38 protein-coding genes are annotated in these 52,468 nt (G+C 38.5%); 20 read left to right on the top strand and 18 right to left on the bottom strand.

Annotated features, from left to right (window positions below; all coding sequences use genetic code 11):
• Window positions 1-40: 40 nt before the first annotated feature.
• Entirely contained in the window at window positions 41-658 is a 618-nt protein-coding gene (locus tag B3E00_RS03915) for an OmpH family outer membrane protein (protein WP_209576628.1), read from the bottom strand.
• Window positions 659-849: 191 nt separating this feature from the next.
• Here B3E00_RS03915 and gyrB point away from each other — a divergent pair, with 191 nt between their 5' ends.
• The 4 genes from gyrB (at window position 850) to B3E00_RS03895 (ending at window position 8,977) form a co-directional block, all read left to right on the top strand.
• Complete coding sequence (gene gyrB / locus B3E00_RS03910) at window positions 850-2,808, top strand: DNA topoisomerase (ATP-hydrolyzing) subunit B (RefSeq protein ID WP_209576626.1); 1,959 nt, start codon at window positions 850-852, stop codon at window positions 2,806-2,808.
• Window positions 2,809-3,018: 210 nt separating this feature from the next.
• Complete coding sequence (locus tag B3E00_RS03905) at window positions 3,019-4,998, top strand: helix-hairpin-helix domain-containing protein (RefSeq protein WP_293886358.1); 1,980 nt, start codon at window positions 3,019-3,021, stop codon at window positions 4,996-4,998.
• The gene (locus B3E00_RS03900) at window positions 4,995-7,079 is read left to right on the top strand and encodes a ComEC/Rec2 family competence protein (protein ID WP_293937060.1); all 2,085 of its coding nucleotides are present in this window, start codon (window positions 4,995-4,997) and stop codon (window positions 7,077-7,079) included. Before B3E00_RS03905 ends, B3E00_RS03900 begins: the two co-directional genes overlap by 4 nt.
• Window positions 7,076-8,977, top strand: coding sequence for a RecQ family ATP-dependent DNA helicase (locus B3E00_RS03895; protein WP_293937058.1), 1,902 nt, complete (start codon window positions 7,076-7,078; stop codon window positions 8,975-8,977). Before B3E00_RS03900 ends, B3E00_RS03895 begins: the two co-directional genes overlap by 4 nt.
• 1 nt (window position 8,978) lies before the next feature.
• Here B3E00_RS03895 and B3E00_RS03890 read toward each other — a convergent pair whose 3' ends face one another.
• The 6 genes from B3E00_RS03890 to B3E00_RS03865 form a co-directional block, all read right to left on the bottom strand.
• Window positions 8,979-9,818, bottom strand: a complete 840-nt coding sequence (locus B3E00_RS03890; protein ID WP_293937055.1) for a sulfurtransferase — start codon at window positions 9,816-9,818, stop codon at window positions 8,979-8,981.
• Window positions 9,819-9,918: 100 nt separating this feature from the next.
• On the bottom strand, window positions 9,919-11,850 hold the full coding sequence (gene rpsA / locus B3E00_RS03885) for a 30S ribosomal protein S1 (protein WP_293885131.1): 1,932 nt from the start codon (window positions 11,848-11,850) through the stop codon (window positions 9,919-9,921).
• Between the two features lie 227 nt (window positions 11,851-12,077).
• Window positions 12,078-13,043, bottom strand: coding sequence for a YihY/virulence factor BrkB family protein (locus tag B3E00_RS03880; protein WP_293885132.1), 966 nt, complete (start codon window positions 13,041-13,043; stop codon window positions 12,078-12,080).
• Between the two features lies 1 nt (window position 13,044).
• Window positions 13,045-13,452, bottom strand: coding sequence for an acyl-CoA thioesterase (locus B3E00_RS03875; protein ID WP_209576611.1), 408 nt, complete (start codon window positions 13,450-13,452; stop codon window positions 13,045-13,047).
• A complete protein-coding gene (gene mltG, locus B3E00_RS03870) occupies window positions 13,452-14,492 on the bottom strand; it encodes an endolytic transglycosylase MltG (RefSeq protein WP_293937053.1) in 1,041 nt (346 codons plus the stop codon). Before mltG ends, B3E00_RS03875 begins: the two co-directional genes overlap by 1 nt.
• A 184-nt stretch (window positions 14,493-14,676) precedes the next feature.
• Window positions 14,677-15,657, bottom strand: coding sequence for a PASTA domain-containing protein (locus B3E00_RS03865; protein WP_209576607.1), 981 nt, complete (start codon window positions 15,655-15,657; stop codon window positions 14,677-14,679).
• A 145-nt stretch (window positions 15,658-15,802) separates the two neighbouring features.
• On the opposite strand from B3E00_RS03865, the gene B3E00_RS03860 reads away from it, so the two are divergent.
• Entirely contained in the window at window positions 15,803-16,810 is a 1,008-nt protein-coding gene (locus B3E00_RS03860; protein WP_209576605.1) for a D-alanine--D-alanine ligase family protein, read from the top strand.
• Between the two features lie 289 nt (window positions 16,811-17,099).
• On the opposite strand, the gene B3E00_RS03855 is transcribed toward B3E00_RS03860, so the two are convergent.
• Both B3E00_RS03855 and B3E00_RS03850 read right to left on the bottom strand, forming a co-directional pair.
• Complete coding sequence (locus tag B3E00_RS03855) at window positions 17,100-17,594, bottom strand: dihydrofolate reductase (protein ID WP_209576603.1); 495 nt, start codon at window positions 17,592-17,594, stop codon at window positions 17,100-17,102.
• 65 nt (window positions 17,595-17,659) lie between these two features.
• On the bottom strand, window positions 17,660-18,481 hold the full coding sequence (locus tag B3E00_RS03850) for a thymidylate synthase (protein WP_209576601.1): 822 nt from the start codon (window positions 18,479-18,481) through the stop codon (window positions 17,660-17,662).
• A gap of 268 nt (window positions 18,482-18,749) precedes the next feature.
• On the opposite strand from B3E00_RS03850, the gene mtaB reads away from it, so the two are divergent.
• Window positions 18,750-20,072, top strand: coding sequence for a tRNA (N(6)-L-threonylcarbamoyladenosine(37)-C(2))-methylthiotransferase MtaB (gene mtaB, locus B3E00_RS03845; RefSeq protein WP_209576599.1), 1,323 nt, complete (start codon window positions 18,750-18,752; stop codon window positions 20,070-20,072).
• 212 nt (window positions 20,073-20,284) lie between these two features.
• Here mtaB and B3E00_RS03840 read toward each other — a convergent pair whose 3' ends face one another.
• Window positions 20,285-21,181, bottom strand: a complete 897-nt coding sequence (locus tag B3E00_RS03840) for an EamA family transporter (RefSeq protein WP_209576597.1) — start codon at window positions 21,179-21,181, stop codon at window positions 20,285-20,287.
• A gap of 274 nt (window positions 21,182-21,455) precedes the next feature.
• Here B3E00_RS03840 and B3E00_RS03835 point away from each other — a divergent pair, with 274 nt between their 5' ends.
• From B3E00_RS03835 to B3E00_RS03825, 3 genes are all read left to right on the top strand, one after another.
• The gene (locus tag B3E00_RS03835) at window positions 21,456-22,028 is read left to right on the top strand and encodes a C40 family peptidase (protein WP_209576595.1); all 573 of its coding nucleotides are present in this window, start codon (window positions 21,456-21,458) and stop codon (window positions 22,026-22,028) included.
• 174 nt (window positions 22,029-22,202) lie between these two features.
• Window positions 22,203-22,622 carry a hypothetical protein gene (locus B3E00_RS03830; protein WP_209576593.1) on the top strand — a complete coding sequence of 140 codons (420 nt, stop codon included), beginning with the start codon at window positions 22,203-22,205 and terminating at the stop codon, window positions 22,620-22,622.
• A gap of 358 nt (window positions 22,623-22,980) precedes the next feature.
• Window positions 22,981-24,540: a calcineurin-like phosphoesterase C-terminal domain-containing protein gene (locus B3E00_RS03825; RefSeq protein ID WP_209576591.1), complete on the top strand. Its 1,560-nt coding sequence runs from the start codon at window positions 22,981-22,983 to the stop codon at window positions 24,538-24,540.
• 350 nt (window positions 24,541-24,890) lie between these two features.
• Here the strand turns inward: B3E00_RS03825 and B3E00_RS03820 are convergent, their stop codons facing one another.
• The 4 genes from B3E00_RS03820 to B3E00_RS03805 form a co-directional block, all read right to left on the bottom strand.
• Window positions 24,891-26,243, bottom strand: coding sequence for a nucleoside permease (locus tag B3E00_RS03820; RefSeq protein WP_209576590.1), 1,353 nt, complete (start codon window positions 26,241-26,243; stop codon window positions 24,891-24,893).
• Between the two features lie 43 nt (window positions 26,244-26,286).
• Entirely contained in the window at window positions 26,287-26,913 is a 627-nt protein-coding gene (locus tag B3E00_RS03815) for a bifunctional nuclease domain-containing protein (protein ID WP_209576588.1), read from the bottom strand.
• A 116-nt stretch (window positions 26,914-27,029) separates the two neighbouring features.
• Window positions 27,030-28,004: an electron transfer flavoprotein subunit alpha/FixB family protein gene (locus tag B3E00_RS03810; RefSeq protein WP_209576586.1), complete on the bottom strand. Its 975-nt coding sequence runs from the start codon at window positions 28,002-28,004 to the stop codon at window positions 27,030-27,032.
• A gap of 20 nt (window positions 28,005-28,024) precedes the next feature.
• Window positions 28,025-28,762 carry an electron transfer flavoprotein subunit beta/FixA family protein gene (locus tag B3E00_RS03805; RefSeq protein ID WP_209576584.1) on the bottom strand — a complete coding sequence of 246 codons (738 nt, stop codon included), beginning with the start codon at window positions 28,760-28,762 and terminating at the stop codon, window positions 28,025-28,027.
• Window positions 28,763-29,162: 400 nt separating this feature from the next.
• Here B3E00_RS03805 and B3E00_RS03800 point away from each other — a divergent pair, with 400 nt between their 5' ends.
• The gene (locus B3E00_RS03800; protein ID WP_209576582.1) at window positions 29,163-29,495 is read left to right on the top strand and encodes a tetratricopeptide repeat protein; all 333 of its coding nucleotides are present in this window, start codon (window positions 29,163-29,165) and stop codon (window positions 29,493-29,495) included.
• A gap of 84 nt (window positions 29,496-29,579) precedes the next feature.
• Window positions 29,580-29,999, top strand: a complete 420-nt coding sequence (locus tag B3E00_RS03795) for a copper resistance protein NlpE (RefSeq protein ID WP_293937047.1) — start codon at window positions 29,580-29,582, stop codon at window positions 29,997-29,999.
• A 157-nt stretch (window positions 30,000-30,156) separates the two neighbouring features.
• Here the strand turns inward: B3E00_RS03795 and B3E00_RS03790 are convergent, their stop codons facing one another.
• The 4 genes from B3E00_RS03790 to rsmI all read right to left on the bottom strand — a co-directional run bounded on the left by B3E00_RS03790 (window position 30,157) and on the right by rsmI (window position 34,556).
• Window positions 30,157-31,293, bottom strand: a complete 1,137-nt coding sequence (locus B3E00_RS03790; RefSeq protein WP_293937045.1) for a cysteine desulfurase family protein — start codon at window positions 31,291-31,293, stop codon at window positions 30,157-30,159.
• A gap of 113 nt (window positions 31,294-31,406) precedes the next feature.
• Window positions 31,407-33,071 (bottom strand): apolipoprotein N-acyltransferase, encoded by a 1,665-nt coding sequence (lnt, locus tag B3E00_RS03785; protein ID WP_293937042.1) that lies wholly within the window; start codon window positions 33,069-33,071, stop codon window positions 31,407-31,409.
• A gap of 23 nt (window positions 33,072-33,094) precedes the next feature.
• Window positions 33,095-33,853 carry a PH domain-containing protein gene (locus tag B3E00_RS03780; RefSeq protein ID WP_209576573.1) on the bottom strand — a complete coding sequence of 253 codons (759 nt, stop codon included), beginning with the start codon at window positions 33,851-33,853 and terminating at the stop codon, window positions 33,095-33,097.
• Between the two features lie 37 nt (window positions 33,854-33,890).
• Window positions 33,891-34,556 (bottom strand): 16S rRNA (cytidine(1402)-2'-O)-methyltransferase, encoded by a 666-nt coding sequence (gene rsmI, locus B3E00_RS03775; RefSeq protein ID WP_209576571.1) that lies wholly within the window; start codon window positions 34,554-34,556, stop codon window positions 33,891-33,893.
• Window positions 34,557-34,667: 111 nt separating this feature from the next.
• On the opposite strand from rsmI, the gene B3E00_RS03770 reads away from it, so the two are divergent.
• The 9 genes from B3E00_RS03770 to B3E00_RS03730 all read left to right on the top strand — a co-directional run bounded on the left by B3E00_RS03770 (window position 34,668) and on the right by B3E00_RS03730 (window position 52,394).
• Complete coding sequence (locus B3E00_RS03770; protein WP_293937039.1) at window positions 34,668-35,741, top strand: class I fructose-bisphosphate aldolase; 1,074 nt, start codon at window positions 34,668-34,670, stop codon at window positions 35,739-35,741.
• Between the two features lie 119 nt (window positions 35,742-35,860).
• Window positions 35,861-37,132, top strand: coding sequence for a serine--tRNA ligase (serS, locus tag B3E00_RS03765; protein ID WP_293937036.1), 1,272 nt, complete (start codon window positions 35,861-35,863; stop codon window positions 37,130-37,132).
• Window positions 37,133-37,855: 723 nt separating this feature from the next.
• Complete coding sequence (locus tag B3E00_RS03760) at window positions 37,856-41,089, top strand: SusC/RagA family TonB-linked outer membrane protein (protein WP_293937033.1); 3,234 nt, start codon at window positions 37,856-37,858, stop codon at window positions 41,087-41,089.
• Window positions 41,090-41,107: 18 nt separating this feature from the next.
• Window positions 41,108-42,565: a SusD/RagB family nutrient-binding outer membrane lipoprotein gene (locus tag B3E00_RS03755; RefSeq protein ID WP_293937031.1), complete on the top strand. Its 1,458-nt coding sequence runs from the start codon at window positions 41,108-41,110 to the stop codon at window positions 42,563-42,565.
• Between the two features lie 118 nt (window positions 42,566-42,683).
• Window positions 42,684-43,694 (top strand): hypothetical protein, encoded by a 1,011-nt coding sequence (locus B3E00_RS03750; RefSeq protein ID WP_293937028.1) that lies wholly within the window; start codon window positions 42,684-42,686, stop codon window positions 43,692-43,694.
• Between the two features lie 1,070 nt (window positions 43,695-44,764).
• Complete coding sequence (locus B3E00_RS03745) at window positions 44,765-47,878, top strand: SusC/RagA family TonB-linked outer membrane protein (protein ID WP_293937025.1); 3,114 nt, start codon at window positions 44,765-44,767, stop codon at window positions 47,876-47,878.
• A gap of 11 nt (window positions 47,879-47,889) precedes the next feature.
• A complete protein-coding gene (locus B3E00_RS03740) occupies window positions 47,890-49,335 on the top strand; it encodes a SusD/RagB family nutrient-binding outer membrane lipoprotein (RefSeq protein ID WP_293937023.1) in 1,446 nt (481 codons plus the stop codon).
• Between the two features lie 151 nt (window positions 49,336-49,486).
• On the top strand, window positions 49,487-50,716 hold the full coding sequence (locus B3E00_RS03735; protein WP_293937020.1) for a RagB/SusD family nutrient uptake outer membrane protein: 1,230 nt from the start codon (window positions 49,487-49,489) through the stop codon (window positions 50,714-50,716).
• 442 nt (window positions 50,717-51,158) lie between these two features.
• Window positions 51,159-52,394, top strand: coding sequence for a porin (locus B3E00_RS03730; protein ID WP_293937018.1), 1,236 nt, complete (start codon window positions 51,159-51,161; stop codon window positions 52,392-52,394).
• Window positions 52,395-52,468 lie beyond the last annotated feature (74 nt).

Below are 52,468 nucleotides of genomic sequence, written 5' to 3'. Positions count from 1 at the left end.
ATAAATTTGAGACAGCTTCTTCCTAAATTAGTGTAATCTTCTATTTTTTAGAAGATTTATATTCTTCGTTTAATTGTTTGATTACTTCATTGGTGATTTCCAAAGAAGGATCAGCATATAAGACTGTCGGATTAGTTTTTGAATAGGTCAATACTAACTTATATCCATTTTCTGCCGCATGTTTTTTTAGGAATTCGGTTATTTTGTTATAAACATTGTTGAATTCTTCAGACTCGTCTTTTGCTATCGAGGAAGAAGCTGTCTGGTCCAAGCGTGCAAGCTCATCTTGTTTTCGTGCTAATTTTTGTTCTGTAGCCTGTCGATCAGCAGCTGACATCGTCGCTGCATTTTTTTGGTATTCGGCAACTTCACGTTGAAATGCAGTACTTTTGGATTGTAGGTCTGTTTGTGCTTTCTTTACTTTATTTTCAAGCTTTGATTTAATATCCTTAAAATATTGGTATTTTTCTGAAAGAGAATCGGAGTTTAAATAGACAATTTTATCTTTGCTACTTCCCTGATTTTCCTTGTTTACCGTGTTGGAATCATTTTTTGCAGGCTCGCTTGCTGTTTTTGTACCTTGGTTACACGATGCAATCGATCCAGCCAACAAAAGGGCAAAGGATACTTTCGATACAATTGAAGATATAGTATTCATTTTTTTGTTTTTTTGCAATTATTACTGAAAACAAACCTACCACAAAAAAATCGAAATTCTAGTTTTTAGAATAAAAAAGTAAAATTATCCCATGTTCTGACAATGCCAGATATCGGCTCGATACTTGTTTGTGGGCTTGATAAATCGGGCAAAATTTCGTATTTTTGAATATTACATTTAAGAGGTTTTCAATGAGCGAAGAAAATAAAAATGCATCCACCTATTCCGCCGATAATATCCAGGTATTAGAGGGTTTAGAGGCGGTTCGTAAGCGTCCATCCATGTATATTGGTGATACCGGTGTAAAAGGACTACACCATTTGGTATACGAGGTAGTTGACAATTCAATCGATGAAGCTGTTGCAGGGTATTGTACAGACATTTTTGTAACTATCCATAAAGATAATTCGATTTCTGTTCGGGATAACGGTCGTGGTATTCCTACAGGAATCAACAAAAAGGAAAATAAATCGGCCTTGGAGCTTGTGATGACAGTATTACATGCTGGGGGTAAATTTGATAAAGATACATATAAGGTTTCTGGTGGTTTGCATGGTGTAGGTGTGTCCTGTGTGAATGCATTATCTACTCTTCTGAAGGCCGAGGTTCATCGTGACGGGAAGATTTATCAGCAGGAATATCAAATTGGTAAGCCTTTGTATGATGTAAAAGAAGTTGGTGTATCAGATAAGACTGGTACAATTGTAACATTTCATCCAGACCCTACTATTTTCACGCAGACTACAGTGTATAATTACGATACTTTGGCAAATCGTCTTCGTGAACTTGCATTTTTAAATAAAGGGGTGAGTTTGACGTTGAATGATGAACGCGAGACGAATGAGGACGGTTCTGAGAAAAAGGAAACATTCCATTCTGAAGGTGGACTTAAGGAGTTTGTTAAGTTTTTGGATGGAAACCGTCAGGCGTTAATTCCTGATCCGATCTATGTGGAAGGTATCAAGCAAGGTATCCCTGTTGAACTAGCTTTACAATATAATGATACGTATTCTGAAAATGTGCATTCTTATGTGAATAACATTAATACCATTGAAGGTGGCTCACACGTTGCTGGTTTCCGTCGTGGTTTGACACGTACATTGAAGGCTTACGCGGACAAGTCAGGTTTGCTTAAGAATTTGAAAGTTGAAATTACGGGTGATGACTTCCGTGAAGGATTGACGGCTGTAATTTCAGTGAAAGTTGCAGAACCTCAATTTGAAGGACAGACAAAAACTAAACTAGGTAATTCCGAGGTAATGGGGGCTGTAGATGTCGCTGTTGGGGAGATCTTGGGTGTTTATCTGGAAGAGAACCCACGTGAGGCGAAAGCTATCGTTCAAAAGGTAGTCATAGCTGCTCAAGCGCGTGCTGCTGCGCGTAAAGCCCGTGATTTGGTACAACGTAAAACCGTAATGGGTGGCTCTGGACTTCCGGGTAAATTGGCCGACTGTCAAGACAACGATCCAACGAAATGTGAGATCTATTTTGTCGAGGGTGATTCTGCGGGTGGTACAGCTAAGTCTGGCCGTGATAGAAAACATCAGGCGATCATGCCGCTACGTGGTAAGATCCTTAACGTTGAGAAAGCAATGGAACATAAGATCTACGAAAATGAAGAGATCAAAAATATGTTTACGGCTTTGGGCGTGAGTGTAGGTACTGCCGAGGATGCTAAAGCATTGAATATCGAAAAATTACGTTACCACCGTATCATCATCATGACGGATGCCGATGTGGATGGGTCCCACATTACAACATTAATCTTGACATTCTATTTCAGATATATGAAAGAATTGATTGAAAGAGGATATGTGTATATTGCAACGCCGCCGCTATACCTGGTCAAAAAAGGAAAAGAGCACGAATATGCTTGGAATGAAGATCAACGTATCAATGCTATTCAGCGTTTGAAGGGAACTGGTAAAGAGGATAGTGTGCACGTACAGCGTTACAAAGGTCTTGGTGAGATGAATGCTGAACAGCTGTGGGATACGACCATGAATCCTGAAACGCGTACCTTGAGACAAGTAACTATTGAGAATGCAGCGGAATGTGACCGTATTTTCTCCATGTTAATGGGAGACGAAGTTGCTCCGCGTCGTGAATTTATTGAAAAAAATGCACGTTATGCTAAAATTGATATTTAATGTGAGTTTAGCCTAAAGGAATTGTATATAAATGAATAAAAAAAGCNNGCTTTTTTTATTCATTTATATTTCCTATTTTCATGCTAATGAGTCTTTTTTCTGCCGGGATAAAAGGTTCATCGCCTAACATCTAGCCAATATTAATTAAAACCTATTATGACATATTGTAGCAAAATTTTGCTCTTTATAGGTTGTTTTATTGGAACCTGTATGGCGCAGACAAATGAAAAAATCGATCTCCAAGATTTATTTGAAAGCTTATCGGAAGAGCTTCCCGAGGATGCTGATTTGAGCGAACTGAATGAAAAGTGGTATCATTATCTCAAACACCCCATCGACCTCAACAAAACTGATGGTAGTGAACTCGCTGAATTACAATTTCTAAATCCTTTATTAATTGAGCATCTATTAGCGCATAGGGCTATTTCAGGAAATTTTATCCATGTATTGGAATTACAGGCTATCGAAGGATTTAATGAACGAATAGTCTATCTATTGTTACCTTTTGTAAAAGTAGGCTCTGAATCACCATTAAACGTCCTTAAATTAAGAAAGTTTAAGCAAGAAATTATGTTTCGGTATGCTCGGACACTCGAGAAAGCGAAGGGCTATCGTATCACTGATACAACGAGATCCAGGTATCTCGGCGATGCTAATCGCTATGCGCTAAGGTACAGAGCCCAATTGAACGATAGAATCCAACTCGCCATTAATATGGAAAAAGATGCCGGGGAACCCTTTTTTAGAGATGGGCAAAAAATGGGATTTGATTTCTATAGTATGAGTTTGTCCATAAAGAACTTTAGCCGGTTCAGGAATATCGTGATCGGCGACTATGCTTTGCAATTTGGCCAGGGGCTCAGTATGTGGAATGGTTTGAGTTTTGGAAAAGGAGGATTGGTACAGAATGCCGCAAGACAAGGGATTGGTGTAAAATCCTACACTTCGTTAAATGAGATTAATTTTATGCGTGGTATTGCGGGAACTTTACAGATTAAACATATCGAAATTACACCCTATTTTTCTTATCGATCGATTGACGGAAATGTTGACCGTACAACTTTTCCGGCAACGATTTCAACGATTGCAAGTACTGGTTTACATCGTACTCCAACCGAACAGAAATATCGTGGTGCCGCGTCTCAAATGGCCTATGGATTGAATTTATTGTGGCGCTATAAACGGCTCAAAGCAGGTATTCATTTTAACCAGACCCAGTTGGATGTCTTTAAAATCAAAGGAAAGGGAATACGACAACAAGCTGATTTTGAAGGTGACTTTCTGCGAAACATAAGTTTGTATACAAACTATACCATTCGAAATATCTATTTGTTCGGTGAATATGCCAACAGCATGGATGGTGGTTCGGCTTTATTAGCAGGGTCCATAATAAGTTTACATCCACGATTATCTTCGGTCCTCTTACTTCGCGACTACAAGAAGAATTTTCATACTTTTTATGGACAGGGGTTTGGTGAATCGGGGGATACGTCGAATGAGCAGGGAGTATATTTGGGATTAACGTACCAGCTTGGAAGAAAATTACTCTGGTCTAATTATGCTGATGTCTTCCGTTTTCCGGGAGCAAAGTATCAGGCTGATACACTATCTACAGGAGCTGATTTCTTCAGTCAGCTAAGTTACATGTGGTATAAAAAGGGGCAACTTTCCTTGCGTTATCGCAACCGATTAAAACAAGTTAACTACACCGGAGAGGGACAGACCGAACATGGGCTTGTCAATACAGTTAAGCAGCAATTAAGGGTAGAATTTCATTATCGTCTTAACTCACGATGGACTGTTCGTTCCCGCGCAGAAGCTAATATGTTCCAAAAAGAGTATCAGGAAAGCAGTTTCGGATATATGCTTTTTCAGGATGTATTCTGGAAGTCGGCAGCCGGAAAGTTCCAGTCTAATATGCGGGTCGCATATTTTGACGCAGCGAGCTATGATAATAGAATCTATGCTTATGAGCAAGATGTACTGTACGCAGCCGGTTTCGGCATGTACAATACAAAGGGATGGAGAACTTATCTTAATCTAAACTATCGCTTAAGCCGCCATCTTCAGGTATGGGCCAAATATGCATTATACTATTATCCGGGGAGAGAGGTTATCGGAACAGGATTGGATCAGATCGATGGTAATAGGAAATCTGACGTTAGGTTACAATTGAGGTGGCAATTATGAAAGAGTTAAGTTTTCTCCAAAGACTAGAGCACATTCCTATTCTTAAGATTGCCACCCTATATATTTTGACGCTTCTTTTGGCTCCTACACTGCCAATTTCTCGCCCGATATTTCAACATGTACTGCAAGCATTGATAGTAATGACGCTGCTAACCATTTGTTGCTATTTTTTCAGGGGTAAAATTCGTAAATACGGTTATACCTGCGGGTATTACCTATCTATTATATTATTTGGAATTTATCAATTTTGGCGCAATGACCCACAAGTTGTCATTAATCACTTCTCTCATCTAGAAGCGGATAGTTATGTAGTGAAAATAATGGAGGAACCTAAGATAAAGCAACATATTATCCGTTTTTCTGCAGAAGTGATCGGTGTTCATAGGCAAGGTAAGTTTGTACCAACTTCCGGCCGGTTGATGATAACCCTAAAATTGAGTGCGAAAAATTTTCTTCAGTTCGGTGACTTCTTATGGTTAAAAGGGGATGTGAAAAGAATAGCTCCGCCGCGTAATCCGATGGAGTTTGACTATAGGGAGTATTTGAGCAAGTACTTAATACATCATGAAGTTTTTGTGAAATCTGGCTACTATAGGGTGATCAGTCGGCAAGAAACAAGTGGCTTTTCAGTGTTTGGACTCGCTTTGCAAGCGCGGAGATATTTTTTAGTTAAGCTCCGCAGCCATCTTAAAGGGGATGAAAATTTTGCGATTGCATCGGCGTTGTTATACGGTTTTCGAAGCGAGATCAGTAATGATAATATGGAGGCCTTCACCAATACAGGAACTGTGCATATCTTAAGTGTATCGGGGATGCATGTTGCCGTTCTATTTGGTTTTTTATCTCTTATTATCAGACAAATTGCATGGCCACTTTATCTGAAGTGGCTACCATTAATTTTATTATGGGGCACGATCTGGATATATGCATTTATAGCAGGGCTTGATGCGCCGATTACACGCGCAGCTATCATGATTAGTTTTGTCCTATGTGCACAATATTTTAAACGAAGCTTTTCAAGCTTGAATTCGCTTATTATTGCTGCTGTATTGATTCTATTGTTTGCGCCCCGGGCTATTAATGACGTTGGTTTCCAATTGTCTTTTTTAGCCGTTTTGGGTATGATAATATGTGCCCCGCTGGTGAATGCACTTCTGCCGGTCAAAAGTTCTATACTCCGATTTTTAAGAGATATATTAACGGTTTCTATTGCCGCACAGATTCTGACAACACCGCTGAGTCTTTATTATTTTGGACAGTTTCCTACTTATTTTCTGATTGCCAACTTACTTGTCGATATTCCTTCCACCCTAGTGATGTATGCTGGTTTTATTATGACCATTAACCCTGTCGACTGGCTTAATGAGATTTTGGGTTTTCTTCTAGAACATCTCATTGATTTTATACTATGCTGTCTGAAATTTATTGATCATTTACCTTTTTCGACTATAAAAATAGTCCCTATGGAACCCAGTATTCTATTTTTGGCCTATTTTTTAGTTTTCTCTTTTTTATATGCTTTTCAGTGGAAAGATAAGAGGTACGTATGGCTCGGGCTATATTGTGGAATTGGGATGTTGCTAATCAATGGGAAAAAATGGTTAGTAAGTAATGATTCAGAACGGTTTCGTATTTACAATACGAAGCATGAATTGACGATGGGGTATTTCAAAGCTGGTCGCGGAATTGTTTATAGCACTTTTGATTCCTTGCAGGCCAAAGGGTTACAATATGCTTGTGGAAGGGAAATTGCATTGTTATCGGCAGGTGAAGTTCAATTTGTGCCATTAAATGGACGCGATCGAAAGAACTATTTTGTGACGCTTCCTTTAGGCAGAGTCGCTATTTTGTCCCATCCGAAAGGAACGATGTCACCTGCTGATCTGGTCATTATCAGAAAAAACTTTTTATATGGTTTACCAGATGTATTAAAGCAAATCAGACCAAAACTTGTTGTACTGGATGGATCCAACTCAATGGAGAAGTGTCTGCTTATGCAACACATGTTGGATAGTTTGGGGATACAAAATTATCTCATGAAAGATAATTTTGCGTATGTTTGGAATAAGGAGAACTTATGACGCAAGATAGTATATCAATCTTAAGGCAATACTGGGGGTTTGACTCATTTAGACCCCTGCAGGAAGAAATTATTCAATCTGTCATTTCTGGTAAAGATACCTTGGCTTTATTGCCGACAGGTGGGGGGAAATCGATTTGTTTTCAAGTACCTGCATTGATGCTAGAAGGAATTTGTATCGTGGTTACACCGCTCATTGCGTTGATGAAAGACCAAGTTGAACATTTGAAAAGAAATGGAATTCAAGCGGTCGCAATTTATGCTGGTATGAAGAAGAGAGAGGTGGATATCACACTGGATAATTGCGTCTATGGGAAAATAAAATTTCTCTATCTCTCTCCCGAAAGGTTGTACAATGATATCGTAAGAGAACGTATACGATTTATGAATGTCAATCTATTTGCCATAGATGAAGCACATTGCATTTCTCAATGGGGATATGATTTTAGACCGCCTTATTTAGAATTAGCTAAATTACGCGAACTACATCCTAAAGTTCCATTTTTGGCTCTTACAGCCACCGCAACGGCCCGTGTGATAACCGATATTCAGCAGAAACTCGGTTTTTTGAAGGAAAATGTATTTGTCAAAAGCTTTCTTCGGGATAATCTGGCTTATATGGCTATTGAAGAGGAGGATAAGATGGGGCGTATGGTACGCATCATCCATAAATTGGGCGGATGCGGTATTGTTTATGTAAGAAACCGGCGCGAAACACAAGAAGTAGCGCGTGTTTTGGTCAATAATGGGATTTCTGCGGATTATTACCATGCAGGGCTTTCTGGGCAAGAGCGGGATCAGAAGCAGCATGGGTGGATGACAAATGTTGTTCGCATTATTGTCGCTACAAATGCCTTTGGAATGGGGATCGATAAACCTGATGTGCGCTTTGTGATTCATCTGGATCTGCCAGATTCACTGGAGGCCTATTATCAAGAAGCCGGTAGGGCCGGTAGGGATGGAAAAAAAGCTTATCCTGTTATTCTTTATCAAAAAGCAGATGAGCAGAAACTACTGGATAATCTGCAGGCTAGTTTTCCAGATATTTCCTTTATTCAACAAACCTATCACTACCTTTGTAATCATTTTCAGATTCCTTATGGTTCTGGAGAAGGGGTGACAGTAGATTTTGATGTCGTTACATTTGCTAAAAAATATCAGCTACCCTTGGTACCAGTGATGAGTGCACTAAAATTTCTGGAGCGGGATACCTGGCTGGTCTTGTCGGAGGCTGTTACAATCCCTTCACGTTTTAAATTTGAGATTGACAGTGCTGAGTTATATAAATTTCAGGTTCAGTATGCAAAATATGATAAGCTCATCAAGGCTATTTTACGTAGCTATGGCGGCGTATTTGAGAACTTCATATTAATCAATGAATACGAATTTGCAGGTAAGTTAGGTATACCATACGGTCGTGTCGTGGAGCTATTGAAGTCGTTAGAAACGTTCGAAATAGCGACTTATTTGCCTTCTACAGATTCACCGCAATTGACATTCTTACAGAATCGGGTCGATTACAAACATTTGCATATCGACCATGTTTTTATTCGTGATCGCCATCAGGTGAAGGAAGAGGAAGTCAATGGCATGATTAATTATATTGAACAAAGCAATTGCCGCAGTCAGTCGCTGCTATTATATTTTGGTGAGAAAAATGCGGGGTTCTGTGAAGTGTGTGATTTGTGCCTGATCCGTAATTACCGAGAAAAGCAGCGGACAAATATAAAGGCCGAAATAAAAAGCAGTTTACTCGCTGGAGCGAAAAATATCCATGATTTGGTAGGTAGTTTAACAATAGGTACGGAGAAGAAAAGAATAGAGATCATTCGTGATCTGCTGGATGCCGAAAAAATCCGCCTAGAGGATAATCTCTATTCTTGGAATACTTTATTTTAACTTATTTTTCGATTGGAAGATTGAGTTCTTCGCGCCCCCATTCAGACCAAGATCCGTCGTATACCCGAATTTGTCCGTGGCCTACAAGATGGCAAGCAAATGCTAATATAGAGGCTGTGATGCCCGATCCACAGGAGAAGATATACTCATCTCCGGTCTTATTAGAGTGATTAAATTGTCGTTTCAATTCATCAATTGGTTTATAAACGATACCATCAAGTAATTCTTCAAAAGGTAGATTTTTGGAATGGGGGATATGTCCACTATGTAGGCCTTTACGAGGTTCAGCTACCAAACCACTAAATCGCCCCTTACTTCTAGCGTCGAAAATATTGACTTTAGTATCGCGATAATGAGTCAATATATACTCTTTATCAGCATACAGGTTTTCTTGAAATTGCGCCTTAAAATTACCGGGTTTTACAGTGGTTGTATACTCTTCTACGAGGGGAAACTTGTTGTTTTTCCAAGCGGGAACACCGCCATTTAAAATAAAGACCTGTTTAAAACCCATAACCTTAAGCATCCACCACGCTCTTGGACTCGAATAAATACCCCATCTATCATACAACACAAGTATACTATCCTGATTAATTCCCAACCTTCGCATTTCGCGCTCGAATACTTCGGGCGAAACGAGGGTATGTGGTAATTTCGAATTAGGATCCGATAATTTTCCTTCGATGTCAAAAAATTGCGAATGGGGAAGTATCTCAAGTTTCGCCTCTTTAATCGATTGACCTACTTTATCGATTGTACAATCCAGGAGGATGATGTTTGCATTTTGTCCTAATGATTCCTGAAGTTGTATAGGGCTAATTAAGGATGATTGGAATGACATAAAATACTGTTTATTGAATACAAAAGTACAAAGCATCCGTATAAAAACAAAGCGGCTGTTCTTTTTGGAACAGCCGCTTTTTATGGATGTAGATTGCTAATTACTTAGCGTTCTTATCATTTTCCATTTGCTCTTTCAATTGAGCTAACACGTCTAAATCGCCTAAAGTAGATTTTTCAACAGAATCTTTTACTTTTTTAACAGCTGAAGACTCAGCTTTAGCGTCTTTTTTACGGTTGCTAGACTCTTCTTTGCGAGCTTCTTCTTTCTCTTCTTCCCAGATACGAGAGTGAGAGATTACTAAACGTTTGTTCTCTTTGTTGAACTCGATAATTTTGAATGAAGTAACTTCATCAACTTTCAATGAAGAACCGTCTTCTTTCACAGAGTGTTTAGAAGGACAGAAACCTTCAACACCATATTGTAAAGCTACGATATCACCTTTATCACCAACTTTGATCACAGTACCTTCGTGGATAGAACCTTCAGTAAAGATCGTTTCGAAAGTATCCCAAGGATTTTCTTCCAATTGTTTGTGACCTAAAGACAATTTACGGTTTTCTTCATCTAATTCTAAAACAACTACGTCTAGTGTTTCACCAACTTTAGTGAATTCGTTAGGGTGGTTGATTTTTTTAGACCAAGACAAATCAGAGATGTGGATCAAACCGTCGATACCTTCTTCCAATTCAACAAATACACCGAAGTTAGTCATGTTTTTAACGACAGCTGTTTGTTTAGAACCTACAGGGTAACGGTCAGTAATATTTTTCCAAGGATCAGGAGTCAATTGTTTGATACCTAAGCTCATTTTACGCTCATCGCGGTCAAGCGTCAAGATTTGTGCTTCGATCTCGTCACCAACTTTTAAGAACTCCTGTGGAGAACGTAAGTTTTGTGACCAAGACATTTCAGAAACGTGAATCAAACCTTCAACACCAGGGATAATTTCTAAGAAAGCTCCGTAATCAGCAACTGTTACGATTTTACCTTTAACTTTAGATCCAACTTCTAATGCAGTATCTAAAGATTCCCAAGGATGCTCAGATAATTGTTTCAAGCCTAAAGCAATACGTTTTTTCTCATCATCAAAATCCAATACAACAACGTTGATTGTTTGATCTAGTGATAAAACTTCTTTTGGATGCTCGATACGACCCCAAGAGATATCTGTGATATGCAACAAACCGTCAACACCACCTAAGTCGATGAACACACCGAAGTCAGTGATATTTTTAACAGTTCCTTCTAATACTTGACCTTTTTCTAATTTAGCTACGATCTCAGATTTTTGGTTTTCTAAGTCGTTTTCAATTAACACTTTGTGCGATACAACAACGTTTTTGAATTCGTGGTTGATTTTTACAACTTTGAATTCCATTGTTTTACCTACGTATACATCGTAGTCACGGATAGGTTTGATATCGATTTGAGATCCAGGTAAGAATGCTTCAACACCTTTGATGTCAACGATAAGACCACCTTTAGTACGGCTCTTAACGAAACCAGTAATGATTGCATCATTTTCTAATGCTTCATTGATAGCTTCCCAAGATTTTTGAGTTTTAGCACGTTTGCGAGAAAGTACTAATTGACCGTTAGCATCTTCTTGAGATTCAACGAATACGTCAACTTTATCACCAACTTTTAATTCTGGTAAGTCACGGAATTCTGATAAAGAAACTAAACCGTCAGATTTGAAACCAACATTTAAGACGACGTCTTTATTGTTGATAGAAACTACAGTACCTTCGATAATTTCACCTTGGTTAACTTGATTGAAAGTATCTGCGTATTGTGCTTCAAGTTTAGCGCGTTCAGCTTCGCTATAATTTCCGAAACCTTTATCATTTGCATCCCAGTCAAATTCACCTTCTGGTGTGATCCACGTGTTTGATTTGATTTCGTCGATTAAGTTTGAATCAGCTTCTGATTCAATTTGTTCAGTGTCTTTCACTACTTTAGTGTCAGCACCTTGTAGCTCTGCGTTTTTCGCTGCTAATTCTTTTTCTGCTTCTTGTTTTTTTGCCATTAATTAATTTTCTCCTTTTTCCTACTTTGTAGGAGTTGCAAAGGTACAAAAAAACTTTAAATGCAAAATTTTATTTTTCTTATTTTATTGAAAGACTTTCAGTTATAGGGATGTTTTTATAGGTCAAGCTGTCAAGGGTGTTAATTGAAGGTTGACTTTGTTATTTCTCGACTTTATTTGCTGAAATTCTTTTCTTGGAAAGGATAAATTAACGTGCTTAAAATGACTTAATCTTCTCTCTTAAACGAATTAAAAATACGTGGTTTGGCAATAACAATGGTTTGTTTGGACAGTGCAATGGCAGCATTGAGTTCATAACCCAATAATAAAATAAGCGTATTTAAATAAATCCAGAGCATAATGACAATTAATGTTCCGATGGAACCATACAATTTGTTGTATGCGCCGAAGTGATTGATATAAAAAGTAAATATTGAAAAAGTCAAAATCGCTAGTATAGTGGCCATCGATGCTCCTGCACTAAAGAGTTTCCATTTATTGGAGGTTGAAGGGCCAAATTTGTAGATACAGCTCACCGTAAAAAAATAGATCGCGAATATAATCAACCATCGGGCTATCTTAAGCAATATCGCCCAGAAGCTTGATTTGATACCCGTCGTTTCTTTAAGATAGTCTATCGTAATGCCAGCAATCGTAAAAATCGTCATTCCAACAGTTAAGGCAAAGATAATTAAGAAAGCCAAAGCTAAGGCAAGCAATCGTTTTTTGATCCAAGGCCTTTTTTCCGTCATTAATGATGCTTTATTGAATGCATTCATCAGGGAGGCCATGCCGTTGGTTGCAAAATAGGCTGCAAACACAAAACCGAAGGACAGCAATCCGCCATTTTGGTTTTTGATAATATCTTCCAAAGTTGTTTCAACAACGAGAAAAGCATTTTTAGGAATAACTACCGCAAGAAAATCCAACAATTGCTCTTGAAAATTATTTATTGGAATGTATGGGATTAATGTAAATAAAAATATGATGCCCGGAAAAATAGCTAATAGAAAGCTGTAGGAAAGGGAGGAAGCTTTGCTAATAATGGAGTCTCTGGAAATTTCCTGAAAGAAAAATACAGCGACGGTGTAAAGAGGGAGCGAGCCAAAGCCAGGTAGTACGACCCGTTTACTCCATTCGATCAATTTAAAATAAGGTTCAAAATTTAATAGCCATTGGTGAATTTTCCCCATTTCAATTAAAATATTTACTCATCTTATCCAAGAAAACCTGCGGAGGCATACAAGGTCTATTTTTCTCCATATTGACAAAGACCAATGTCGTTTCTCCTTGGTTGAGTAGCTCTCCATTCTCATTGAAAAGCTCATATTCGAAAACAATACGAACAGCAGGTTTCTTTCGGATGGTCACACGGATTGTAATCAGGTCATCATATTTGCCTGGTTTTAGATATTTGGTCTTCATCTCTGTGACAGGGAGCATGACCCCCATTTCTTCCAGTTCTCGGTACGAGATCCCTGTGCTCCGCAGCATTTCAGTTCGCGCTATTTCATAAAATGCAGCGTAATTGCCATAATAGACATAGCCCATTTGGTCTGTTTCTGCATAGCGAACGCGAATCTGATGGTCAAATACAAACATTATTTTTTAATATTTCTGGCGTCCAAAGCCTGTTGAAATTTGCGTGCGTTGATCAAATGCTCTGCTTCTGTTTTTGCGAAATTATGGTAACCTGAGAAATCATCTTTCGCACACATATAGATGTAATCGTGCTGCTTGAAGTTCAACACTGCATCAATAGCAGCGATGCTTGGAATAGAAATCGGGCCTGGAGGCAATCCTCTATAAATATACGTATTGTAAGGATTGTCTGTTCTGAGGTGCTTATTCAATACCCTTCTGATTGTAAAATCATTATTAGCAAAGATCACTGTTGGGTCTGCCTGTAACAACATCCCCTTTTTGAGGCGGTTTAAATAAAGTCCAGCAATCATGGGCATTTCATCTTGATGTAGCGCTTCCCCTTTGACAATAGAAGCTAACGTACTGACTTGCTGTGGTGTCAAATTAAGCGCTTTTGCTTTCGCCGTGCGATCCGTATTCCAGAATTTTTTCCATTCATCATCAAAACGAGCGATTACTTTTTCGGGACTGGTGTTCCAGTAAATTTCGTACGTGTTAGGAATAAACATCGTGATCAGATTTTCCGTTGTAAATCCATACTTCTGCGCCGTAGCTTCATCATTCAGCACAGCGATAAATTGTGCAGAATCAGCTTCGAAACTTTTTCCAAGAAGCGCCGCCATATTTTCTTTTAATCGGACATTGGCGAATCGGAATTTTACGGGTTCTTGGTAGCCACCCATTAAATTGCCAATTAAACGTCTATTGTTCATTCCAGGTGTCAGCAGGTAACGTCCTGGTTTTACACTCTGTTCATATTTTTTATATTGTGCTGCACGCTGAAATGAAGCGATATCGTCCAATAGATTTGAATCACTGATTGATTTCAGCACATCTTCATACTTTTCACCCTCGTGTATAAACAGGTACTTTTTATCTCCCGATACATTCGAAGCATAAAACGTGCTATAAAATTTCCAAGCAAAATAAGCTCCAACAACAAGAACGATCAGAGCAATGATTTTTAACCAACTTGGTATTCCTTTTTTATTTTCCATTCTAAAATTTTTTAATCATTTGTTGTTCGCTATTGATGGCATTTATGCAGCCTTTAGCGGTCAATGTTTGAAAAATCTCGCGTATGAAAGCGCAGTTTTTTCATATGTTTTATAGTTTTGAAACTTTAAAGCTTTAACATCTTTTAACGATGATTCAATGCAGTTTCATTTTACGCTGATTGCTTTAGAAGCCCAGGCTATTTCCTTTATTTTCCTTATCTTTTTTCTGCCCCGCGGAGTTATTTGCCGGCTTAGTTGCTGGTGTATTTGCGGGCGTACTTTTCGATGGAGCAGCAGGCTTCGATTGGGCACTAGGCTTAGCGATCGACGGATTAGCTTGTGTTTGGTTTGCTTGTGGTTTAGGTGTTGTCGTACCACCTGTTGGAGCATCTGTAATAGGTGCTGGTGCTGTAACTGAAAGTGTTACGTCAATTTTAGCGCCTAAGCTGGTTAGGCCTTTTTCGATTCCTGGCGATTGCACACTGATGACTGCGGTAGCGGTATCCGTTACATTTGGATCATACGTCACAGTGCCCAGACCTAGTCCAGCTCCAGATAAGGCAAACTTCGCCTCGTTTAAAGGAAGTCCAATTAAGTTAGGTATCTCTACTTCATTTGCTCCCAGTCCATTTCCTAAAACGAGATCTATACGCGAACCTTTAGGTATCATACGTCCGTTACGGATGGACTGTCCTGCAAATTGAGCATCCAAAACGATATCTCTTGCGATGTCCGCTACATACGATGTGTCTCCTATTCTGAGGTTATGGTTTTTCAAGATGGCGGTGGCTTCGATCAATGTTTTATCTTTTATATTCGGAAAAGCAACTTCAGGTGCCACCTGTGTGATAATGGTCAAATAAATAGTCCGACCGGATTTTACATGGAATCCTTGTTCAGGATCTTGTTCGATGACCATACCAGGCTTAGCGTCCATCTGATAGACGGAATCAATTTGATATTCGAGCCCAGCATTTTCCAGGGCCTGAATAGCCGCACTGATATGAAGTCCTTTGACTTTAGGAACAGCAATAGATTCATCATGTTTGGTATATACTTTCAGACCAATATAAACGAAAAGGAATAGGCATACTATCGCAATGAAAGCGGCAATAAGATTTTTCCTAAACGTGGGGGTCTGAAGATATTGTACTACTTTGGACATTTCTTTGTTAATAAAAATTAATTCTGCATAGAACCGCAATATTAAAGCCAAGTTTGCAGAAAGATTAAATAAAATTATTCGTCACAAAATTATTCGTTTTTCCGTGTATAGCAAATTATATTTGCTATTCGAATCGCTAAAATTTATGAAAGCAAAAATAGCATTAATAACTGGAGGTTATACAGGAGAAGCTGAAGTTTCTTTTAAAAGTTCAGCCTTCGTCAATTCGCAACTTGATCACAACAAATACGATGTGTATCTGATTACGGTGACCAAAGAAGCATGGTACTATGAAGATGTAGATGGTCAGCGTCATCCCATTTCCAAAGCAGATTTCACGCTTCCATTGCATGGGGATGTTTTGGTTTTTGACTTGGCATTTATTATGGTACACGGTGCGCCTGGAGAAGATGGGAGACTCCAAAGTTATTTTGATTTATTAGATATTCCTTATACATCATGTGACGCGCTAACTTCTGCCCTGACGATGAATAAAGGGTATACAAAGGCGATTTTATCGGATATTCCAGAGCTGCATTTGGCAAAATCGGTCCTATTATTTGAATCGCAGCGACCTGAAGCGGTCCAACTGGTTGAAAGCAATCTCTCGCTGCCTTATTTTGTGAAACCTAATGCAGGCGGGAGCAGTATCGGTATGACCAAGGTGAAAGAATCTGCACAGCTGAAAGCAGCGATCGATACAGCTTTTGATGCAGAGAATACAGGTAAACAGGTCATTGTCGAAGAATTTGTAACCGGACGCGAGTTTTCGGAAGGAATTTTTCGCAATTCAAAAGGCGAGCTGGTTGTTTTACCTGCTACGGAGGTACGGACTACGCGCGAATTTTTTGATTATGAAGCGAAATATATACCTGGACTGACCGAAGAGATTACACCGGCAGAGCTGACTATCGAACAGCAGGAACGGGCTGCACGTATCTTGAAAGAGGTCTATGTCAGATTGAATTGCAAAGGTATGGTGCGTGTTGATTTCTTTTTGGAAAACGAGACCGATAAATTCTATTTTATCGAAATCAATACTATTCCGGGGCAGACTGCGCAAAGTTTTATACCGCAACAAGTACGCGCTTTTGGAATGAAAGAAGGCGATTTCTACGGCGAGTTGATCGAAACAGCTTTGCAATCGAAATAATATTGTCCTCTTATAGTGGATATGAAGTGAAGGTTCGTACGATTGCTGAATTTAACAATATGCGACGTGGTAACTAACGATAGCAAAAGCCGGCTTTCAATTTTCTGAAAGCCGGCTTTTGCTTTTTCATCATGACGACTTATGGGTTGCTATTGAAAGGACAAAGCGGTATACTACATGATCGCAGCATCTTGATGTCCCTTACGCAGTAAGCATTACGCTGGTTAAACAGAAAAGGGGATGAGCGAGCTTCTTTATAGCTGTTCGTCCTGATTTAGTTAGTACGTATCTATTTTCTTGTATAAACTTCAAAGGTATAAGCAAATGCATGTTTTTCATCTGCTTGATGCGAATCTGAGGAAACCAATTCCCATTCTTCGGATGGTAATGCAGGAAAGAAAGCATCTCCTTTGATGGTGGTATGCACCCGTGTCAAAAGTACTTTGTTGGCGAGTGGAAGGGCCTGCTGATAGATGTTTGCACCCCCAATAATAAATGCCTCGCGCTCGTCGCGACAATATAAAAGTGCTTCCTGAATACTGTTAGCGACATCAATATCTTCGCCTTGAAAATCTGCGTTGCGTGTGATGACAATATTCCTTCTTTCCGGTAATGCCTTACCTATGGACTCAAATGTCTTTCTTCCCATCAGTACAGAATGGTCAATGGTATTTTTCTTGAAATATTTAAAGTCGTTTGGCAAATGCCAAGGCATCTTGTTGTCGATTCCGATGGCATTGTTGTCCGATGCAGCGACAATTAATGTGATCGTTGGGTTGCTCATTTTTGATATAATGTGATTATTCGTCCTCTAAAAGAATATTGTTGCAAAATTAGCTGCCGTCATTATTAAACAGCAACCGGAGCTTTGATATGCGGATGTGATTCGTAGTTCAATAATTCAAAATCTTCAAACTTGAAATCAAAAATATCTTTTACTTCGGGGTTAATTCTCATCTGGGGTAGCGCTTTGGGCTCTCTGCTCAACTGAAGTTCCGTTTGTTCAAAGTGGTTACTATAAATATGCGCATCCCCTAGGGTATGAATAAATTCCGCCGCTTCCATATCACACACTTGGGCAACCATCATGGTGAGAAGTGCGTAAGATGCAATGTTAAAAGGTACGCCCAAAAATATATCCGCACTACGCTGATAGAGTTGACAAGACAATTGTGGCTTTAAAATTCCTTTTTCAGGTTGCGCTGGAGCGACATAAAATTGAAAAAAGGCATGGCAAGGTGGCAATGCCATATGTTCGATTTCAGCGACATTCCATGCCGATACAATAATACGACGGGAATCCGGCGAATTTTTAAGCTGATTAATTACTTGTGCGATTTGATCAATATGACGGCCATCAGGTGTTGGCCAAGAACGCCATTGCGATCCGTATACCGGGCCCAAATTTCCTTGTTCGTCAGCCCATTCGTCCCAAATGCTTACGCCATTTTCTTTGAGATACTGAATATTGGTCTCGCCTTTTAAGAACCAGATTAACTCATGGATAATGGATCGAAGGTGTAATTTTTTTGTCGTTACTAGAGGAAAACCTTCTTGAAGGTTGAAACGCATCTGATATCCAAAGACACTTTTGGTACCTGTGCCAGTACGATCTGTCTTTACAACACCATTCGTATATACATGTCTGAGTAAATCTAAATATTGTTTCATCTGTAAAAAAGTAATTGTTAAATATTAAATATCAATGCTATTATCGAACTGTGTGGGAACGATTAGCCCTATTTTATATGTCTGATTCTCAATCGGGAGATATTTGAATGCATGGTGTTCGAATTTGATTTCGTCAGCCTCTGATAAGCTGTTGATGCATTAAGCCTTTCAAGATAGTCAAAACTAATGAAAATCCTTATAACGAGAAAGTCAAAACTCAAAATGATAAGAGGGGTTAGTGAAAAAAAATGTAATTTTGCAAAATATTATGGAGAATAAAAAAGTAGCTTTTTATACACTTGGGTGTAAACTGAATTATTCGGAGACATCATCCATTGGTCGTTTATTTAAAGAAGCGGGCTATGATACCACAGCGTTCAATAGTCGTGCTGACGTTTATGTAATCAATACATGTTCGGTAACGGATAATGCTGACAAGAAGTGTAGAAAAGTGGTTAAGGAAGCTTTAAAGCACTCTCCCAATGCTTATATTACGATTGTTGGTTGTTATGCGCAGCTAAAACCAAAAGAGATCGCCGAGATCCCTGGTGTAGATATGGTTTTGGGTGCTGCTGAAAAGTTTAATATTATTGAGCATATCAATGATTTGACCAAACAGGAAAAGACAATCGTTTATAATGGTCCGATTGATGAGACCAATCAATTTGTATCTGCTTATTCGATTGGTGATCGTACGCGTACTTTCCTAAAAGTACAGGACGGATGTGATTACTCATGTACATTTTGTACGATCCCCCTAGCGCGCGGCGGAAGCCGCTCCGGTAAGATTGAAGAAATTGTACGACAGGCGGAAGAAATTGCAGCTTCCGGGGTTAAAGAAATTGTGTTAACAGGGGTAAACATTGGCGATTTTGGTATCCGCGATGGTAAGCGAGAAGACCGCTTCCTTGATCTGGTAAAAGCATTGGATGATGTCGAAGGTATTGATAGAATTCGTATCTCCTCAATAGAACCCAATCTGCTTTCCAATGATATTATTGAGTTTGTAGCGCAATCAAAACGTTTCGTTCCACATTTTCATATGCCTTTACAGTCTGGAAGCAATAAAATTCTGAGTTTGATGCGCAGAAGATACAAAAGGGAGCTCTATACAGAGCGCGTCGCGTTTATCAAATCTCTGATGCCCAATTGCTGTATAGGCGTTGACGTCATTGTTGGATTTCCGGGAGAGACACGTGAGGATTTTATCGATACGTATAATTTCTTGAACGATATGGAGATTTCGTATTTGCATGTGTTTACATATTCTGAAAGAGAGAATACGATTGCCGCACAAATGGAGGGCGCTGTACCAGGAGCTCAACGTAGTGATCGGAGCAAAATGTTGCATATCCTTTCCGAGAAGAAGCGTCGTGCTTTCTATGAATCTCAATTAGGAGAAATCGGAGACGTATTGTTTGAGGCTGATGAGAAAGACGGTTACATGCATGGTTTCTCTAAAAATTATGTTAAAGTGCGGACTTTATACGATCCCTTACTGGTGAATGAGGTCGTGCCGGTAAAATATATGGAAGTAACGGACTCCTGTGAAGTCGAGGTGGAAGAAGTTCCAGAGACATTGATACATTAGTTCAATAAAGATTTATAACATACAAAAGAGGCAATCTTCTCTAATAAGATTGCCTCTTTTGTATGAAAGTTATTTGCTGTCATTGCCAGAAACAACTTTCATTCGCTTTTGTTGCCGTCGGTGTCTACTACACTGCGAAGGTTTAATTGCTGTATTCGGATAGATATCCTCAAATTGATTGCAGAAAGCTGACCGAAAGGTGATCTTTAACTCTAATGTGTACTACTCTTTGCTGCATTTAACCAGATAACGGTACCCAAGATCAAAAGCACCCCAAGCCATTGAATAGTCGATACACTTTCATGAAGGATGAAAAATGACATACAGGTCGCCACAGGCAGTTCGGCCGAACTCAATATTCCTCCTAAGGAAAATCCAGTTTTAGGTAAACCATAGGCAAACAATAATGGCGGAATGACTGTACCAAATAAAGAAAGTATCAATCCAAAATATAAAAAATTATCATCAAATTGACCATTGAATAAATAAGTCGGTGGAAATAAAGTGAAGATCAGGATACAAGAACCTGTTACCATAATAGCACTTTTTTGAATGGGGTGGTAGTCATTGCCGACACGCCCATTTACAATCATGAAGACCGAATAGGCAGTCGCCGCCAAAAGACCGAATAACACACCGGTTAAATTGAGTTGTTGTAATCCTTTTTCAATGAGCCCAGTCGCTAATAATGTTGCAATAAGTACAATTCCAATGCCGATCAGATTGTTCTTTGAAGGTTTTGTCTTGAAAAAGATAAACTCAATAAGCACACCGATCCAGATATATTGCATTAGCAAGACTATAGCTAATGAAGCGGGAACGAGCTGAACACATTTATAATAGAGAACACTCACCAGACCGGTAGAAGTACCGCTGATTAATATTTTGACCCAGGAAGATTTCTTGTTTGAAGATTGAAACGACTTTGCCGAAAAGAGTTTAATGGTAATATAAATAAGCCACAGTATAAGCATGCCAAACAAGACCTGGATTCCCGTTACTTCGCCTAATGTCAGTCCTTTACCGTAAGCTTTTTTTACAAACGTTGATAGTATTCCGAAACTACTTGCACCTAAAAAGACAGCTAATGCACCTTTTAATTTTTCCATTCTCAAATAAATTAGGCGTCAAAGTTACGATTTCTGAACAATTCTTTTCCTGATCTGACGTTCTTAGCGAGAAAAGTAATCTTTCGAAGGGGGATCGCAGTGGAATAGATGTAGCTGATACCTCATTGGTGAAAATTCGCCAATAGTCGATGGTGTTAGATGGGGGTTATAAAAGTGGTTATTACCGCAAAATGTTTTTGGCAACACGGTAAACGTATTGCATATAAACAGCAATTTAGTTAAGTTTGTTAGGCAACAACGTAAATTGAACAGCATGATTGTCAGATTTTATTTCGTCTTCTTTTTGGGTGTAGTTCTATTTTTGAGCAGTTGTTCAACAAAGAAAAAAGTACTTATCGCTAATTCTCATCCTGCTAAGGGGGGCGTTTTGACAGATGCTAGTTCAGCGCGAGGAAGATCCTTTTCGGGATCTCGGCTTGACAGTTATGCCGACTTACTTAATGTGAGTGCCCAAAAGCTAAATCCAAACCTTTACTTTTTTATCGATGACTGGATGGGAATACCGCATCGTATGGGTGGACAGAACAAATCCGGTGTGGATTGTTCGGGCTTTGTAAATCTGCTCTACATGGAAGTATATAAAGGAAATTTGCCGCGCACTTCCCGTGACATGGAAGGAGTAGTAAAGCGAAAAAAGGTCGATAAACTTCAAGAAGGGGATCTCGTATTTTTTTCGTTCGGGCGTAACGGGATAGATCATGTTGGTGTATACCTTCATAATAATAAGTTTGTGCATGTGTCAACTCGCAAGGGTGTTATTATATCTGATCTTTCCGATAGCTGGTATGCCAAGACCTTTGTTGATGCAGGCTCTCCTAATATCTAGATCGCAGTAACTCATGTAGGTTTTATGTCATATCTTGATATAAACTTTTATACCCTATATAAATCCTTATTTTTGTCAAAATTTATAGCAATGACAATAAAGAGTAAGAAGATTTTTTTGGGCCTTTGTATTATTGTGCCGTTTTTGATGTATTGTGTTTATTACTATAGTAATATGATCAAAAATGCCCCTTTTCGTTTTGCTGATTTTGAATCCATAGAATTCAAATACGGCGAGCCGAACCACATGGTCAACGAATACAATTCTAAAACGCGTATCTATAAATATTTAGACAAAAAAGATTCTTTAATTACCGATACTGTAAAATTTACAAAAGACGATCTATTGTATCTCCATCGCAAAGCCATGGAGCTGGGGTTTTGGAATCTGGATACAGATATGACAGGTCCCGAATGGCAGCAGGATTCGACAAATTCTAAGGTTCCACGTTTTTATCTGGAATTCAACTATAAAGATAAATCCAAACATGTAACTTTAGATGCCGATTTTGCAGGCAATCCGCGCATGCATGACGCGGCAAAGTCTATGATTGATGAAGTCAACCGCATGTTGGCGACCGCGCAGGCAAGATAGTTAAGAAATAGACAATAATGGTAAAAGGAGAAATTAAGCAATTGGTTTCTCTTTTTTTGTATCCACTCTTTTTTCTCGGAACATTTATGTAAGACTTCGGAGGAAGAACAAAGGTCAGTCTACTAATACAACCTGAAATAACAGGTACTTTAAACGGAACTAACAGCGATCTGATAGGGACCTCATTCGGATGAATGCGTATAAAGTACGAATAATATCCCTATTACTTTAGTATTAAATATGTGTTAATTAGTAAGTTGGTTTGATGATAAACCCTTCGTTTCTTGATGAATTCTTGATATTCTCTTTATACTCCTATAACCTGAATGGAATACTTTAGCGCCAAACAAAATAACATATGAGAACATTTTTGGCATTAGCAATTTCGTGGGCATTCGTCCATGCTGCGCACGCACAAGATTTTGCAAAAGGAAAAGTTTATTTGGACGTAAACAAAAACGGAAAATTAGATAAAAATGAAAAAGGTATTGTGTCTGTTTCTGTTAGTAACGGACGTGAGGTAACTACCACAGATAAAGATGGTAATTATCAATTACCCATTGGGAATGACAATATCATTTTCGTCGTCAAACCGTCAGGTTATGCCTTGCCTTTGGATGAAAATAATCATCCAAAATTCTATTATATCCATAAATTGAACGGCAGTCCAGTTTCAAAATACCCTGCCGTCGTTGCTACAGGGAAGATCCCGGCTGCGGTGAATTTTGCTTTGTATCAGCAAGAAGAAGATCCAAACTTTTCGGCCTTCGTTTTCGGTGATCCACAGGCCTACACGGAGGAAGAACTGGCCTATTTCAAAAACGGGGTGATCAATGAAATTTCGGATAAGACAATTGCAAAATTTGGCATCAGCTTAGGCGACTTGGTGGGCGATGATCTTTCCCTACAGCCAAAATATAAGTCGGTGATTTCTACCATGGGATTGCCGTGGTATAATGTCATGGGAAACCATGATATGAATTATGATGCAAAAGTGGATAGTCTTTCCGATGAATCGTTTGAGAAAACTTTTGGTCCCAACAACTATGCATTCAACTATGGAAACGCACATTTTATTATTCTGGACAATATTATTTATCCGAATCCACGCACAGGAAAAGGGTATTTAGGTGGATTCCGTAAAGATCAGTTAGATTTTGTAGAAAATGACTTAAAAAACGTTGCCAAAGATAAACTGATTGTATTGGCGTTCCATATTCCTTTATACCATCAAAACTCAGATGTCTTTCGAAATGAAGATAGACAACGTCTTTTCGATATTTTGGCTCCATTTAAGCATACCTTGTCTTTATCAGCACATACACACTTTCAACGTCAGTATTTTTATGGGCAAAAAGACGGATGGAAACAAGAAAAGGCACATCACGAATATAACGTAGGCACTACATCGGGTGATTGGTACTCTGGCGAGTTGAATGAGAAAGGGATTCCTGTTTCTACGATGCGGGATGGTACACCAAAAGGATATGCTATTTTGAAAATTGAGGATAATCAATACAGTTTCGATTACAAGGTTGTCGATAAGCCGGCATCGTATCAGATCGACTTATACGGTGCTTCGGTTATTCCGGAAAAGTACACCAAAAGATATCCGATATACGCTAATTTCTTTATTGGAAAGGAGGGCGATAAGGTCAGGTTTAGAATCAATCAGGGGGAATGGAAAGAGATGGACTTTGTAAATGAAAACGATCCGGCATTTCTAAATTCATTGGCTAAATATGATACAGCAACTGAATTGAAGAACACCCGTAGACCTTCCAACCCTGAAAAATCAAGCCATTTGTGGGCCGCTAATCTGCCAAAACTTAAAGCAGGGAAATATCAGATTGAGGTTCAGGCGATCGATCTTTTCAATAGAGTACATGCGGCAACGAAAACGATAGAGGTGAGATAAAAACTTTTTTAGCGTTGTTTTAAGTTTAAAGATAGCTTAAGATACACTTAACATATGTCTCCTATATTTGTATAGAGTAATTTTTGATTCATAAAGAGTTAGGGTTAATGTGTAGATCTGTTGTGAAACACGTCTGAAAATTTAGTTTGTTTTTAAAGTGAAGGTAATCTCCCCAGGTTACCTTTCACTGTTTTTAACCCCGTCGTGGTAAAATTCGTTTAAACTTTGTTATCACTGACTGCCCATGTGGTAAAAAAAATCTTTAACAGTAAAATACCATCCATACATCCGATTTGTCTTTTACAAAAAAAAAGCCGCTAACTGCGGCTTTTTTTTTTTAAGCTTAGCGGTTAACGCTCGTGTTTATGTCTAAAGAATAAAGCAAAAAGGATTGCGATAACAAAGGTGTAAAGCGCAAATGCAAGCCAGATATCATGCCAGTCTTTTAGCATAAGATTGCCACTTAAAACACCGTCAGGTAAGATCGAAATATTTTTTTCCTTTAAAAAATGTAGAAAGTGGGTGTTATTCACTGTTGTGTCCAGGTATTGGGCTAAATCTTTGCTATGCTGAAAACTTTTGGTAAAGTATTGGTCAATGATCCATCCAGAGGCAAAACTGCCTACAACGGCGCCAAAACCATTTGTCATCATCATAAATAAACCTTGGGCAGAACTGCGTATACTGGAGGTTGTCGAGGTTTCGACAAACAGTGAACCTGAAATATTAAAAAAATCAAAGGCCATGCCATATACGATGCAGGATAGTACAATCATCCAAAGTCCACCAGCAGGATCCCCAAATGAGAATAATCCAAAACGTAATACCCAGGCAAACATAGAAATCAACATTACTTTTTTTATTCCGAATCTTTTGAGGAAGAATGGAATAGCGAGAATAAAGAGGGTTTCGGATATCTGTGAAATTGACATAATGATTGTCGAATATTTCACAACGAAAGATTCGGCAAATTTAGGGTAGAATTTAAATTCATCCAAAAATACGTCACCGTAGGCGTTGGTCAATTGGAGTGCTGCGCCTAAGAACATGGAAAAAATAAAAAATAAGGCCATTTTATAATTTCCAAAAAGCTTAAACGCTTCCAGACCTAATAATTGTGTCCAAGAAGCATTTTCCTGTTGTAATTTTTTCGGTGGACATTTTGGTAACGTAAACGCGTAAAGGCTTAAAGCCAACGCTGCAGTGCCGGCGATATAGAATTGAAAGGCCGTTGCTTTGCTACCCGTTAAATTGGTGATCCACATCGCGACGATAAAACCGATCGTGCCAAAAACCCGGATAGGGGGAAACGCTTTGACCAGGTCGTAGTTGTTTTCATTTAGTGCAGTATAAGCGATGGAATTCGATAGCGCCAACGTTGGCATATAAAAACACATCGCCGCAAGCATTGCATAAAAAAAGGTGTTTGGATCATTTACCTGAGGTAAATAGAATAAAACACCTGCATAACATAAGTGAAGAATAAAATATAATCTTTCGGCATTTATCCACCGATCGGCAATGATTCCCATCAGTGTAGGCATAAATAGAGATGCGATTCCCATTGTCGCAAAAATGGCTCCAAATTGCGTACCATCCCATTGCTTTGTGCCAAACCAATAGTTAGCTATTGTAATCAACCATGCTCCCCAGACAAAGAACTGAAAGAAGCTCATGATGGTCAATCTTAATTTAATAGACATAAATGATGTTATTTAAAATTTTGTTTCGCTCTAATGAAAGGCGTTATTTTCTTTTGGAAATCTCATCCCTAATCAACGCAGCCCGTTCGTAGTTTTCTTCGGTCAATGCCTGATTAAGTGCTTGTTCCAATTGCTCATTTGTCAATGCCGAGAAAGGATTCTGTGGGGACTTTGACGGTGTTTTTTCTTCGACCTCAACAACACTTGGGTCCTGAACTTTGTTGGATTTGTCCAGATTTTCCAAAAATGCGAACTCATGCCCTTCAATAATAATTCCTGCAGAGGACATAATAAATTCGTAGGCATATATGGGGGCTTCAAACCGTACAGCGAGTGCAACAGCATCAGAAGTGCGCGCGTCAATCTCTACTATTTTGTTGCCGTCGGAACAGATAATTTTAGCATAAAATATGCCTTCAATTAGATTGTAGATAAGCACTTCAATAAGCTGAATTCCAAATGAATCTGCAAAGGATTGAAATAGGTCGTGTGTCAGCGGGCGACTAGGAATCATTTTTTCTATCCGAATAGCAATAGCTTGAGCCTCGTGACTGCCGATGATGATGGGTAATCTTCTGTTGCCTTCCACTTCACCTAATACCAGGGCATAAGCCCCTGATTGGGTTTGACTATAGGATAAACCAACGATATCTAATCTGATTTTCTTCATTTTAATTTCAAACCGGTTTACAAACTTAGATAAATTTGCTTTTATATGCAATTATAACCAATAAAAAACTCCCCATTCATTTTCAATAAATGGGGAGAATATATGGGATAAAAGGTTTAAATACCTCTATAAGCCTTCAGTGCTTGCGTCAATTTTGGAACGATGTCGAAAGCATCTCCTACAATTCCATAATCGGCCACTTTGAAAAATGGAGCTTCCGGATCTTTATTGATGACAACGATGGTTTTCGAGGAGCTCACCCCGGCTAAATGTTGAATTGCACCGGAGATACCAATTGCAATATAGAGATTAGGGCTCACTACAATACCTGTTTGTCCCACGTGTTCCGAATGGGGGCGCCAGCCGGCATCGGATACAGGTTTCGAACATGCGGTAGCTGCACCTAGCACATCCGCAAGTTCTTCAATCATTCCCCAGTTTTCGGGGCCTTTGAGCCCGCGGCCTGCAGAAACCACAATTTCAGCTTCCGGTAAAGAGACTTTGTCTGTTGCGCGCACAATCTCCTTAACCACGGTTGAAAGATCTAGTTGGTCAATACTCGGCGCAAAGGTTTCAACTATAGCCTTTCCATCAACATCTTTAGTTTCGTACGCATTGGGGTTTAACGCAATGACCTTGATCTCTGAGCTGACCTCGAGTGTAGCAAAAGCTTTATTGGAGAATGCTGTTTTTTTGACTGTAAGTTTGTCATCCGTAATGTGGGGTAATTCGAGCGCGCCATCGGCTAACCCGGCCTGCAATTTCGCCGCAATACGCGGAGCGAGTCCTTTTCCAGAAAATGAATTGGATAAGACAAGCAATTTTGAACCCGTGCTTTTTACAGCTTCTGCGATAATACTAGCATAAGCTTGGTTTACGAAAGAAGCAAGTTGTTCCTGATTGACATTTAATACTTTCGAAGCACCATATTTGCCCAAAGCGGCGAGTTCGTCTTCGGCAACATTCCCGATTGAAATTGCAACAACATCAGTCTGTATGTCATCGGCGATGGATTTGGCGTACGAAACAACTTCAAAAGCAGATTTTTTGAATTTTCCATCGGTATTTTCTACATATACAAGTATTGACATAGTGTTTTAGCGTTTAAAGATTAAATAACTTTAGCTTCATCATGAAGAAGAGAAACTAATTTTTCTACCTCGGTAGCGTCAACAAGTTTGACCGTACCTCGTGGAGCTGGTGTCTCATAGTTGACAATATGAGCTAGAAGTTCTACGGAGAACGGTTCCACCACGTCCAGCGGTTTGCTTCGTGCACTCATAATACCACGCATATTGGGTATTTTAGGCTCAGCAACACCTTCGGCTGTACCTATGACGAGTGGTAACTTGGCTGTTAACACTTCTTTCCCACCCTCAATTTCACGTTCAACAGTCACCATATCACTTGCAACCTCGACTTTTTTGGCTATGGAAACAGAAGGGATATGCAGCAATTCTCCTATAATTGCCGCCACCTGAGCACCATTATAATCGATAGATTCACGACCAGTTAAAATTAAGTCAAATGCATTGTCTTTGGCATACGCTGCTATTTGATTCGCAACAAACCAAGCATCGCGGGGAACGGCATCTATCCGTACAGCGTTATCTGCGCCAATTGCCAATGCTTTTCGAATGGTTGCATCTGTCGATGCATCCCCCACATTGATGACAGTTACGGTTCCTTTTCCACCTTCGGCCAATTCCACTGCTTTAGATAAAGCAATTTCATCATAAGGGTTTATAATGAATTGTACACCAGCTGTATTAAATGCAGTGTTGTCATTTGTAAAAGTGATTTTGGATGTAGTGTCAGGGACATTACTTATACAAACTAATATTTTCATATACGATTGGTTTTACCCAAACTTACTATATTTTCATTTAATTATAAAGTTTCAGATCAACCAAAATCCCTTGAGATAGCAGTTGACCGATATTGAATATTTTTAAAATTTTCAAGCATTTTCAGATAATTTTTTTTGATGTAACAAGATATTTAATGCTTTTGTTGCTGTTTTTGTAATTTTTCTTTTTGAACAAGTGATTTCTGACAACAGATTTGTTTCGTCAGCAAATTGTCATTTTGTATGCTAGCATAGTAATTTTTGGATAAGTATAGATTTCTCAAGGGTTAGAAGAGTGTTGGTTTTTTTTCTATCATATAGGGATGTGGATTGTTATCACTAGGTATACGTATTATATTGGATATAAAGTTCAATTTGTCTAAGTTTGAAATAAAAAAATATGTCAACACGATTGGACCAATTGAATGAATTTTTGAAAGAGAGCCCAGCGGATCCTTTTTTGAAATATGCGATTGCAGCTGAATATCTCAAGCAGGGGAATGAGCAGGAGGCTATGTCGAGATTCGAGGATTTAGTACAGTCGAATCCAGATTATGTAGGAACCTACTATCATTTGGGTAAATTGTACGAAAAATTAAGTAGACAGGATTCGGCGATTGCTACGTACCGAGCTGGAATCGATATCGCCCGCAAGAGTCGTAATTTCCATGCCTTGGGCGAGTTGCAGGGCGCATTGGCAGTTTTGGCAGAGGATGATGATGATGATTTTTAATCTTTTCTAATTTTTTGGTATTTAATTTGTTATGAGTTTATTGGTGTAACTGTTAGATGCTGATTTTTTTGAATTTAGAATGTGATGAAAAGGTATATTTGGATTGTGGGTTTGTGGTTGATAGTTGGAATGGTGGGATGTGATAATCCCAAACAAAGTGTAGCCGTCTACAAAGATAATTTACAGGATCTTAAAGGAAGAGATAAGGCGGAAGTAGTGATTGGTGAGTACAAGGGCGTAATGCCTTGTGCGGATTGTGATGGGATTGAAACACTCATTTCTTTACATGCTGACAATACTTATCAATATTCATCTAAATATCTAAATAAAAGTGAGGATGTGTTTGTTCGGGAAGGAAAGTGGAAATTGGATGGCAATATTATTACCTTAGATGGTGTAGATTATAAATTCAAACTTGGAAATAGGATGCTCAGTCAGCTGGATCTCTCAGGAAATGACATTACTGGAGATATATCCAAATACTATGTTCTGACGAAAAATTGAGTTCACTTTATATAAATGATGTAAAAATAAGAAAGCCGGCAGTTTGTACCTCCGGCTTTTTTGTTTTTGAGTTTATTTTAGTCTTTAAAACATTCGAACATATGATCGATGCTTTATTTTCATTTGGGAGCAACTTTTCAAGCTTTATCGGGAAGTACTATTGGTTTTTTGTACAAAGTTCCTTTAACGTTTTTACGACAAAGTCGATTTCCTCCCTGGTATTATTTTTACAAAATGAAAAACGCACCGAGGGGCGTTCAGCGCTCGATTTGATCGCATTCAATACATGAGAGCCTATGTCGGTCCCTGAGCTGCATGCACTGCCTCCAGAGCATGATATGCCTGCAATATCCAAATTGAAAAGGAGCATATCGGCAAGGTTACTGCAAGGGAAAGAAACATTCAATACGGTGTACAATGATTTGTCTGGTTCGATAACGCCATTAAAGCCAATGTCTGGGATTGCTTTCAGCAACTCGTCAATCATATAAGATTTGAGCCCCTGAATATAAGTATGATGTTCATCCATGTTTTCATAGGCAAGTTCCAGCGCTTTGGCAAGTCCTGCTATACCATATACATTTTCTGTTCCGCCACGCATATTTCGTTCTTGTGCTCCGCCATAGATTAAAGGTTTGATCTTGTTATTGGCGTTTATATAAAGAAAGCCGACCCCTTTCGGGCCATGGAATTTATGAGCAGCTCCTGTGACGAAGTCTATTTTAAGTTGAGTAAGATCATGTGGATAATGCCCCATAGTCTGCACAGTATCGGAATGAAATATAGCATTGTACTTTTGGCATAACTCGGCGATACGGTGAATATCGTTGAGATTTCCAATTTCATTATTGGCATGCATAATGGAGACAAAAGTACGTGGGTTACTATTTAAAAGCTCTTCCAGCTGGTTGATATTTAAATTGCCTTTTTCGTCAACCTCCAGCAGGTCAAGGTGCACTTTACCTGCTTTTTGCAGTTCCTCTAAGGTGTGTAATACGGCATGGTGCTCAATAGGTGAGGTAATGGCATGGGTTATCCCAAAGTCGGTTATCGACCTCACGATAGCCATATTGTCTGCTTCCGTTCCACCCGATGTAAAAAATATCTCTGCAGGAGACACATGAAACAAATTGGCAATCGTTTTACGTGCTTTTTCTACAATTGTCTTTACTTGTCGTCCGTGACTATGGATTGAGGATGGATTACCAAAGTTATTTTCCATCACATCGATCATTACTTTTATTACTTCAGGATCTAAGGCTGTAGTCGCAGCATTATCAAAATATACTTGCATGCCGCAAAATTACAAATCTCTCAAGTAAATTACAGGTATCAAATCACTTATTTTTATCATTTTAATTTCCTAATTATCGCTGGTAGATGCCTGAGTACTGCGGTTTCTAAGAATTAGATCCTTTTGCCCTGGAGAGTATGGGATGGGAATTTTTCTGTTCTGAGTTCCTTTTTTCGTCTGACCACGATGAGGATCAAAATTCCTCCTAATGCGATCGCCAAACCCAAATAAGCGGCAATATCACCTGCTTGCGTATAGAAAGTAATTTCTTCATTTAAATTAATTTCCTGATTGAGGGCCGCAGGCTGCCACCATTTGGTCTGTTGCACAATATCTCCCCGTTGATTAATAAAGCCAGAAATCCCTGTGTTGGCAGAGCGAGCCACCCATCGTCTGTTCTCAATCGCACGTAGTTTAGCATACTGTAAATGTTGGTCTTTGCCCGAAGTATTTCCCCACCAGCCATCATTGGTGATGATCGCAATAAACTGTGCTCCTTTTTTGACATACTTAGCAACGTAATTGCCCCAAATGGATTCGTAACAGATGACCGGTGCGGCACCAATGCCACTTTGCGCATAAAAGACCGATGGTTCGGCCTGTTTTCCATAGCCTCCCGTAGTGCCGCCGAATGCTTTAAATAGCGGTTTTAAGATGTTCATGGCTGCACCAAAAGGCATTTGTTCTACCCCCGGAACGAGCTTGGACTTATGATAAAACTGTAGTTTGGAAGAATAATCGATCAATGTCGCGGCATTGAAATTATCTTGATAAACATGAGGAGCTATTTCGCGTGCAGTTGGCGTTTTGGCATCGTTGTACAGCTGATAGCTTTCAATACCTGAAAGTACATTGCCATTTTTATACTGATCTAAAAATTTTAAGATGCGTTGGTAAGAATAGGTTTCCCTAAAGTTCTCCTCATCGAAATCGCCGTTCTGCGATAGCGCAGTTTCAGGCCAGATAAAAAACTCGGTATTGGGTTTAGCGACCGAATTTGATAAGGAGAATAATGTGTTTAATTGCTCTTCAGGGCTTATATTGAATTTAATGTAAGGGTCAATATTGGGCTGAACAACGACGATTTGTGCGGGATTCTGATATTCTTCATAGTTAACGTAACGTATCAGCGAGTAGGTGCTGGGGATTAGTAACACTGCAGTTAATACAGCAATTGGAACTATTTTACGTTTGATCGGATAAAATCCCTTCCGATTTAAGTAAAGTGTAAATACCAAGATGTTGACCAGCCAGATCCATATGGTTCCACCGTAGACTCCCGTGATTTCATACCATTGCACCAATTGGTGGAAACTGGCGAAACCATTTCCTAATGTCATCCAGGGGAAAGCTAAATCCCAGGATTCATGTAGAAATTCGTAGCTTATCCAAAATCCCATCAATCCGAAAAGGGATAGCATTACGTTTGTTTTGCGTCGTAGTTGCCCATATAGCCAGAAAGCCACCGCCATTAATGTTGCGCCTAAGCAAAAAGGTATCAGACTTATAATTACAGCTGCAAAGGATGGCATAACTGCCGATATAGAATTATATACCCAATAAATCGAGGCTGTGTTCCAAACTACCGCAGTTAGGCCCGCGGTAAGGAATACTTTTCGGCCTTTCTTTTGGAATGTTTCATTGCGGATAATGTTCTCTACAGCAATCAGCAAAGGAACAAACCCAATAAATAACAAGGGACTGGAATAGGGTATCGGAGGCCAGCCCAACCACAATAAAAAGGCACTTAAAAGTGCCAGTAGATAGTTATTTTTCACAATATATTTTCTTCCATTTATAATTATAAACTGGATAAAACTTCTCTCTTTTTACTCTCGTATTCCTCTTGGGTAATTAATTGTTTATCGAAGAGCGTTTTTAATTTTTTGAGCTTTAAGGTAATTTCATCGTCCTCCTCTTCCTTTGCCGCAGCAGGTGAGATAGGAGCTGCCGAAACTGAAGGAACAGTAGGGGTGGATCCGATCGGTTGCTGTGCCTGAACTGGCGCTGACGAAGTTGGCTGAGCCGAACCATAAGATTGTGGTGCGGATGGGGCAGGCGAAGTAACCGCTGGCTGAACCGGTATATTACTTTCTGGCCGTTCGATAACCACTTCTTTTGCGACAGTTGGAGCAATAACTATTTTCTCCTTTTCAGCGGCCAACTCAGCTTTTTTATAATTTTCAAGTGCCGCTTTAATATATTGATACAATTTTCTGGCCTGAACTTTAGGGATATAGTCTATGCTCAAATTCTCCCCAGTAAAAGGAATAACAGTCACTTTCGAACCGAAGATTTCCTCTTTGAAAGCAATATCTTTGATATCTTGCCAGCCGAAAATTTCGAAATCAGTAGCCAAGCCCAATTTAGTGAACTCGCACATAAATATGCGCTTATTACTGATGGTAATACTATCCGGTAATATAGTCACTGCAGGTTTCTTTTGAACTGCGATATAATCTATTTTTTCTCCTGGAGTAAGCATATCCTGGACTTTAGTAACCAATTTTTCGATGATTTTTATGTCCTGCCCATCCTGTGCAAATTGTTCCATGTTCATGTCAAATACTTTTTAATTACATAAAGATTATTAAAATTTATTCCAATCCTGCTACACAAAATACAAATTCTCCTTTAATCGGATTGTTTTCAAAGTGTAATTTTAAATCAGTTAATGTTCCGCGCACATTCTCTTCGTAGAGTTTGCTCAATTCCCGAGATATCGAAGCTTGTCTTTCAGCTCCAAAAATTGTGATAAATTCTTCTATTGTTTTTAGTATACGATGCGGTGACTCATAAAAGATCATCGTTCGTTTTTCTTCTGCTAAGGTTTTTAAGCGCGTTTGTCTTCCTTTTTTCACCGGCAGAAAACCTTCAAAACAAAAGCGGTCGTTGGGAAGCCCCGAATTGACAAGCGCTGGCACGAAAGCAGTTGCTCCGGGCAAGCACTGTACCTCCAGTCCTTCTTTGATGGCCTCGCGTACCAGTAAGAATCCCGGATCCGAGATAGCCGGTGTTCCAGCGTCTGAAATCAAAGCAATGTTTTGTCCCTCTTTTAAGAATTTAATGATTTCCGAGACCGCTTTATGTTCATTGTGCTGATGGTGCGCAAATACTTTTTTGTCGATTCCAAAATGTTTTAAAAGCGGAGCACTGGTCCTTGTATCCTCTGCTAAGATGAGGTCCACTTCTTTTAGGACATTGACCGCACGGAACGTCATGTCCTCCAGATTGCCAATAGGTGTTGGAACTAAATATAACATGGTCAAAGTTAAGTTTTTTTTACTATATAACATGCGCTAAAACATTCTGTGCTTTTTGAAGTTTTATTTTAAAGATTAGAGTAAACTCCATCACGTTATTTTAAATAAATTATGCAATACATCGAAAAAATACAGGCCCATCTAGGTACTGAAGCGAGTTATTTGTTAGATTTTGATCAACCTGCAGTTTCCAAAACAATGCTTCATCTTCCGCAGTCAACATTTATTGACCAAGTATACAATTCAAGTGATCGTAGTCCACAAGTTTTAAGAAGTTTGGGGCAACTTTTTGGAACGGGCCGTTTAGCCAATACGGGGTATCTGTCAATATTGCCCGTGGACCAAGGTATTGAACACAGTGCCGGAGCGTCTTTTGCGCCAAATCCACAGTATTTTGATCCAGAGAATATTGTTAAGCTAGCTTTGGAAGGAAATTGCAACGCTGTGGCTTCTACTTTTGGTGTATTAGGAGCTGTTGCCCGAAAGTATGCACACAAGATTCCGTTTTTGGTTAAAATCAATCATAATGAATTGTTGACTTATCCCAATCGCGCAGACCAAATCTTGTACGGAACAATTCGCGAAGCCTGGAATATGGGTGCTGTTGCGGTAGGGGCAACCATATATTTTGGATCTGAAGAATCAGATCGGCAGATTATTGAAGTAGCAAAAGCATTTGAGGAAGCACATTCTTTGGGGATGGCGACGGTATTATGGTGTTATTTGCGTAATTCGGCTTTCAAGGTCGGAGATAAAGATTACCACTTAGCAGCAGATCTGACCGGACAGGCCAATCACTTAGGGGTAACCATCAAAGCCGATATTATTAAGCAAAAATTACCCGAATTAAATGGCGGATTCAAAGCGTTGAATATGGGTAAAAGCAGTTATGGGAAGTTGGATGAACGTATGTATACACAGCTTTCTTCCGACCATCCTATTGACCTATGCCGCTACCAAGTACTCAATTGCTTTGCCGGCAGGGCGGGCTTGATCAATTCTGGCGGGGCTTCGGGACAGAATGACATCCAAGAAGCCGTAAAAACAGCAGTTATCAATAAGCGCGCTGGCGGAACTGGTTTGATATCTGGTCGCAAAGCCTTTCAAAAACCGATGCAGGAAGGTGTAGCGCTGCTTCACGCCATTCAGGATGTTTATTTGTGTGATGAGGTGAGTATTGCTTAGTAAAGCGCATAATATAGGTTCAAAAAGCCTTTCTAAAGGTGTTTTGGGAATAAAATAGCTTGTAAATAAAGGCAAATTTATCTAAGTTTGTTCACTATTTTAAATAACACATTTATATTATGTTGCAATTAAATTATATCCGTGAGAACAGGGATACGGTGATCGAAAGATTAGCTGTCAAGCATTTCAAGGAAATTGGATTGGTCGACGAAATCATCAGTTTAGATGAAGAACGCCGTATGATCCAATCGGAATCAGACGCACTTTCGGCAGAGGCTAATGCGGCAGCGAAGCAGATTGGAGATCTGATGCGGCAAGGAAAAAAAGAAGAAGCTGAAACCGTCAAATCCAAATCCTCGGGATATAAAGAACAAGTAAAGCAACTTTTAGATCAATTAGGTACAATTGAGGCAGAATTGAATGAGAAGATCGTACAATTGCCCAATTTACCACATCAATCCGTTCCGGCCGGTGTAAGTGCAGACGATAACGAAGTTGTTTTGACCCATGGCGAAATCCCTGCGTTGCCAGAGGAGGCATTGCCCCATTGGGAATTGTTGAACAAATACGGTATTGTTGATTTAGAGCTTGGCGTAAAAGTTGCTGGAGCCGGTTTTCCCATCTATAAAGGCAAAGGCGCTAAATTGCAGCGTGCATTGATCAATTTCTTTTTGGATCAGGCTGCCGAAGAAGGATACGAAGAAGTTCAGGTGCCAATTTTGGTGAATGAAGATTCTGCATTTGCCACGGGGCAATTGCCGGATAAAGAAGGACAGATGTACTATGTTGGTAATGACAATCTCTATTTGATCCCTACAGCTGAGGTTCCGGTTACTAATATTTATAGAGACGAAATTGTAAAAGAGCCCCAGTTTCCAATAAAACATTGCGCTTATACACCATGTTTCCGTCGGGAAGCGGGTTCTTACGGAGCACATGTACGTGGATTAAATCGTTTGCATCAATTTGACAAAGTAGAGACGGTGCAGATCGTACATCCCGAAAGGTCGTATGAAGTGCTGGAAGAGATGAGTTTATATGTACAAGGACTGTTGCAGAAATTAGAGTTGCCTTATCGTGTATTACGTTTATGTGGTGGAGATATGAGTTTTACTTCTGCATTGACTTATGATATGGAAGTGTATAGTTCTGCGCAGAAGCGTTGGTTGGAAGTTTCTTCCGTCTCCAATTTTGAAACTTACCAAGCGAATCGTTTGAAAGTGCGCTTTAAAAATTCGGAAGGCAAGATGCAGCTGGCACATACTCTAAATGGATCTGCATTGGCTTTGCCACGTATTGTAGCTGCGATATTAGAGAATAATCAAACTGAAAAAGGAATTAAGATTCCGGCAGTTTTGGTGCCTTACACTAAGTTTGAGTATATTGATTAAATATCAATAAATAAGTCGTCTCTGGACTTATTTCATACAAAATGAAAGACGCTCAGCCTGAGAAGGTAGAGCGTCTTTTTTTTGATTTTAAAGTGCTATCGACCAGACGAAATTTTTTGTTCTCTTTCATGTTGCGGATCCATATAAAGTTATGAAAGTTTGGTTATCATTCTACCGATATATGTTTAGAATCATTATAAATTAATGCTCTTTTTGATGCCGCGATGAAAAGAATGATGTCTCAAAGATTTCTTGTGGCATTGTTAATGTTTTGTTAAATATATTGGATTCCGTATAAAATTCTGTTTGAGGTTACTTTGATTAGTTTTTATTCTAAAATGATTCTTTTGTAACAATTTGCAAATTTGACTTCCAATTATTGCGGTATTTACTGATTTAGATGGATTATGTTAAAAAACTTGTAAAAACAACTTGCGGTTTCTATATTTGACACCGCTAATAAAAATCGCACTAACTATTATTTACTGTAAATGCTGAAAAGAGCAAATTTACAGCTGGATATTTATCTAAGAATTGCCCTGCATCTACCTAGGGCTGCTTTTCAATAATATTTTCAACTGTTAAAAAATGAACTGCAATGGTCTATTTGATAGGTTGCGGTTTTATTGTCTAGACAATTTATGTTTGGACAGTTGTGTGAACGGATATAATTTATATCAATATATAGGATTAGAAAAAATAATAAAATTAACTAACTAAAACATGAAACAAACATTACTAAGTTTTCTTGTTGGCGGAATGATTCTGACTTCGGTCGCATTCGCTCAGGAAAAAAAGATTAGTGGTCGTGTTACATCTGCTGACGGTAAAGCTATACCAGGGGTAACAGTAGTTGTACAAGGTACTAATCAGGCTACACAGACCGATACTAATGGTAATTATTCATTGAATGTACCTGCAGGCAAAGTTGTTGTATTCCGTTCCGTTGGTTTTGACGATAAAACCATTATTGTGAATAACAACAACACGGTGTTCAATGTTTCTTTAGATAATCATGACAATGCGCTTGAAGAGGTGGTGGTAACTGCCAATGCTATCAAAAGAGAAAAGAGAACATTAGGTTATTCAGCACCGACCTTGAACAACGAGGAATTGCGGTCAGGTCAAAATTCAAGTGCTATCAATGCGCTAGCTGGTAAAGTTGCAGGTGTGAATATTACATCAACCTCAAATTCTCCAGGTAGTTCATCTCGTGTCGTTTTGCGTGGCGGTTCGTCTATCTCAGGGAATAACCAAGCCTTAATTGTTGTCGACGGTGTTCCTATTGACAACTCCAGTGTAATCGGTGGTGGTTCATCATTATCAAGTGTAGATTTTGGTAACCGCGGTAATGATATCAACCCTGATGATATTGCATCGATGACCATATTGAAAGGTCCGGCTGCAGCAGCATTATATGGATCGCGTGCATCCAATGGAGCTTTGATCATTACTACTAAAACAGGTAAAAGAGGCGGCGGAAAAACAGATATTACTTTCAATACAACAAATACCTTTTCTTCTATTTTAAAATTACCTGAGTTTCAGAACGAATATGGTCAAGGTTACTCTGGCTATACTAAAAATGGAGACCTGGTTTTTGTCAATGATCCAAAGGAAAACTGGTCTTGGGGAGCTCCTTTTACTGGGAAAACACAGGAATGGGGACAAGCTGTAAATGGCATAAGACAAACAAAGCCATATTCTGCTGTTAAAGATAACGTTAGGGATTTTTTTAATACTGGATTTGCAACAGATAATAATTTAGGTTTCTCGGGTGGTAGTGAAAAGTCTTCCTTCTATTTGGGCCTAAATTCTTTGAACTCAAACGGAGTTTACCCTGGGAGCAAAGATAACTACAACAAATATGGTGTTCGATTCAATGGTCAAACTGAATTCTCTAATAAATTTTATGCAGGAATTTCAGCTAACTATAGTCAGATTAACTCGAACAACGTAGGCGGGGGACAGGGAAATTCGTCTGTATACAATAACTTGTTACAAACTCCTCGTGATATTCCTGTTGCTGACATGAAAGATTTAAGCAATCCATATAATGGATATGGTTATGTCGATGCAAATGGTCTAAACCATAGTAATGAGTATGGCTATTATGGAGCTTATTCTATGAATCCCTATTGGACATTGGCAAATTACAACAATTATAATAATGTAAATCGCATTCTGGGTAATTTTAACGTCGGTTATAAGCCATTTGAATGGCTGGATTTCAAAGAGCGTGTAGGGGTAGATCATTATACTGACCGCAGACGCTCTGAATCTCCAAAATATAATTTTACACCAATTGATAAAACTTCAGGTAATTATTCGACAGCTAACGATCTAATTGACAATGGTGAGTATCGTATCGATCAATACAATGTAACAGAGATCATTCATGATTTCATGGTTACTGCTACCCATGACTTTAATCAAGATTTTAAAGGATCATTAATGTTGGGTAACAACATTCGTCAACGTAATGTTTCTAATCTAAGTACAGCAACTAACGAAAGTGGAGGTTTGGTACAGCCCGGTTTTTATAATTTAGCGAACTCCAATGGACCATTGAACTTAATCCAAGACTCATGGTCAAAACGTCGTTTGGTCGGACTTTATGCAGATTTGAATTTGTCGTATAAAAACTTCCTATACTTACAAGCGACAGCACGTAACGACTGGTCTTCTACATTACCTAAGAAAAACAATTCATTCTTTTACCCAAGTGTGAGTGGTTCATTTGTATTCTCTGAGTTGTTAAGCCAAGATGCGAAGAGAATCCTTTCTTACGGTAAATTGCGTGCTAACTATGCTAAAGTTGGGTCGGATACAGATCCATACCAATTGTTGACAACATTTTCTAGAGGCGAGATCAATGGTGGATTTGGAACGACAACTTTCCCATTTGGTAATGTGTCTGCATTCATGTCTGGATCGACTCTAGGAAATGCAGAGTTGAAACCAGAAATCACTACATCAGCTGAAGTTGGTGCAGAATTGGGTTTCTTTAGAAATCGTTTAACTGTTGATTTTAGTTACTACAATAACAACTCGAAAAATCAAATCTTAGCAATTCCTATTGCAAATTCGACAGGTTACGGATTCAATGTTGTTAATGCCGGCAAGATTAAAAACTCGGGTGTTGAACTTGCGTTGCGTGGGACACCAGTGAAAACAGAAAACTTTAGCTGGGAATTGATGGGTACTTTTACTAAAAACAACAATAAAGTTGTTGAATTGATGGATGGTATTGATCAAGTTTCTTTAGGTGGTTTCTCAGGTATGTCTATCGTTGCCGCTAAAGGACGCCCTTACGGTGAATTTTATGCTGTAACCAATGCCACTGATGCACAAGGTAGAACTATCGTTGACCAAGAAACAGGCTTACCAGTACCTACTTCGGAAGCAAAATATTTAGGAAGTTATAATCCTAAATTTCAAGCCTCATTAGGAACGACTGTCAATTACAAAGGCTGGTCATTAACTGCATTGTTTGATATGAAACATGGAGGTGTATTCTATTCACGTACTAAAGATATCATGGCATTTACAGGTACATCTGCAGAAACAGGAGGTGAGCGTTTTGGTCAAATCTTCCCTAACTCAGTTTACTTAGATGCAAATGGTAATTCTGTTGTAAATACGACAGCAACTTATGACAAAGTGGATTACTATCCATATTTGGAACCGGGTATGAATGTTGTAGATGCTTCTTATGTGAAGTTGCGCAACTTGGCTATCTCTTATAAATTCAAAAAAGATATGCTAAAAAATACGCCTTTTGGTGATGTAACTGTCGGTGTATTTGGTAATAACCTGTTTATCTGGACGCCAAGCGAAAATAAATATGCAGATCCAGAAGTAAATTCTGCTGGTGCTGGAAATGCACAAGGTTTTGACTATACCGCTCAGCCGTCTTTGCGTAACTATGGTATCAATGTGAAGGTATCCTTCTAAACTATAAAGAATAATAAAATGAACAAGAATATTAAAAAGTTTGTTTTTGCTGCATTGGTTGGATCCGTAGCATTTACAAGTTGTAATAAATATTTGGATGTTAATGAAAATCCAAATAACCCAGAAAAAGTAGAACCAAACCTGTTACTGCCTACAGTTGAAGCTTCGTTAAGCCAGATCGTAGGTAATCAGCTTCAAGTATATGGTGGTTTGTGGGCGCAGTATTGGACACAGGCTCCATCATCGTCGCAGTATCAAACTATTGATCAGTATAACCTCAAAAATACAGCAACGGATCGTATTTGGTCAACTATCTATAGGAGTGCACTCAACAATGCTGAAATCATCATTAATTCGGAGCGTGGTGCAAACAACTATACAATTGGTATGGCGTATTTGTTGAAAGCATATACATTGCAAGTAGCGACTGATGCTTTTGGAGATATTCCGTTAGATGAAGCGCTGCAAGGAGCAACGAACTTAAGTCCAAAATATCAAACACAGAAAGAGGTATACAACAGTATTTTCGAAAGTATTGATAAAGGTGTTGAGTTATTGAAAGGTAATCTTGGTACTACACCGGGAGAACAAGATATGCTTTTTGGAGGCGATAAGGCATCTTGGATTGCATTCGCAAATACCTTGAAATTGAAAGCTTATTTACGTATTTCAAACGTAGATGCTGCGACCGCTCAAGCAGGTATTAAAGCATTGTATGCGACAAATCCGACATTTTTAAATGAGGATGTTTCCATCACATTTACGACAACAGGTGGTAACCAAAATCCTTTCTATACAGAAATGGTTGGTTTAAAATATGTTCAAAATGTAGTTGCGAGTGGAACTGCTGTAAAAGCATTTGCAGCAAATAAGGATAAAAGATCATTTGCATTGTATAATAGACTGTTAAAAGCTGATAATGTAACCTTGCAAGATACAGTAGCTTACTTAGAACAGGGGGACTTCCGAGGACAAAACACAAAATTAGTCTCCGCTCCTTCACCAGTAACTGGGGCAAATGCTAAAAATACGGCTTCGGCAACTGCTCCTGTAAAATTATTCTCTATTGCTGAAAGCAAATTCTTACAAGCCGAGGCTGCTTTGAAAGGATGGGGGACAGGAAGTGTTGCTACACTGTATAATGAAGGTGTTACTGCGTCATTTAACTACTTAGGTGCGGAAGGATTAACTGAATATTTAGCTGCTGCTGGTAAATTTCCAACAGATGCCTCAAAACAATTAGAAGCAATCATTACGCAGAAATATTATGCAATGAATGGTTTCCAAAATTTTGAAGCATGGACTGAATACAGAAGAACAGGATATCCTACATTCTTGATTCAATCAAAAGCATCCATTTTGGCTAATGGTGAAATGCCGCAGCGTTTGTTGTATCCGAATACGGAATTGACAACTAACTTAAACTATCCAGGTACAAAAGCGATTACAGTACCGGTTTGGTGGGACGTTAAGTAATCTTTTAAATTCTATAATACTTGAAGAGCGGCAATTTCATTCGAAATTGCCGCTCTTGTTTTGCAAGCGTTTGTTTGAAAAAATGTATTTTTGCGCCTCTTAATGCTACTAAATTTTTATGAAAAGATCGACTCTATTTTTAATTGTGCTCATTTTGATAGGAGCTATTACAGAAACATTTTCTTCGAAAGCAAGGGGGGGATTGTTTATTAGCGATACGATAGTGAATTACTTTGATCAATCAGGGAATCCTGTTAACACAAAACTAGCGTCTTATTCCTATCAATGTATTGTTCCTGTAGGAAATGATTTGAATAGATTGTTTAATATTGTTAGCTATTATACGGAGACTGATTCCATAAAATCCTTCGCTTATAGCCGGGATAGCACAGTTGGTTTTTTTGGGTGGAAGTATGTCGGGGAGTCGACAGTATACTATCCAAATGGACAGTTGAAAAGCTTAGAGAAATTTGATGCAGACGGTGTGCCTACGGATTCTTCATACTATTATTATCCAACAGGAAAATTGAAAATGCTCGTGACGCATATTGACACTGCACAAAATCCGTTTACGGGTTCGAGAATGACAAAACCATATCACTTGTTGTATATGGATTCCTTGGGAAATTACCTATTGAAGAGGGGAAATGGATTCCTTCGACTGGATTATTCGGATGGTACTTATTTTGAAGGAGAGCTAAAGGATAATGAAAGAGAGGGTAAATGGGAAGGTTGGAATATGGGGAGCCGTTATGAAGAACAGTATTTAGGTGGAATTCTCCAAAGTGGGAAACGATTCCGTGCCAATGGAGAGGTTATTTTATACGATGCTGATACGAAGGAATCTGCACCGATTCTTCCGCTTAAATTGAAGCAGTTTATGGAAGCCGTTTATCGGCAGATCGATATATCGGACAATTTAATTACTCAATTGAAGTCTAGGCTTATTAACGTGACATTTGTTGTCAACAAAGATGGTATACTCAGTAAATTTAAATATGATCAGGATATTCCTATCAAGGTCAGTAGCGCGATTACAACAGCGATTCAGGCTGTTGGACCTTGGAAGCCGGGTAGACTGCAAGGAGAGCCTGTGGCTGTGAGTTATACGATTCCAATATCTTTGTAGTGTTTTTGACACGTTCTTCAATCAGTGTTTGAAAAGAAATTCGCTGCCGATGCTTGTGGGAAATTTCTGTTCAAGGCGATCACGCAAATAGAAGTATGCTCAAATTCCTGCTAAAGCCCAGTCGAAGGGAGGCAAACATGCCTCGAACATGTACCAAAGAAAATTTAAGCGCTGTCAAAGTCCACCTGACTTAGGGATAGAGGTACCGCTTTGTGGCGACTTTTTCTCCACCAATTCCCTAATAACTTCTGCCTTTGATAGAATTAGCCTCGTATTTTCCATAGCTGTTCCTCGAATTTAATCTGAGGGAGATTCGAAGCCTGCCCGAAGAAAATTCGAGCAGCGTTGGGAAAAAGGTAGGACTTGGTCACCTATTGGTGATGTGTTGGTTGGCTATAGTTTACCACAACGATCACACAAGATTGAATATAGCGCGAGCCTAAGTTTACTTTCCATAAGTTTTTTTTAAGCAGAATGATAGTTAAGTAATAGAACAGCGCGCAGGAAGAAAGAGAAATTCTCACTAAGGATTTTGAGTTGACTTATTATACTATTCGTCATTTTATTGACTCTGATACTTTTTTAGCTGAACTGAATGTCGATGTCCGGTGTGAAGGTGATTGGAAAAAGGTGTGCGCTATACTACGATCTTTATGCGTATTGTGTTATGAATAGAAGTGTAATAAGTTTTTACCCTAAAGATAATAGGGGAGGCCATCTCACAGTGAAATTGGAAATTTGATATATTATTTAACATAAACAGATAAGGTTTGATGTAAATAGTTTTCGTATTTAATGTAAAAGTGTTACGTAAAAATGATTTACCTGAAAAAAATAAAAGTCTGTTTTTCAGATATTTATATTTTATTGTGAATTAATTGTTATTTTAAAATTATGCTAGCATTGCAAATGTTAAAAAAAGTTATAATTTTGTATTTAACGTTTTTTAACCTGTGGATGCAATCCAAGGTAAAACGTTACTAACTATAACGCATATATAAATTATTGGAAAGTATATAGCTAACCAAAGCATATTATCAAGAATAAACATTTTTAATAAACATAAACATATGAAACACAAATTACTCAGTTTTTTCGTGGGTAGTATGATTCTTACGTCTGTTGCATTTGCGCAAGAGAAAAAAGTAAGCGGTCGTGTTACTAGTGCTGATGGCAAGCCATTGGTGGGCGTCACAATTGCTGTGCAAGGATCTAACGTCGCCACACAAACAGATACGAATGGTAATTATTCGCTATCTGTTCCAACAGGTAAAATGATTGTATTCCGTTCAGTTGGATACGCCGATAAAACCTTGATCGTAAAAGAGGCACAATCTGCATTTAATGTCACTTTGGATAATATGGATAACGCATTAGAAGAAGTTGTTGTAACTGCGATGGGTATTAAAAGAGAGCAAAGATCATTGGGTTACGCAGCTTCGACAATTAAGTCTGAAGAGTTAACAAAGGCTCGATCATCAAATGTATTGAATTCGTTAGCAGGTAAAGCAGCAGGGGTAAGGGTTAATGCTCAATCAGGAACAATTGGGGGATCAACTAAAGTCGTTATTCGCGGTGTGAATTCTTTGGATGGTGGATTTCCATTATATGTTATCGATGGTCTAACTGTAAGCGACGCTACGTCCGTAGGTGGAACGACTGCTAGTAATGTGGATTTTGGAAATAGAATGGGAGATTTGAGTCCAGATGATATTGAGTCAATGACTGTACTGAAAGGTGCGGCAGCAACGGCATTATATGGAGCACGTGCGAAAGATGGAGCAATTATTATCACGACTAAGAGAGGTGCGAAAGGGAGCAGTTCTATTAGCGTAAATTCTTCCCTACGTTTTGATAATCCCTTGGTTTTACCGAAATTTCAAAATGAATATGCTCAAGGAAATCAAGGAGTATATGCTTTGACACAAACAAATGGTTGGGGACCGAATATATCCGAAGTGAGTGGACAAAAATTTAAAAATTTCTTAGGTGAAGACGTTACACTTCAGGCATACCCTAATAATGTTAAAGATTATTTCCAAACTGGAACTTCTTTAATGAACAATATTGCTTTTGCTGGTGGCGGAGATAATTCGGACTATAGAATCAGTTTTTCTAGTGCAAACGAAAGAGGAATTATTCCTGAATCAAAACTGGATCGGTATACTCTATCTATCAATGCTGGTAAAGACTTTAATCCTAAACTATCTTCTAGATTTACTGGATCATATACAAATTTAAAATCAGATGGTAGACCAGCGCAAAGCTCAAATAATACGAATGCAATTATTTCAACTATTTTTGGTTTGCCGAGAACAGTCGACATTGACTTGCTAAAAAACAATTTTGAAAATCCAGATACTGGTGAACAAATTTTCCTGAGTCCGAATCGAAATGGTAACAACCCTTTTTGGGTAATGAATTACAATAGAAATGGAAATACGGTTGATCGTTTTTTAGGAACATATACTTTAACTTACAAGCCAGTTGATTGGGTTACTATCAGTAATAATTTTGGTGCAGACGTCTATACAGAGAAAAGATCTCAACACGTACGTAAAGGAACAGCAGGATTTATGACTGGAAGATTCATAAACTATGATTTGTTGAGTAAACAGTTTAATGACGATTTAATTGCTACAATTGAACAAAATAATTTAATAGAAAATTTTAAATTTAAGTTAATAGTTGGTGGTAATATTAATGAACGTACTACCCAAAGTACGAACGTAGAGGCTGTAGGTCTTACTATTGACCAATTGTGGAACTATACCAATGCTTCCAGTAAAACTCCTACTTTAGGATATAGTAAAAGAAGACTTTTAGGAGCTTATGGTAACTTAAGTGTAAGTTATAAGGACTTTTTATATTTGGATGTGACAGGTAGAAATGATTGGACTTCAACTCTGCCAGTTGCGAATAGATCATATTTTTATCCTTCTGTGGGTGGGTCATTTATTTTCTCTGAATTACTTAAAAATAAAGGTTTAGATTGGTTGGATTATGGAAAACTAAGGGCAAGCTGGGCTTCAGTAGGTAGTGATTTGGCTGCTTATAATTTAGACTATCAATATACTCCAACTTCTACAGTCTTTTTGCAATATGTTTCGTCAACTGCAACAGTTTTCCCTGCTGGGCCAATAGAAACAGCTTTTACAGCACCGAAAATATTGCCGAACGCAAATTTAAAACCTCAAAAACAAAATTCTTTTGAAACGGGGTTAGAGTTGAAGTTTTTGAAAAATAGAATTGGGTTAGATTTTTCTTACTATAATAATGTCACTAGAAATCAGTTAATTCCTATTGATGTAGCGATTTCAACAGGTTATTTTTCAAAATATATAAACGTTGGGGAGATCCAAAATACAGGGGTGGAAATTGGCTTGAATGTAGTACCTGTTAGGACGGCAGATTTTAATTGGAGTGTAGATTTTAACTTTGCGAAAAATAAACAAAAAGTCAATGAGTTAGCTCCAGGATTAACTCAGTATAGTTTAGCTAGCGGTTACAATGGTCTTCAAATTAAAGCTAGTGTAGGTGAAAGTTTTGGTCTTTACGGAAGTGATTGGGCAAGAACAGATGACGGGCAAATTATTATTGATAGCAAAACGGGATTGAAAACAGCGGTGGCAAATCAGCGACTAGGAAGTATTTATCCGGATTGGACAATGGGTATTAATAATACATTTAGCTATAAAGGATTATCTCTAAGTACTTTAATTGATATTCGTAAAGGAGGGAAATTTTTCTCGGGTACAGTCGCTAATTTAAGGGGAAGTGGTTTGGCAGCGGAAACTTCCAATCGCGATAAGATTGTAACTCCTGGCGTAGTTTTGTCGAATGGATCGTATATTCCAAATACGAAAGAGATTAGTGCTCAAGACTATTGGGTTTGGGAGGCAAGTACGACAAATACTGTTTCCAATGTATTTGATGCAGGCTTTGTTAAGTTAAGAGAGGTTAGATTTGCTTATGCCTTGCCTTCAAGTATTTTGAAATCTAAATTTATAAAGGGTGCAGAAATTGGCGTTGAGGGAAGAAATCTATGGCTGATAAAGAGCCATGTTCCTCATGTGGATCCTGAGTTGAATTTCTTTGGTTCAGGAAGTGTTGGAGAAGGAGTCGAATTCAATAGTATTCCTTCAACAAGATCATTTGGTATGAATTTAAGATTAAACTTTTAATCATTGACATTATGAAATTTAAAAATAAAATACTGGCGGGGGCTTTGTTATTAATTTCTGCCTCAGGCATAGTTTCGTGTAATAAATATTTAGATATAAATAGTAATCCTTTGACAGCAACAAAAGTTGAGCCTAAACTTTTATTTGGATATGCTGTTACAGCTTGGGATGTAAGTAAAAATAGTGGCGATAATTATATCGCGTTGGGATTTCTGGGGCAAACACTAGCGTCAGGAGGAGATTTTTCTGATAACTGGGGATCTTCCAATTTATATAATATTAGCCCTAATTTTGTCGGAAATACCTGGAAGGTATATTACAGCACTTCAGGAAATAATCTTAAACAAGCTATACAAATTGCTGAATCATCTAGCCCAGTCCAAAACAATGCCGCAGCTCAGTGTAAGATTATATTAGCTCAATTAATGTTTGAAGCTACTACACTTTATGGGGACGTACCGTATACGGAAGCATGGAATCCAGAGAGTTTCCCATATCCAAAATATGATGCTCAAAAAGATGTTTTAGAGAATATTATAAAGCTTTTAGATGAAGCGAATGCACAAATTGATTTAAATAGTTCACTTAAAATAGCTGATTATGATGTCTTCTATAAGGGAAATTTGAATCAATGGAAAAAACTGGCAAATTCGCTTAAGTTTAAAACACTAATGGTGATGGTGGATAAAGACCCTTCAAAAGCTGATGCGATTGGAAAATTAGTATCTACGCCAGATGCAATGATAAATTCTGCATCAGATACCTGGAAGGTGCCTTATACAACAACAGTTAATAATGAAAATCCAAAATATCGATTATTTTTAGGTGAGAATCCATTCACTTACGCAAATAAGTTGGTTACTGACATAATGGTTCCAAATAATGATCCTCGATTGCCAAAATATTTCGATTTAGGGCCGGATTCCAAAACATATGTTGGTGTTTTAGCGAATGTTGATGCAGATAGTAAGACTTCTTTAATATCAAAGTATTTGTATAGGAAAGACGCACCATCTTTATTACTGTCTTATCAAGAAATGCTATTTTTGGAAGCAGAAGTTTATGCTCGCGGTCTTGGTGTTACTAAAGATTTGACAAAGGCAAATGATCTCTACAGAAAAGCTCTTCAGGCAGCTATGAATTTTTATGAAGCTGACCAGACGGCTATAGCAACGTATCTTAATTCGTTGCCAGCATTAAATGCTCTTTCTGATCCTTTAAAAGAAATTCATATTCAACAATGGGTTGATCTGATGGACAGACCGATGGAAGCCTTTGTTCAATGGAGAAGATCAGGTACTGATGGGAATGAAGTTCCAAAGATGGAGGTTCCAAAAGGTGCTACATCAGGGCCTTTGTTTAGGCGATTTCCATTATCTACTGATGAAACTGCGGCTAATCCGAATATTCCAAACCCTCAGCCCAAATACTATGATAAGGTTTGGTTTGATTTATAATAATTGAGGTAAAATTATAGGGAAAGCATTGAAAAAGTTTCAATATGAATCCCAAAATTAACTTAATAGGCTACAAAATAAGTCATTTAAGTGGTGTTTTAAGGCGATTAATTAAAATTTACGTTTTAATTAATCGCCTTTTTTATATATTATGATGACACAACAGTATCTGAGCAGTCAGGGATTCAATGGTGAGGGAACAATCAAGATGTACTACGGTAATTATCCCGGCAACAATTTTTTTGTTAATCTTAGCGGATGGGCTGATATCATTAATGCGAATTACAATCAAAACCTTACAAGTATTTATTTATACTACCCGTGGTATTATTACTATAAACTTATCGTAAATGCAAATGAGATCATATTAAATATAGATGCAGCAGAAGGTCCAGATTCGGAAAAGCAATTTATCAAAGCGCAGGCGCTAACTTTTAGGGCATATAGCTTCATGATGTTGGCTCAAATCTATGGAAATCGGTGGAGCGATTCTAATAATGGTCAAACGGGAGGTTTAGTGTTAAGAACGGATGTTTCTACTGGTGATATGCCGTTATCAACTTTGGGGCAGACCTATGATTTAATCTACAAGGATCTGAATGAAGCGATCGGATTATATGAAAAGGCTGGATTAAATCGCGAATCGGGAAAAAACTTTCAGGTAAATAAAGATGTTGCATATACTGTCTTTGCGAGAGCAGCCTTAAATAAGGAAGATTATGCTAGTGCAGAAAAGTATGCTGTTCTTGCTCGTGCAAATTATAAGCTGATGACTAATGCTGAATACAAAAGTGGATTTTACGACCCTAACGGTGAGTGGATTTGGAGCAGTTATGGTGCAGCAGATGAAACTTTGTTCTTTTATTCATTTCAATCATATATAGCTTATAATTCTAGCGCTAGTGCAGCAAGAACAACTCCAAAATGTATTAGCCGTGAATTATTTAATGAGATTCCGAAAACAGATATCAGAAGAGATCTGTTTCTTGATCCTAAAAACGATGCATATACGACTGCAACGGGTATTGCCGGTGCTGCTATGAAAGCTAGAGCTTTTCAGACATTCCCAGATTTGCAATCGACAGCCGTTCCGTATGCTTATATGAATTTCAAGTTTAAAGCTAAAGACTTACCAGGAGTTGGAAATCTAAATCATTTTAGAGCTGCTGAGATGTATCTAATAGAGGCGGAAGCAAAATACTTTCAGAATAAGCCAGCTTCCGAGATCCAATCAACTTTGAACGTTTTAAATGCTACATCTGGCAGAGATGCTAATTACAACTGTACAAAAACTGGTGTTGCATTATTAAAGGAAATTAAACTGTATCGTGCGATTGAATTTTTGGGGGGAGGATTTGACTGGTTTGATATGAAGCGATGAGGAGATCCTATTGTTCGCAATGCGTTTGCAAATGGAGGTAATTTCTTGACATCATTGGCGGTTATCATCAATCCTCAAGATAAAAATAAATGGACGTGGTCTATTCCACTTCGCGAAAGTGATTACAATAAGGGATTAGAATAGTTTTAGCTGCTAATCTTTACGATAAAATGGCCGATACAACTTGTACCGGCCATTTTATTTTGAAGATAATACGTATGACGTGGAAATATTCAATCCCATGGCTTTTAAAAGTAGGTCGTTTATTACCAAATCATTAATTTTATGTATATAAATTAATAGACTAACAATTTATTAATATTAACTTAATATTGGGAATCTATTTTTACGCCATTAAAAAGATGATGTGGTAGAAGAAGGAAAAATGATTCTATTCGTATCGTGTCATCACAAGCGAAAAGACAATTTATTTAAAATTCTCATGAAAAAAGCACTTTTACTCTTAGCTCTAATAAGTCCTGTTGCAGCGCTTGCGCAAAATAATAATGCGCCTTCTAGCTACGACCCACATGATATCAAAATCACGGGATACCTTCAGACACAGTTTCAAAAGGCGCAGTCCCCCGGAATAACTTCCTTTTCGGGAGGTGATTTTTCAAAGAATTCGGACAATAGGTTTATGATCCGCAGGGGGCGTCTTAAAATTGACCGTGTAGACACTTACTCCAGTATTGTATTCCAGTTGGATGCAACCCAGGATGGGGTACAGCTAATGGATGCATTTATCCAGTTACGACACCCTAGCCAGAAAGGCCTGAGTTTGACTGCTGGTCTTTTTAATAGACCTTTTGGATACTCCATCGTATATTCTTCAGGATATCGGGATTTCCCTGAAAGAGCACGGGTATTTCAAACGTTGATGCCTCGAGAACGTGACCTAGGGGGGATGGTTAGCTACCATCCGGGAGGTAAAGCTAAATTTCTGAACCTCGATTTAGCATTGGTTAATGGCAGTGGGCATTCCGCTAAAGATTATGATTCAAAAAAAGATCTGATCGGTAATCTAGCTTTTAAATTCGATAGTCTTGCGAATAAAAAAATCCATCTTGGATTCGGTGGTTCGTTTTATAAGGGATCTGTCCGTAACGATACCAAAACTTACTATACGGCGAACAATAATGGATATAGTGCGCATACCAGCGAAGAAAATGAGGGTAAAGCCATCGGTAGAAATTATTATGGCGCAAACTTACAACTCGAGCTTGATAACAGCTTCGGTAAGTCTAGTTTTAAAACAGAATATGTTGCTGGAGATCAGCCCGGCGTTGCAGGTGGTGTAGATATCAAAGGCCCTTATGCAAGTAGAAGTTTTACAGCACAACCGACAACCGACCTTTATCAACGTAAATTCAACGGTTACTACCTTTGGTTAACACAGGAAATTGGGTGTACAGGATTTACTGCAATGGTTGCATACGATGTATATGACCCAAATACCAAAGCAAGTGGTTCGACGATTGGCATGGCCGGTAATTTTACGGCTGATGGTGATGTCAAGTTTAGTACACTTGGCTATGGACTCGCTTATCAATTTAGCAATAGACTCAAGTTTACGGTCTATAATGAACATGTCACCAATGAAGCGACAAGTCTGCCAAACTTTTCAGCAGATCTTAAAGATGATGTATTTACGGCTAGAATGCAGTACCGTTGGTAAGCTGAAATGGATCCGAACGTGCGGTTGGATAAAAATTAATCACCACCCTATCTTTTAAGATTCGGCGAAATCAT

It is taken from the genome of Sphingobacterium sp. UBA5996 (assembly GCF_002429765.1).
In the GTDB taxonomy this organism is placed as follows: Bacteria; Bacteroidota; Bacteroidia; order Sphingobacteriales; family Sphingobacteriaceae; genus Sphingobacterium.
This window is presented reverse-complemented; position numbering and strand designations above follow the sequence as displayed.

Coding starts and splice junctions, on each gene's coding strand:
- B3E00_RS03815 (WP_209576588.1), bottom strand. CDS start 26,913: ATGAAGAAAATCAGATTAGATATCGTTGGTTTATCCTATAGTCAAACC.
- B3E00_RS03850 (WP_209576601.1), bottom strand. CDS start 18,481: ATGAAACAATATTTAGATTTACTCAGACATGTATATACGAATGGTGTT.
- serS (WP_293937036.1), top strand. CDS start 35,861: ATGTTGCAATTAAATTATATCCGTGAGAACAGGGATACGGTGATCGAA.
- B3E00_RS03860 (WP_209576605.1), top strand. CDS start 15,803: ATGAAAGCAAAAATAGCATTAATAACTGGAGGTTATACAGGAGAAGCT.
- B3E00_RS03800 (WP_209576582.1), top strand. CDS start 29,163: ATGTCAACACGATTGGACCAATTGAATGAATTTTTGAAAGAGAGCCCA.
- B3E00_RS03770 (WP_293937039.1), top strand. CDS start 34,668: ATGCAATACATCGAAAAAATACAGGCCCATCTAGGTACTGAAGCGAGT.
- B3E00_RS03895 (WP_293937058.1), top strand. CDS start 7,076: ATGACGCAAGATAGTATATCAATCTTAAGGCAATACTGGGGGTTTGAC.
- B3E00_RS03790 (WP_293937045.1), bottom strand. CDS start 31,293: ATGCAAGTATATTTTGATAATGCTGCGACTACAGCCTTAGATCCTGAA.
- B3E00_RS03855 (WP_209576603.1), bottom strand. CDS start 17,594: ATGAGCAACCCAACGATCACATTAATTGTCGCTGCATCGGACAACAAT.
- B3E00_RS03740 (WP_293937023.1), top strand. CDS start 47,890: ATGAAATTTAAAAATAAAATACTGGCGGGGGCTTTGTTATTAATTTCT.
- B3E00_RS03840 (WP_209576597.1), bottom strand. CDS start 21,181: ATGGAAAAATTAAAAGGTGCATTAGCTGTCTTTTTAGGTGCAAGTAGT.
- B3E00_RS03830 (WP_209576593.1), top strand. CDS start 22,203: ATGATCAAAAATGCCCCTTTTCGTTTTGCTGATTTTGAATCCATAGAA.
- B3E00_RS03905 (WP_293886358.1), top strand. CDS start 3,019: ATGGCGCAGACAAATGAAAAAATCGATCTCCAAGATTTATTTGAAAGC.
- B3E00_RS03900 (WP_293937060.1), top strand. CDS start 4,995: ATGAAAGAGTTAAGTTTTCTCCAAAGACTAGAGCACATTCCTATTCTT.
- B3E00_RS03745 (WP_293937025.1), top strand. CDS start 44,765: ATGAAACACAAATTACTCAGTTTTTTCGTGGGTAGTATGATTCTTACG.
- B3E00_RS03810 (WP_209576586.1), bottom strand. CDS start 28,004: ATGTCAATACTTGTATATGTAGAAAATACCGATGGAAAATTCAAAAAA.
- B3E00_RS03820 (WP_209576590.1), bottom strand. CDS start 26,243: ATGTCTATTAAATTAAGATTGACCATCATGAGCTTCTTTCAGTTCTTT.
- rpsA (WP_293885131.1), bottom strand. CDS start 11,850: ATGGCAAAAAAACAAGAAGCAGAAAAAGAATTAGCAGCGAAAAACGCA.
- B3E00_RS03915 (WP_209576628.1), bottom strand. CDS start 658: ATGAATACTATATCTTCAATTGTATCGAAAGTATCCTTTGCCCTTTTG.
- B3E00_RS03760 (WP_293937033.1), top strand. CDS start 37,856: ATGAAACAAACATTACTAAGTTTTCTTGTTGGCGGAATGATTCTGACT.
- B3E00_RS03780 (WP_209576573.1), bottom strand. CDS start 33,853: ATGAACATGGAACAATTTGCACAGGATGGGCAGGACATAAAAATCATC.
- B3E00_RS03795 (WP_293937047.1), top strand. CDS start 29,580: ATGAAAAGGTATATTTGGATTGTGGGTTTGTGGTTGATAGTTGGAATG.
- B3E00_RS03730 (WP_293937018.1), top strand. CDS start 51,159: ATGAAAAAAGCACTTTTACTCTTAGCTCTAATAAGTCCTGTTGCAGCG.
- B3E00_RS03755 (WP_293937031.1), top strand. CDS start 41,108: ATGAACAAGAATATTAAAAAGTTTGTTTTTGCTGCATTGGTTGGATCC.
- B3E00_RS03875 (WP_209576611.1), bottom strand. CDS start 13,452: ATGTTTGTATTTGACCATCAGATTCGCGTTCGCTATGCAGAAACAGAC.
- gyrB (WP_209576626.1), top strand. CDS start 850: ATGAGCGAAGAAAATAAAAATGCATCCACCTATTCCGCCGATAATATC.
- B3E00_RS03805 (WP_209576584.1), bottom strand. CDS start 28,762: ATGAAAATATTAGTTTGTATAAGTAATGTCCCTGACACTACATCCAAA.
- rsmI (WP_209576571.1), bottom strand. CDS start 34,556: ATGTTATATTTAGTTCCAACACCTATTGGCAATCTGGAGGACATGACG.
- B3E00_RS03835 (WP_209576595.1), top strand. CDS start 21,456: ATGATTGTCAGATTTTATTTCGTCTTCTTTTTGGGTGTAGTTCTATTT.
- B3E00_RS03825 (WP_209576591.1), top strand. CDS start 22,981: ATGAGAACATTTTTGGCATTAGCAATTTCGTGGGCATTCGTCCATGCT.
- mtaB (WP_209576599.1), top strand. CDS start 18,750: ATGGAGAATAAAAAAGTAGCTTTTTATACACTTGGGTGTAAACTGAAT.
- B3E00_RS03865 (WP_209576607.1), bottom strand. CDS start 15,657: ATGTCCAAAGTAGTACAATATCTTCAGACCCCCACGTTTAGGAAAAAT.
- B3E00_RS03750 (WP_293937028.1), top strand. CDS start 42,684: ATGAAAAGATCGACTCTATTTTTAATTGTGCTCATTTTGATAGGAGCT.
- B3E00_RS03890 (WP_293937055.1), bottom strand. CDS start 9,818: ATGTCATTCCAATCATCCTTAATTAGCCCTATACAACTTCAGGAATCA.
- B3E00_RS03880 (WP_293885132.1), bottom strand. CDS start 13,043: ATGGGGAAAATTCACCAATGGCTATTAAATTTTGAACCTTATTTTAAA.
- mltG (WP_293937053.1), bottom strand. CDS start 14,492: ATGGAAAATAAAAAAGGAATACCAAGTTGGTTAAAAATCATTGCTCTG.
- B3E00_RS03735 (WP_293937020.1), top strand. CDS start 49,487: ATGATGACACAACAGTATCTGAGCAGTCAGGGATTCAATGGTGAGGGA.